Below are 57671 nucleotides of genomic sequence, written 5' to 3'. Positions count from 1 at the left end.
GCGGGATTGTTACAGTTGTAGGATCAGCGTTTTTTCGGCCGTTTTTTCGGTTTGCCGTATTTCAGCTGCATTTTCTCCTTGTGGCTGATTTTCACGTTCACCTTTTTGTTCTTTTCCAGCTTTTCGTGGAATGCGCCGCCGCCTTCCGTGGTGCTGCGCAGTTTCAGCTTGATGTTGGGAACGATGACTTCCGGGATTTCGGATTTGATGAGCACCGTCGAAATTTCCACGCCGGCGGGGATCGCCTCTTCGGGAACTTCGAACTTCATGAGCGCTTCGGCTTGCCGGAGCAGGGGTATTTCCTTTTCCGTCACGAAAGTGAGGGCATTGCCTTCCGCGTCTTTACGGCCCGTACGGCCGATGCGGTGGATGTAGTTTTCGGGGGATTCGGGCATGTCGAAGTTGATGACATGAGACACCTCGGCGATGTCGAGCCCGCGGGCCATGATATCCGTCGCGATCAGCACCCGGAACACGCCTTCGCGGAACTGGCGGACGCTGTTGAACCGGAAATTCTGGTCTTTATTGGAGTGGATCACGCCCACTGCGCCGGGCATGTGCTCCGCCATTTTTTCGTAGAGCTCGTCGGCCAGGGCTTTGGTAGACGCGAAAACGAGCACCTTGCTCATATCCGGCCTGTTCAGCAGCAGGTGTTCCAGCAGATTGACTTTCGTATTGAAATTGGGGACGTGATACACGGTTTGCCGGATGTTGGCCAGCGGCGTTCCCGCCGGCGCCGCTTCGATCACGGTGGGGTTATGGAAGAAATCGTGAATAATGGCGTCTACCTCGGGCGTCATCGTAGCGGAAAACATGAGGTTCTGCCGGCGAACGGGCAGCATGTCGAGCACACGGGTGAGCTGGGGGCGGAAACCGAGGTTCAGCATTTCGTCGACCTCGTCGATCACCAGCCGCTTGATGCTTTTCATCTTGAGCGCGCCGCTGAGGATGAGGTCTACCAGCCTACCCGGCGTAGCCACCACGATATCGATCTTGCCGTCGGCTGCGGCCATCTGGCCTTTCATGTTCACGCCGCCGTAAAAACCGGCCGTTTCGACAGACATGTATTTGGTAAGTTGCTGCACGGCCGTGGTCACCTGTTCCACGAGCTCGCGGGTGGGAACGAGGATCAGCACCTGGGGATAACGTTCCTTTGCGAACGACCACAGGCGCAGGCAGGGCAGCAGATAGGCGAAAGTCTTACCCGTGCCCGTTTGCGCGATGCCGCACACGTCCTGCCCGGACATCACCACGGAGAATGCTTTTTCCTGGATGGTGGTAGGCGTGGTAACGCCCAGGTCTTCCAGGGCGTTCAGCAAAGGCTTGTTCAGATTTAAATCCTCGAATGTCATAGCCGGCAAAATTACGCCGATTCCTGCTGAAATCGGCATCCATCCGGGAAAAACACAATTCCACCGGCGGGAATCGAAGGTATTACAATATTGAATTTCAACTATTTAGCTATCTCAAACTACATTTCGGAAAAAAAATCCGGCATCCCGCATGATAAAAATATTACATTCGCCCACCATAAGCGCGGCCGGCGATGGCGAAGGCACATCCGGGCGTGCGGGGAACAACTGTTTACATTCACAATCAACCTACAACTGACGTCTAAAATGCGCCACAGGAGCGCATATGCTGTACTCTCAACCAAACTGATCCTTATTCCACCATGAAATTACCAGGTAAAAACACATTTGGTTTGCTGCTGCGATTTGGCGGCATGATGCTATTACTTTCCTTTATCGTCCGGATGGCGCTGCTGATCTGGTCGTGGCCCGATGCGGCCATCGGGTTCGCATCGTTTTTCCGCGTGCTGGGTTACGGGCTGCTGTTCGACATTGGCGTGGCGGTCTTTTTCAGCCTGCCGTACGCGTTGTACCTCGTGCTCGTACCGGCGAAATGGAACGATACGTTCGTGAACCGGGCCATTACGTATACCGGGTTCTTCCTGACCACGCTCATCCTCATGTTCTCGTTTTTCGCGGAATTCACGTTCTGGGAGGAGTTCGGGAGCCGTTTCAATTTCATTGCGGTGGATTACCTGATCTACACGTACGAGGTGATCAACAACATCAACGAGTCTTACCCGCTGCCGATCCTTATCGGTTCCATGCTGGCGATCACGGCGGTGCTGATGTGGTTCTTTGTGCGGAGGGGCTGGTTCCGGATGGCGTTCAGGGGCCAATCGACTTTCCTGCAGCGGATCTCCGTACTGGTGGCCCTCGTGATCATTGCGGCGGTCTATGCCCTGTGGGTTCCCAACTCGCTCGCCGAAAATGGCAGGAACCGGTACCAGGACGAGCTCGCCAAAGCGGGTGTATATTCCTTCTTTTCCGCTTTCAAGAACAATGAACTGAACTACGAACATTTTTACCGGCTCATCGATAACAAGGAAGCCTTCGCCATGATGCGCCACCAGCTGGGCGACAGCCTTTCCACCTTCGACGGGAAGGATTTCTCCATCCGCCGGAGCATCAACGATAGCGGCGACGCCGTTCGCCCGAACGTCATCCTGGTGACCATCGAAAGCCTCAGCGCCGATTTCCTCGGCAGGTTCGGCAATACCAACGGCCTGACGCCCGTGCTCGATTCCCTCGCCAGGGAAAGCGTCGTTTTCACGAACATGTACGCCACCGGCACGCGGACCGTCCGCGGGATGGAAGCCCTCACGCTCGCGGTGCCGCCTACGCCCGGCAGCAGCATCGTGCGGAGGCCCGGTAACGAAAACCTCAGCACCGTAGGCGCCATTTTCCGCCAGCAGGGCTACGCCACCGGGTTCTTTTACGGCGGCGACGGGTTCTTCGACAACATGAACAAATTCTTCGGCAGCAACGGCTACTCCATTACGGATAAAGGACGGAACATGCTGGTAGACGACGATATCGGTTCCGCCCGCACCACCATTCCCGATTCCCTCATCAACTTCCGCAACGCCTGGGGCATCTGCGACGAAGACCTCTATCACACCGTCATCCGCGATGCAGACGCCAGGCACGCCGCCGGCAAACCGTTCTTCGATTTCGTGATGACCACCTCCAACCACCGGCCTTTCACCTACCCGGAAGGGAAAATCGATATCCCTTCGGGTTCGGGGCGCGATGGCGCGGTGAAATATACCGACTACGCGATCGGGCAATTCCTCAAAACCGCCCGCACCAAACCCTGGTTCAACAATACCGTCATCATTTTCGTGGCCGACCATTGCGCCAGCAGCGCGGGCAAAAACGAGATCGACATCTCGAAATACCACATCCCCGCCATCGTCTGCAACCTTCCCGGCGCAGGCGCCATGGAAATCGGGAAAATGTGCTCCCAGATCGACCTGTTCCCTACCCTGTTCTGCTTCCTGAACTGGGATTATTCCAGCAATTTATACGGGGAGAACGTCCTCAGCCCGGATTATTCGGAACGGATCATGCTCGGCACTTACCAGAAGCTGGCGTATATGAAAAACGACCGCCTGGTGATCCTGAGCCCGCAGCAGGTAGTGGAAACTTTCCGGTACAACAAGGCTTCTAACGAACAGGTCCCCGTACCGGCAGATCAACCGCTGGTGAAGGAAGCCATCGCCAATTACCAGACGGCTTACTACCTTTTCAAAAACGGAGGAATGAAACTATAATACACCCAACCTACCACTGTTACACCTTGGCCCGGACGCATCATTTGGCGGTTCGGGCCTTTTTCTAACGCGCGGGCGCCGCAAAGCAAAGGCCCGGACCGATTGGGTCCGGGCCTTTGCCGTATGGGAGTGTTTCCCTGGAATTATTTATTGGCTACCAGCTCCACGTCGATGGTGAAATCGTCGTAAATCGCTTTGTCGCCCAAGTTCTCGAAGAAGCTCTTGGAGCGGTACTTGATGTCGAATTTGGTACGGTCGATGGTGATGGCGGCTTTCGCGTTCAGCTGGTTGCCGTTCACGACCACGCTCGCGGGGAAAGTGATGGGCTGCGTGATGCCTTTGATGGTGAGGTTGCCGGTGATATCGTACTCGTTGCCGGATTTCTTTTTGGCGGAAGTGATGGTGAACGTGGCGTTCGGGTGTTTTTCCACGGAGAAGAAATCATCGCTTTTCAGGTGGTTGAGCAGGCGGGCGTTGCCGTTGGCGTCTTTGATATCTTCCACGGTCATGCTGCGGGTATCGATGGTGAAGGTGCCGCCTTTCAGGGTGGAGCCGTCTACCTGCAGATCGCCGCCGGAGATGGAGATGGAACCGTTATGGGAGCCGGTCACTTTTTTGGCGAGCCAGGCAACTTTACTCTTGGCACCGTCTACCTTGAAGGCAACGGGAGCGGCTTCGTTTTTGAAGGAAGGTGCGTTGGACACGGGAGCGTTGAACGACATCAGCACGGGCGCGCCGCTGATGAAGAAGATGGTAGCAAGTTTACGCATGTGATGGTTTGATTTGTATCATCCAATATACAGCAGTATCGATAACTTTCACATTTGTTTTACAAACATTTCACATAAGTTTTACATTCTGACGGGTACTTTAGTGGCGTGATCGTTCGCAGGTCTCCTCCGCCATTCTAAGGCCTGGCAAATTGCCGGTCTTTCATCCGCCCAAAAAAAGCCCCTGAACGAACGGTCCTGTAAAACCCATTGCAACGCCTGACCCAGTGCAAAAGATATTTGAACCGTGGCGTACGAGCCGGTTCCCTCTCCCCGGGAACCGGTTTTTTTATGGCTGGTTGATATCTCCCAGGCCCACTTTCCGCCTTTCTTTCATAATGATATGCGTGGTATGGGTAAACACCTTGTCGCCGTTCCCGTATTCCAGGAACATTTCCAGGGGCATCACCACCGGCGGGTACGATCCTTCGCGCCGCATCCTTTCTATCTGTAATTTGAAATGCTCGGGCATGAGGGAATAACCGGGAAAAACGGAGTGCGGATCGAGCGGGATCCACACATAAGCCGTTACTTTGGTATGCGAGGTATTCACCACCCGCGGATCGTGGCGCAGGTTCTGGGCTACATATTCCTCGCAAGCCACACCGGCGATCACTTTCTTGGACCCCGTGCGCCGGAGCTCGCTCAGGTAGCCGATTTCCCCGGGGTAAACGGGCTCCATCCCCTCCAGCTCCAGCTTCGACTTATCTCCGCTCGCCACACCCTCCACACCAGCCAGTTTCAGCTGCGATTCCTTTTCTAAATCCCCGAAAAAATAGTACTTCGTTCCCGTACTGCGGCTTTTGAGCTGGATATTGAACACCGCCTGGGTGCTGCTGTAATAAATGACGATGTCTTCCCCGCCGTCGATCACCCGCTGGTTGCCCTGGAAAGCCTCGCTTTCCTGGTACACGGCCCAGTCGTATTCGTAAGCGGAATCGATGCTGACGGCATCGTCGCCCCCGATGATCAGTTTGGGATCGGGCGTTGCGGGCACTTCCTCCGCGGCTTTCTTCTTCCCCGTGATTTTCTGTAAAAGCTGTGCGTGCGCGGAAATCGCGAGCAGCGAAACGAGCGCCGCCGTTATAATAGGTATTTTCATAGGCGTAAGGTGCCGGAAAAATACTCATATTATTTTAAATCACAATACTAACTCACCATGAGGCTGCAACCGCGGAGTGCAGACCGGTCTAACCGGCCGAGCACTTCAAAACTCCCGTCTGAATGGATTTTGCCGATATCGTCGGTGGCGATGAAGGAGCAGGAATGGATATTGGCGAGGTCGATGACGTTGATGACGCCTGCGGCGGATGCGGAACTGAGCTGGAAGGGATCGTTTTCGTCGCGCACGAGCACTTTCATCCACGGCGGACAATTAAACACGCCGTTGCCTTTGGAATAGGCCTGGGACAGGAGCTCCGTCATACCGTATTCCGCGTGGATGGCCGGGGTGCCGAGGCGTTCCTGCAGAAAGGCGTGGAGTTCCTGGCGGGTCCATTCTTCGCGGCGGCCTTTCATGCCGCCGGTTTCCATGACGATGGTATGGCGCAGGTCCATCCAGTGGTTTTCCGCGAAATCGAGCAGTCCGAACGTGACGCCGATGAGCAGGGTGGGCTGGCGGCGGGCTTCGAGGGCCAGCAGGGTGTCGGCGAGCTTTTCGTGCTCGTAGAGGTAGAACCCGCTTTCGGGGCGGCGGCTGCGGCGGATCATGTCTTCCACCATATATACCAGCGACGAATTTTTCCTTTCGAGGTAAGACGGCAGCAGGCCCAGTACCACGAAGTCTTCCACCGGCCCGTAAAACCTGCGGAAAGCGTCGAGGAAACTGCGTGTATAGAGTGCCGTATCCTTTACTTCGTGGCGGCTGTTGACGGTTTGTGTGGTGCCGCTGCTTTCGAAGGTGACGGCCGGTTGGAATTCACCGGTCACGATGCGGTGGGTTTTGAAGAACGAAATGGGGAGGTACGGCACCTGTTCGGGGGTGCGCACGGTGGAGGGGTCTACCTTCAGTATGTCCACATAAGCCCTGTACAGCGCGTTACCGGCGTACTGGTGCCGGAAAATGGCGGGCACGAGGGCCATCGGGTCCTTTTCCGTAAATATCCTGGCGGCAAGTTCGTCCTTCATAGCGACGGCAAATTTACGAATCCCGGGCGTTTATGTAACAAACCATGCAAAGGCGGCGTTAAATAAGCGGTACTTTGCCTTTTGCCTAATTTAATGTACGTTTGTCATATGAAGAAAATCCTCATTCTCTCCGCGTTATCGCTCGTGGCATTCCTGGGTTGTAAAAAGGATAAGGACGGCGGCACCAAGCCCATCCTTACCTTCAAATCCGCCTCCACTCTCGACGTTCCCAAGGAGATGGAGGAGGTATTGCTTTATTTCAATGTGAAAGACGGCGATGGCGATCTGGAAGACCACTGGCATGTGGTGGAACTGTTCCATTACGCTGATACGACAAAATTTGACGCCATGCCGCTTCCCAAACTGGAATCCCACAAGGGAACGAAGCTTGATGCGGAGATGATCATCATCCTCAGCGATGTCCGCCAGGGCAACTTCCTCCCGCTGCACTGGGAAAATCCGGTGTACAATCCAGACACCGTTCAATACAAGGTTTTCGTGACCGATAACGCCGGTAATTCCAGCGATACCATTACCACTCCGAAGATCGTTCTCCGCCGCTAAATCGTTGCTCGTGAATGACCGGCTTTCCGTACATTTACATTTATGAGCAAGATCCAGGAACTGCAATCCAAGATCGCCGAAGCACAACTCGGCGGAGGACAGGTACGAATCGATTCCCAACACAAGAAAGGCAAGCTGACCGCCCGCGAAAGGCTCAGGCTCCTGCTCGACGAAGGCTCCTTCGAAGAGATCGGCATGTTCGTCCATAACCGCAACCGCGGCATGACCACCGACCAGGAACAGTTTCCCGGCGATGGCGTCGTAACCGGCTATGGCACCGTCAACGGCCGGCTCGTGTACGTTTTTTCCCAGGACTTTACCGTATATGGCGGCAGCCTCTCCGAGCCGCATGCCCGCAAGATCTGCCGCGTGATGGACCTTGCGATGGAAAACGGCGCTCCCCTCATCGGCCTCAACGACAGCGGCGGCGCGCGCATCCAGGAAGGCGTGGTAAGCCTGGCGGGATATGCCGATATTTTTTACCGGAACACCCGCGCTTCTGGCGTCATCCCCCAGATCTCCGCGATCATGGGCCCCTGCGCCGGCGGAGCCGTATATTCTCCCGCCATTACCGACTTCATCCTCATGGTGGAAAACACTTCCTACATGTTCGTAACGGGCCCCAACGTGGTGAAGACCGTCACCCATGAAGAAGTGACCAGCGAAGCGCTCGGCGGCGCCCAAACGCACGCCACCAAAAGCGGCGTGACGCATTTCGCGTGCGCCAACGAAGTGGAATGCATCCAGACGATCCGCGAGATGCTGTCTTACATCCCCCAGAACTGCGAAGAAACCGCGCCATCGCTGCCTTACGAGCCCGGCAACGAATCGCGGCCGGCACTCAATAATATCATCCCCGAAAATGCGAACCAGCCGTACGACATGAAAGACGTCATCGCCGAGCTCACGGACGCCGATTCTTTCCTGGAAGTGCACAAGGATTTCGCGGACAACATCATCGTAGGCTTTGCCCGTATCGCAGGGCGCAGCATCGGCATCGTGGCCAACCAGCCCGCCGTGCTGGCCGGTGTGCTGGACATTCACGCATCCGTGAAAGGCGCGCGCTTCACCCGCTTCTGCGATGCCTTCAATATCCCGTTGCTCGTACTGGTAGACGTTCCCGGCTTCCTGCCCGGTACCGACCAGGAATGGAACGGTATTATCACCAATGGCGCCAAACTGCTCTTTGCGCTGAGCGAAGCCACCGTTCCCAAGATCACCGTTACCACCCGTAAAGCCTATGGCGGCGCGTATTGCGTGATGAACTCCAAACACATCGGGGCAGACCTCAACTTCGCGTTCCCGCAGGCCGAGATCGCCGTGATGGGCCCGAAAGGCGCCGTGGAGATCATCTACAAAAGGGAAATCGATGCCGCGGCCGATCCGGAAGCCCGCATGAACGAACTGGTCGCCGAATACACGGAACGCTTCGCCAATCCCTATCTCGCCGCCGAGAAAGGGTACATCGACGAAGTGGTGATCCCCGAAACCACCCGCGAAAAACTCATCAAAGGTTACGCCATGCTGGAGAATAAAGTGGTGGACATGCCGCGGAAGAAGCATGGGAACATTCCGTTGTAACGGAACCGGACAAACGATAATTACCATCGCTCCCAAACCCGGGAGCGATGTGCTTTCTACCCTACCCGACCAAAATCCCTTACTATGGAATTTATAGCTATAACCGGTCACCGCAGCAATACGAACGTGTCCCGGATCCTGGAACTGGCCGGATTGTTTGACATCCCCGTAGTACAAAACGACCCGGAATATGATCCGGAAGTAGCGCCCGGATTGAAGGATTTCTGCTTCCATCGGAAAACCGATTTTCTAATACAGTTCACAGACAAACCTACGCATGCCCAAGAAAAACCGACATCCGCAGGACTAACTTATTCGCTTCAGACATTCGGCATACATGGCACCCATCCTGTTTTTCTGGATTTCCTCGACTGGCTGCGCGCTGAAAATGATGTATATGATGAACTTTACTTGATTTTTGCCAGTGAATGGGAAATCAGCGATCATAATATCCGGCTCATGAAAGTTAGAATGAGGCAAATCCGGGACTATTTCAGTGTTCACGTTGGCTGGCCGTTGGTTTTCTTTGGCGCGAAGTCCGGGAATTACTTTATGGAATTCGATAGTCCGTTAATTTTCGAAATCAACGAAAGCAATTGATCCCAACCCCATAACACGTTCATGCAATAAGAATACCGGTTGAAAATCATTTCTTTGCACCAAGTTTTCAACCCTTATACCCATGAATGCACTACTGAGGGCATGCCGGCATACACGGCTTCTGCCCCTCCTGCTCCTGGCGTCGCCCGTCATAGCCCAGCAAAAGACGCAGGACCCGATGTACAAGCCCTCCATCGTGGACGGCACCCGTACCCACGCCGTTATGCGCATGTTCGAGCGGCAGCACGACACGCTCCAGCGCAATCTTCCTTCCGAATACCGGAAAGATTACTCCGCCATCTACGCGCAACGGTGGAAGTACATCAAATCCCGGTTCCAGAAAAAGGAAATCTACACGCCCCCCGTGGCCCAGGCCTATATCGACAGCATGCTGCGCCGCATCGTTGCCGCCAACCCGGAACTCCAGCGCGAGAAACTCCACGCCTTCTTCTCCCGCTCCGGCACGCCCAACGCCACCTACGTAGGCCAGGGCATCATTTTCTTCAATATCGGGCTGTTCAGCCGCCTCCAAAACGAGCACCAGGCCGCTTTCGTGCTCTGCCACGAGATCGCCCACGCCACGCTCAAACACAGCGACAAAGCCATCGAGAAGTATGTAAAAAACATGCACTCCAGCGATCTGCAGGCGCAATTGAAGGCACTGAAGAAAGTACAGTACAACCGCCTTTCCAAACTGGAAGACCTCAGCAAAGGCCTCGCGTTCGATAGCCGCCGGCACAGCCGCAACAACGAATCCGACGCAGACTCCCTGGCCCTGGTGTACTTCCGCAACAGCGGGTTCGACCCCGCCGCCGCCGTTTCCGCCATGCTGCTGCTCGACGATATCGACCTGGACAATATCGACATGACCGCCCGCCTCCGCACCCTGTTCGACGCGCCCCAGCTACGCTTCCAGGACCGGTGGCTCCGCCGCGACAACGGCCCCCTGGGCGGCCACGCCAGATTGTTGCGCGACAGCACCCTCACCGATTCCCTCAAAACGCACCCGGATTGCCAGGTCCGCGCGGGTAAACTGATCGCCTTCAACCAGTCGGCCGACAGCCTCCTGGCCGGCAAACCCGCCATCCCGGCCGCGAGCATCCATCCCCAGCGGTTCGATTCCCTGAAACAGGCGTTCCGCTTCGAGATCATCGAGTTTTCGTTCGCGGAAGACAACTACACCGAAAGTCTGTACTACACGATCAGCATGCTGGAAGAACATCCGGACGATCCGTACCTCATCATGCACGTGGCGCGCATCCTCAACAACTGCTTCTACCTCCAGCGCCAGCACCGCCTCGGAAAGAAACTGCGCTACCCCGCACCGGAAAACGCAGCGTCGTTCAACGTACTGTCGCAGTTCATCCAGAACCTGTACATGGAGGAATACGCGCAGATCGCCTTCCATTACCTGCAACGCTACCAAAGCAAACTGCAGGATTATCCCGAATACCAAACCGAATTCGCGAAAAGCGAGAGTTTCATAAAAATGTAACCCATGTTCCGGACTATACTTTTCCTGTTCTTTATCACCACTTGCTGCATCCAGGCTGCTTCCGCGCAAAAGACGCTCAGTCTTAACGACGCGGCCACGCCTTCCATCCTCTACAGCAGCGGTACCATCCAGCGCAATAACCAGATCGGCGGATATTATTTCCTCATGCAAAGCGACCGTGTCGACAAAACGACCAACGCGTACCTGCTGCATGTGCTCGACGAGAACCTGAACCGCGTACGCAGGATCAGGTTCGACGCCTCCACCAGCATCAGCCTCCAGGAAGCCGCCGCCAGCGATAGCAGCATGGCCTTCCTGTTCTACTATCCTGCCGATAAAAAATACGAACTGCGTATATACGATAACGATGGAAAGCTGATGCAGTCCTACACCCGTGCGTTCGATTCCTATAAACGCCGGTTGCACCTGCAAAACATGAGCCTGCACAACGAATCCGAAGGCAACCGTACCCTTTTCGAAGTGGGCGACGAGGGTTATATGGCCGTGTTCGTAAGGTGGCAGGCCAAAGGCACCTGCACGTATGACATCAATTTCTACGGATCCCGGAACCGGAAAACGTCGAAATTCAGTCCGGGCGTGGCCGGCAGGGATTTCCTGCGCGCGGATTTCCTGGCCAAGACAGACAGTTTGCTGTTCGTGGAAGTCTCGAACCGCAGGGCTTCCCGTTCCTCGTCCACCATCATGGCATTCAACATCCATACGCGGAAGAAAGCTTTCGAAGTAAATGCCAACAAGGAAAAATGGCAGTTCGAGCCTGCGGCGGTGCTGCCGGTGCCGGGGCAAGACACGATCGTGATGGTGGGGAAATATTTCGACAAAGACGTGAAGCACGTGAAAAGCAACGGGAAAGGCATCGCCATATACCGGGTGAGCCGCAATACCGGCGCCATTCTCACGCGTACCTACAATAGCTGGGAAACGGAGATCAACCGGCAATATTCCTGCGACAAAAAAGGCCAGAACGCCGAAAACGGGTACCTCTACCTCCACAACGCTACGCTGGGGCCCGACGGGAAGCTGTTCGTGGCTGCGGAAGGTTATTACCGGAGGATGTACGCGTTCGGGTTCGTGCATTCCACTATTTTCCTGCCATTCCACCTTACGCCTTCGTTTACCCGGGTGCAGAATTCGGACATGGTGGTGCTGGAATTCAACGCTACCGACAAGCTCGTGAAAGCCATCACGTACGACAAGGCCCCTTCTACCATGATGGCCCGGATGGATTTCCTGAACCGCCATATGGTGGCCCGCAACGCCCGCGCCCATGGGCTTTTCGGATACGGCTTCATCCACCCTGCCGGCGATCCCGGGCACTTTTCGATCTGCTATTACAACTGGCGCAAGTCGGGCGAGGAAAAGGGATATTTCACCTATCTGCGCTACAACGGGCAGAAGTTCCGCCAGTACGAGGTGCCGCTGCGCACAAAAGAAGTATCCACCTCGGTATTGCCCGCCAAACCGGGATTCCTCCTTATCATCGAGGATAACCATAAGGAAAGGACGATCGAGATGCGGATGGAAAAAATCAGCTAATTTGATAAGGGAAGCGGGTGATCTGCTTCCCTTTTTTAATGTTTCGCCTGTGAAGTATTTGTTTTGGGTGCTATGGGCGGTGGTGAATGTGCCGATAGGCCTGTTCCTGATGATCCCCTTCGTAGGGATGATGGGCAACCGGGAAACCACGCTTTGGCAATTGCTCCAGGGGCTCGTGCTGGCGCCGTTCCTCATCACGGGATTATATACCCTTTTACTGCAATGGATATGGTGGTACCTCGATCTGCGGAAAGATCCGGTGTGGCGGCTGCCGCTGCTGACGGCGCTTGGCGTTGTGGCAGTGCCTGTTTTGAAGGTTTGTATGATGATGTTGAATAGTTATTTGAATGAATAGCTGCGATGCTGCGCATCGGAATTCTAGTCCCGATTCCCTATTTTAGCGGCTATGTTTCGCGGATTCTTCAATTTCCTGTTGTTCAGCTCGATCTATATCGCCTGTGTGGCGCTGTTGATGGTTTGGGAAACGGAGGAAATTGCAGGCCTTTCCCTCGACCGCGGCAACTACTTCGGCTTCGTTTTCTTCTCTACCATTTGCAGCTACAATTTCCACTGGTACCTCACGCCCGGGTCCGAAAAGTATTCGGAACGGATCCTTTGGGGCCAGCGGAGGCGGCGGCTCCAGCTCATGGGCTGCACGATCGGCCTGCTGGGCGCCGCCTGGTACGGCCTGCCCCTGCTGCATCACTGGCTGCCCCTCAGCGGCGCGGTTTTGCTCACGTTCCTTTATTCCGCGCCTAAAGTACCCCACGCCACGTTCAGATGGCTGAAGAAGATCGCCGTCGGCAAAACCATTTTCCTCGCATTCGTGTGGATGTACGTCACCACCCTGCTGCCCTATCTCATCGCCGATGCCGCGAAGCTGGACTTCTGGCAGGTGGCGCTCCTCTGCATCTACCGGTTCTTTATCATTTACGCCATCTGCATCCTGTTCGACCATCGCGACCGGGAGGAAGACCGGGCCGAAGGGATCCGCAGCCTCATCACCAGTCTCGAAGAGCCCCATCTCGATAAGTTGTACTACGCTTCGCTCATCGTTTCCGCCGTTTGCGCCTTGGTGCTGGCGCCGGCGCTGCCGCTGTTCGTGCTGTTCAGTCTCCTGGCGGCCGTGGCAGTGGTCTGGAGCGTGAAAAACTACGCGCAGACGCACCATTCCGATTACGTCTATTACTTCCAGCTCGACGGGCTCATGGCATTATCCGCCCTCATCCACGCGCTATGGCTGCTGGCAGGCGGCATTTGACGCGGATTGCTTACATTTGAAGGATATTTAACCTGAACAACAATGGCTAAAAAAACGAAATCGATACTTACGAAGGAGTCTATGACTTTTCTGCGCACTTACCTCAACAACCCCTCTCCCACCGGGTTCGAGAAGGAAGGGCAGAAACTCTGGCTGGAATACCTGAAACCTTATATAGATGATACCATCGTAGACGCGTACGGCTCCGCCGTAGGGGTGATCAATCCCGAAGCGGCTTTCAAGGTGGTGATCGAGGCGCATGCCGACGAGATTTCCTGGTTCGTGAACTACATCTCACCCGAAGGGCTCATTTATGTGATCCGTAACGGCGGGTCCGACCAGGCGATCGCCCCCAGCAAGCGCGTGAACATCCATACCGAGAAAGGCATCGTGAAAGCGGTGTTCGGCTGGCCGGCCATCCACACGCGCCTGCGCAGCGGCGACGGCAAGGAGCCCCAGCCCAAGGTCGACAACATTTTCCTCGACTGTGGCGCCCGCTCCCGGAAGGAAGTGGAGGAACTGGGCATTCATGTGGGTTGCGTGGTAACTTTTGATGATATGTTCGAGGAACTGAACTACGATTACTTCATCTGCCGCGCGCTCGACAACCGCATCGGCGGGTTTATGATCGCGGAAGTGGCCCGCCTGCTGAAGGAAAACAAGCAGCGGCTGCCGTTCGGGCTCTATATCGTGAACGCCGTGCAGGAAGAAGTAGGCCTGCGCGGGGCGGAAATGATCGCCAAGCGTATCAAGCCCAACGTAGCCATCATCACCGACGTAACGCACGATACCACCACCCCGATGATCAACAAGAACATCGAAGGCGAGATCAAATGCGGCGCCGGCCCCAGCATTACTTACGGGCCCGCGGTACACAACATCCTCCGCGACCTGATCATCAAAACGGCCAAAAAGGAAGACATCCCCCACCAGCTGCACGCCGTTAGCCGCAGCACGGGCACCGATACCGACGCTTTCGCCTATTCGAACGACGGTACCCCTTCGGCCCTCATCAGCATTCCCCTGCGCTACATGCACACCACCGTGGAAATGATCAAAAAAGACGACGTGGAGAACACCATCCGCCTCATTTACCACACCCTGCTGAATATCACGCCGAAAACCAACTTCCAGTACCTGTAAGAAATTGGTGCTGGATATTTCATAATTGTTTCATAGGTTTGCCGCTAAATCCGACTAGTATGATCCGTCACGATTGGACAATCGAAGAAATAAAGGATATCTATAATACGCCGCTCCTGGAGCTGATGTTCCGCGCTGCCTCCCTGCACCGGGAATACCAGGATACCGCGGAAGTACAGGTTTGCACCCTGCTTTCCATCAAGACCGGCGGATGTTCCGAAGACTGCTCTTACTGCCCCCAGGCAGCCCGCTATAACACTGGTGTAGACGTTCAGGCCCTGATGCAGAAAGATAAAGTGCTGGAATACGCCCAGAAAGCCAAAGACGCAGGTTCTACCCGCTTCTGCATGGGCGCCGCCTGGCGCGAAGTGCGCGACAACCGCGATTTCGACCGCGTGCTCGATATGGTAAAAGGCGTGAACGAGATCGGCATGGAAGTATGCTGCACCCTCGGCATGCTCACCGAATCGCAGGCCCAGAAGCTGGCAGACGCCGGCCTTTACTCCTACAACCACAACCTGGACACCTCCAGCGAGTATTACGGAGAGATCATCACCACCCGTACGTACGACGACCGCCTCAATACGCTCAACAACGTGCGTAAAGCCGGCGTAACCGTATGCTGCGGCGGTATCATCGGCCTGGGCGAAAGCCACGACGACCGTATCAACATGCTCTACACCCTGTCTTCCATGCCCGAGCACCCGGATTCCGTGCCCATCAACGCCCTCACCCGCGTGGCCGGTACCCCGCTGGCGCACATGCCCAAAGTGGAATTCTGGGATATGGTACGCATGATCGCCACCGCCCGCATCCTCATGCCCAAATCAATGGTCCGCCTCAGCGCCGGCCGTGCCGAAATGAGCATTTCCGAGCAGGCGATGTGCTTCATGGCAGGCGCCAACTCCATCTTCACCGGCGAAAAGCTCCTCACCACCAAGAACCCTTCCTTCGAGGAAGACAACCTGATGTTCGAGCTGCTGGGCCTCAAGCCCCGCGAAGCCTTCAAAGAGGAAAAAGCTGCCGGCTGCTGCGATCACGACCACAAACACGAACACGCACATGCCCACTAAGCATAACTACTAAATTTTGGAGAAGAGCCGCCCGCACCGGGCGGCTTTTTTTATGCCCGGAATATAAAAAACCCGTTCCGGAAGCACCGGAACGGGAAACTGAATGGACATCATAGGGTTTCAATCAGCTGTATGACTCAAGGTAGCTGTTTGGTGAGGGCTTCCTCCAGCGCCGCGCCCCGAAGGTCTTTGGCCACGATCTTCCCCTGCGGGTCGATGAGGAAGTTGGCCGGAACGCCCCGGATGCCGTAAAGTTTCACGGCGGCGTTGTTCCAGTATTTGAGGTCGGACACGTGCACGAAATCCTGCAACCCGTCCTTTTTGATGGCTTCCTCCCAGAGGTCTTTACGGCCCGGCTGGTCGAGGGAAACGCTGAGCACCACGAAATTACGGTCCTTGAATTTCCTGTAAGCCGCCACCACGTGCGGGTTTTCTGCCCGGCAGGGGCCGCACCAGCTGGCCCAGAAGTCCAGGAACACGTATTTGCCGCGGAAATCCGAGAGACTGACAGGTTTGCCGTTCAGGTCGTTCTGCGTGAAATCGGGCGCCGGCGCGCCAATTACGATCGTCTTTTTCTTCAGCATGTTGCCGGCCATGCGCTTCCCGGCGGGGGAATTGCGCTGGCTTTCGGGGAGACTGGCGAACAGGGGCTCCAGTTCCGCCAGATCCATGTTGTTGTGTACGGAAAGCTCCTGCATGGCGAACATGGTGACGGGGGAATTCGGGTTCTTTTTGATAAAATCCCGGATCAGGTTGGTTTTGTCGCCGATCGCCTTGCGGAACTTCGCGTTCAGGGCATTCGTCAGCGTGGTGTCGCGCCGCTGCTCGTCGGTTGCGCCGCCCCAGATTTTGTTGATCTCGGCCATCTGGTCTTCGTAGGGCTGGAGGTGCTTTTTGTACGCCAGGTCCCCATCGTTCATTTTCGAGCCCGTGATCCTGGCAGAAGCCATGTCGGAATCTGACGTAACGGTGATGGTAGCGGATTCGAGGTACATGATCTTGCGGTCCATGCCCTGGCCCATGTTTTCGAGGCGTTTGCCGTCTTTGCTCAGCGCGAGCATCATCAGCCCGGGCTCCGTCGTGGTGCCTTTGAAGGAGAATTCCCCGTTCTTCAGCACCGCCGAATCGAGGATGCGATCATCGCCCTCGGTGCGGTCGAAATACACGATGGCGGGGGCATTCAGCTTGCCGATCCTGCCTTTCAGCACAAATTTGCCATCTTGCGCCTGTACGGCGGCGGGAATCAGCGCCGCAGCGATGATGGCCCAGGTTTTTGATCTTACGGTTATCAGGTCCATATTGTCGGTTTACTGTGTCGGTAATTGGTTTTATTCTCGGATGAGGATGTCGCGCGGAGCGCCGGGCACACCGGTCACTTTTTTGATCAGCTCCCCGAACTGCCCCACGGCCGTGTTCAGGAAATGCACTTCTCCTTCGACCCCGGCCACCAGCAGGTTGCCGTTTTGCTCCACTTTCAGCATCGTGATCTCCTTGCCGCCGAACGTCGCGTTCAGCTCGCGTATCTCCTCATTGAGCGGATTGTAGCGGTAAATCTTCCCGTTCCCACTGAAGAAGAACACACCCACGGGCGATACGGCCCATTTCGTGGTGGCCGTCACCAGGCTGTCGCCCTTGAATTTCTTCATTTCGCGGGCGTTGAATCGCTGCCTGCCGTCGCGCCAGTCGATCCCGAAACGCAATTGCATCGTTTTGCCGAGGGAGTCGCAGAAGGCGAAGATGTCGTTGTCACTGAATTTCTCCATGTAGATTAAATCCATCTTGAGGTTTTTGGGCGCGAAGGCGGAGTCGAACACGGTGTAGGTGGTATCGAGATAAATGCCGGGCATGAAGCGCAGGAAGCGTTTCTTCTCCTTGTCGAACGCCAGGAAGTGAGACACCGCCTGCCCGCTTTCCGCCAGCTCCTGGAGCATTTGCGGCGCAAGTTTGTACTCGCCCGTCACCGGTACGCCGAAGTACCCGTAATAAGTCCCGAATGGCGCCGTTTCGAAGGTGCCCATAAACAGCTGGTCGTTGATGATGGCCGTAGTGGTACCGTTGAGGTTGCGGAGGAAGAAGTTCGATTTGGCCGCGGCCATGGGATCGTAGAAATTCTCCTTGAGCGTGCGCACCTGCTGCAGGGTGTTCGCATCGAGCAGTACGCCACCGTCGTTGCTGCCGGAGAAAGTGAGCCAGTATTGCGTGATCTGGTTCATATAGAACTGGTTGCGCACGTACACGAGCTGCTGCGGCCCTCCGGGCAGGGCTTTCTTGTTGATGGCTTCGTACACGTCTGCCTGCAGGGAATTGTCGGGCTTGATGAACGACAATGAAGTGGAGTTCGCATCGCCGCTGAGCACGAGCGCGCCGCGCGTAAAGGCCGTCTGCCCGCTGATCACGAAGTCGTAAAAGTATTTCTGGCCGGTATTGTTATCGGTCACTTTCAGCAACACGTTATACCGCGCGGCGCCGAGGCCATACACGATCCGGAGTTCCCTGGTGAAATAATCGTCGGTCGTGGCGCGTTCCGGAATGTTGATCTTCCATTCGCAGGAATAATCGTTGGCGCCGCTTTTCAGCGTGATTGTCGGCGCCACGATGAGGCTGTCGCCCGACATCACGTGGTACACCGAGTCCAGCCCCGACATGAGGGGCGCCGGCACTTCCACATAATCATAATTGCCTTTGTCTTTGTAACAGCCTGCGAAAACGGCTGCCACGCTGAGTATGAACAGGTATATCTTTTTCATGGCATTGCAGGGTTAGATGACCGGATCTCCGTCTTCATCGGTGAAATAATAACGTCCGTCGGCCGGATTGAGGGTAAGCACGAACTTTTTGGCGGTGTTGCCGCTGTGGTAGAATTCCAGCGTACCATTGGCGCCTGGCGTGATCACGTACCCTTCCGCCGGGTTCTCCGCCACCCAGGTTTGCGGGTTGGTGAGGAAGGAACGGAAACGGCGGGTGTGATAGAGCACTTTCGGCGTAGCCTGCCAGTCTGCCCGGTCTTCCGTGAGCTTGTTGGTGCCCGACACGCGGATGAACAGTTCATGCTTTACGCGGGAATACTCGCCCAGTTCGCCCTGCCAGATTTCCCACCACAGCGGTTTTTCCAGCCGGTTGGAGAAAATGATCTTGGCCGTGTCCAGCTTCGGGATGGTAGTCCCGAAATCGGCGGAAGGCTTCAGCTGGAGCATGAGCTTCACCGCTTTTTCGGCCAGCAGCGGATCGGTATTGTACAACACCACGGGAATGTCGAGCCGGCCAGAATCCGCCGGCAGCACGTATTCCGCGGCCAGCGCCTTGTAGTGGAGGCCCGCCTGGGCGGTGGTTTTATCGGCGATCAGCATCACTTTCACCTTGCGGGCCGCACCGGTACGGTTGCCGGAAACGCGCACGGGCAAAAGGATCGTGTCGGTCGCTAATTCAGGGAACAACGCGAAGGAATAAATGACGCTGTCAATGCGCTGATGCGTGAGGTCGCTTTCCGGGAAATCGAAGTAAACGCCGTCGGCCGACTGGTACACCAGTTCTTCTTTTTTATCGCATCCTGCCAGCCATCCTGCAGCCAGCAGCCATATCGTGATTTTGGTTATTCTTTTCATGTTTGTGCAGGTTTAACGGTTACCGTATGCGAGCTCATCGTCTGGCCAGGGGAAGACGAAAATCTGGGGAGACGGCTGTATCGTATTGCCGCCCATGCCAGGCCAGGCGCGGTTCAGCCGTTTGTACATGTAGAAGATCTGTCCTTCGCCGAAGAACTCTTTCCTAGCGTCTTTCACAAGCTCGCCGAGGAACACGGCCTTCGCCGGATCGTTCAGCGGAACCCCCATCCCGCGCTGCTTCCGCACGGTATTGAGGTATTCCCATGCCTTGGCGGGATCGGTGTCGTAAATGCTTTCCGCGGCGATGTAATACATTTCGCTGAGGCGCAACATGGGGATCATGAGCTCGTGGAGGTTCTTGTCGGAATTGCGGCTGTATTTCTCCAGGCGCATATACCCGCCGGTGGAGCTGCTTTGCTGGCTGAACCATTGTTTGAAACGGAAATCCTCCGCGCCGGGGCCTCCCACTTCAAAGATCGTCCGCAACTCGCCGGGAGGCGTGTTGAGCGTGGTCTCGCCGTTGCGCAGGCGGTCGAACAGCGGGTTGGTCATATTCGGCGCATAAAGCCCGAAGAGCAATTCCTTATACAAAATCCGGTCTTTCTGCTGATCGTCCGGGTTGAGGAAATCGGTCTGCCGCGTCCAGGGGAACTTATTCGACCCGATCACTTCCTTCGCCAGCGCCAGCGCCGCGGCATGATTGCCGGCGTAGAGCTGCACCCGCGCGAGCGTTCCCGTCACGGCGAAATAATTCAACCGGTGGCGACGCTGCTGCAGGAACATCGGGCCGGAAACTTCCGTGGAAGAATCGGGCGTGGTATAGCCGACTTTATAACCGGGCTTCACGATAGGATCAACCGTTCTGAGCAACTCCCGCGCCTGCGACAGGTCACGGATCACGGAATCCAGCACCTGACGGAGCGTATACACCGGCGTCGTGCTTTTGGAGAACGATGTCACGTATGGAATGCCCGGTGCCGTGGGAGCCGCCACGGGCGCGGCCGCGAATTGGCGCAGAACGTCGAAGTGGCACCAGGCGCGCATCGCCAGCGCTTCCCCTTTGATAAGGTCGCGCTCGCCCGCGTCCAGCAAACCGCCGGAACCATCGATGTGCCCCAGGATGAGGTTTGCATTGGCGATCACGTTATACAATCCCGCCCACACGCTCTTCTGGCGGTTGATGAAGTTATTGTCCTTGTAATTGAAAAGCATCGTCTGGCGGAAACCGACCCGGTCTACCACGTCTACGAGGTAGTTCTGCGCCAGCACGTCGAGCGTTCCGGCCGTCAGTTCCCTGCCGTACAGCTCTTCCTTCACGCTGCGGCTGTACAATCCGTTCAATGCGTCCTGGTACCCTTCGCGGGTGGTAAACAGCAGGTCCATCGACACTTCCGACTTGGGCGACACGTCCAGCCATTTGCTGCAGGATGCGAGCGCCAGCATGCTACAAATCAGTATGATGTTAAATCTCATTGGGCGCATTTTTTAGAATCTGGTAGAAAGGGTGAAAGTGATGCTCCGGGCAAACGGGTAGTCGATCCCGCGTTCGGCCTTCACGGTAGACCAGTACGCCAGGTCGTTCATGTTGGCCGACAGGCGCAGGTAATGCATCCGCAGTTTTTTGTAAAAACTTGCCGGGAAATCGTACGACAGGAAAATGGATTTCAGCTCGAGGCGGTTCTCTTCCTGCACGAATCTCGACGAAGTCTGCGTGCTGCCCTGGTCGGCAATATTTTTGAAGAATGCGACGTCCCCGGGCTTGATCCAGCGTTCAGACAGCACGCGGCTGTCTACGTTGTAGCGCGGGTCCGCATTCTCCACGCGGTCTACCAGCGTCTGGTTGTAGATATCCCCGCCGAGCCTGGTCCAGAAGCGCACTTCCACCATGAAACCGCCGTACACGATGCTGGTACCGAAGTTGCCTTCGAGCAGGGGCGTTTCGTCGCCCACGGGCATGATGTCTTTCACGTTGTAGTCGTAGGTCCGCGTGCCGTCGGCGCGCAGGTAGATTTCCTTGCCCGTTTCCGGATCGATGCCGAGGGAGCGGACGGCGTAGATCGTGCTCATCGACTGCCCTTCCTTGAACCGCAGCAGCGGCACGGAGCGGAGTTCCGGTTTTTCCTGCTGTTGCTTGTCGATCTCGTCGTTGAAGCTCTTCAGCGCGTTGGAAATCTTCGTGATCTCGTTGGTGTTGTGAACGAGGTTGAAGTTGAAGTTGACGGACCATTTGCGGCTGCGGAAAGCGTTCATGCGGAGGAACACTTCGTAACCCTTGTTCACCATCTCGCCGAGGTTCTCTTTGTATTTCGGGAAACCGGTGCTGAGGGGAACGTTCACGTCGGCCAGCAGGTCGCGGGTATGTTTGAAGTAATAACGCGGCGCAAAATAAATCCGGTCGTTCCACAGCGATGCTTCCAGCCCCAGGTCGTAATTCTGCGTCCGCTGCCACTTCAGGCCGCTGTTGCCGTATTCCTTGAAAGTGGCGCCCACGCCGGTAGAATACCAGTCGCCGCCGTAATATTGATAAGTGGTGTTGGACAGGTAAGAAGGGAAAGACACATCACCCGTAAGACCGGTAGTGGCACGCAGTTTCAGCTGGTTGATGAACGGATGGCCCTGCAGGAATGCCTCCTGGTGGAGGTTCCAGCCCACGCCCGCCGACCAGAACGGCGCCATGCGCGAATCCGCACCGAATTTGCTGGAGCCGTCCACACGGAACGTCGCATCGAGCAGATAGCGGTTTTTGTACGCGTAGTTGACCGTAGCGAACCCGCCCGCGAGCCTTTGCTGGCGCGATTCTCCTTCCGGATGCGCATTCGCTTTGTACCGCCGCGCGAAATTGATATCGTTGAAGCGGTCGTTCACGAACCCTTCACCCACGGCTTCTTTCCGCCAGTAATCGACCGTCTGCATGTTGAACCCGCCCGTTGCGGTGAAATAATTGCCGCCGATCTGCTTGTTGTAATTGAGGGTCACGTTACCGTCCCACTGCGATTCCTTGTCGGCCGCGTAAGTGTATTGCCCCCTGTTTTTCAGATCGTCGCCTTTGTAGTCGTAATATGCGTTGCTGAAGGGAGAAATGAACTGGTCGACAGACGATCCGCGGCGGATGAAGCTGATTTCCGAGCGCACGCGCCAGTTGGGATTGAAGTTGTATTCCAGCGCGAGGATGTCCGTGAACTCAAGGTATTCGCTCTTGTCGAAATTGCCGATGGTGGATTCGTACATCGGGTTGAGGACGGTGGAGCTGATGACGCTGTTGGACTCTCCCCCGCGCGAGTTCCAAAGGTCGATCTCGCGGATGAGGCGGCCCAGGCTGTCGGTTTTAGGGTAGTAAGGGTTCATGCGCACGTAGTTCGAGAAGCTGCCGTACGGACTGTTCCGCTGGTTCACCTGTGTGATGGTAAACATGTTGCGGGCCAGGAATTTATTGTCGCCGAGGTTATAGCTCAGGGTGTTCGACAGGCTATACCTGTCGCGCCCGGACCCTTTCATCACCCCGCCGTTATTCTGGTAACGCGCGTCCACCCCGTATTTCACGGTTTTGGTACCGCCCTGGACGGATACGGAATGGCGCTGGCCCAGTTCCGTCTGGATGGGTTGCGACAGCCAGTAGGTATTTACGCCTGCCAGCACATTGTTCCTTTTCCGGTAGTACTGTTTCTCCAGTTCGTCGGGAGCATCCACCTCGTTGTCGGTGTACAGCCCGGCGAGGCGTTCGTATTCCAGTTTGTCTTTGGCGTTGAGCACGTTATAGGCCGTGAGATCGGGCGCCTGGATGTTGAGCTCATAATTGTAGTGGAGCTCGAGCTTCCCTTCTTTCGGCGCTTTGGTGTAGATCACCACTACGCCGTTGGATGCGCGGGAGCCGTAAATGGCGGTGGCGGCGGCGTCTTTGAGGAGCGTGATCGTTTCCACACGGTTCATGTCGAGGTCGAAAATGGCCTGTATGTTGGTCGGATAACCGTCGAGGATGAAGAGCGGCAGATTGGTGACGCTAGCCAGCTGGTTGCGGCTGAGCACGTTGTCAGTATTGGCCGGCAGTGCGGTGGTACCGCGGATGGAAATGTTCGGCAGCGCGTTCGGGTTGGAGCCCGCCAGGTTGTTTTCCGCGATGCGGAACGAAGGGTCGTACGCCTGTATGCTGGACAGGATATTCTGCGGATTGAAACGTTTCAGTTCTTCGCCGGTGATCGTAACGGCGGACCCGGTGTAGTTGTCGCGCTTGATGCGCTGGTACCCCGTGATCACGACGTCTTTCATGGACTGCACGTCTGTCAGCAGTTTCATGTCTATCTGCGTGCGTTTGCCCACTTTCACTTCCTGGGTTTTGTACCCGATAAAGCTGTACACGAGCGTGGCGTTGGGCGGCACGTTGCGGATCTCGTAACGGCCGTCGTCATTGGTTTTAGTACCGTTCGTGGTGCCTTTGACGAGCACGGTCACCCCGGGCAAGGCGAGCCCCTGTTCGTCGGTCACCAGGCCGTGAACGGACGCCTGTTGCTGCGGGATGGCGTTGAGGTCCTGCAGCGCTGCGGCCCTGTTGGCAGCTGCGGGCTGCGGTGCGGTGGTGGCCGGCGTGGCGGCGGGCGCGGGCTTGTCTTTCCGGTAAATGATGAAATCGTTGCCCTGCGCCTGTTCCGCTTCGAGGCCGAAAGCGGCGAGGTAGCGGTTGATGTATGCGCTCACGGATTCGCCGTTGTTTTGGGGCGGCGGCGGGTCGGCGAGTTGATTGCCGACGGTGTTGCCCATGTAATTGAGGCGTACATGGAGCTGCTTCTCCAGATTGGCCAGCACGCGTTTCAGCGGCTGTTTGCGGCTCCCCGTTCCCTGCGGGGGCTCCTGGTACGCGGGAGCTGGCTCCCTTTGCGGCAAGGCATGTCGGGTGGCGGCCTGTGCGGCTACTGCCGTCAGGCACATCGCCAGCGTCAGGCATCGGCCGGCGTTGAATTGTCCCATAGCAATGTAGATTTAGGTTGGTTGTTTGTCCAATGTCGATTTCGGTCCATAACTCATCAGGCAAAAAAATCCCTGCTGCGCGCCGCTGCATGCCGCGGGCGTAGTCCGGTTGCCCGGCGTTTTATATGTTCTGCTGATAATTTCCTTTACTGTCCCCCTTTCCGGATCACGTACCTGTTTTTACCGTTTTCGGTGATGGTAATGTCGAACGACCGCGACAGCGTTTTGAAAAACACGTCGATATGATCGGTCGGGATAGTGCCGGTGAATGTTTCTTTCAGCATGGCGCTATCTTCCAGCTGTACCTTGATCCCGGTATTTTCTTCCAGTGCGAGCAAAACATCGGCCAGGGTTGCGTCCTGGAAGATGAGGCGTTGCTGTTGCCAGGCGGCGTAATGGCCGGGGTCTACCCGGTTGTTGGAAAGTTCCTTCCGTTCGGCAGACCAGGTGACCATATCTCCCGGCCGCATGGCGATGAGGGAAGTGTCTTTCCAGTTGAGCTTCAGGTTTACCTTTCCGTTTTGCAGCACTACCTGTGTTTGCACGCGGCGGGTGTTGACGTTGAACGCCGTGCCCACCACCTGGATGTCTACATCATTTGTATGCACGATGAATTTCCGGTTGCCGGATTCATGTTTCACTTCGAAAAAAGCCTCTCCGCCCAGCCAAACTTCGCGGGCAGAATCGCCATCCCAGGAAACGGCATATTTTACCGTGGAATTTACATTGAGGCGGATCTCGGAGCCGTCGGGCAGCGAAATCGTCTTCACTTCGCCGAAAGCCGTAGAAACGGTGTTGAACGCTTCGCTTTCCTTCTCCGGCAGCAATACCATGGCCAGGATGCCGATCACCACGGCAGCGGCGGCCCAGGGCATCCAGCGCATGATGGTGCGGCGGCGGGGCGCTTCGTCAATAGAAGCCACGATCCTTTCCCAGGTTGCTTCCTGCAGTTGGGCGGGCGGCGCGGCCTGTTGTGCGGCCGTGGTCAGCAGCCAGTCTTCCGCGGCCTGAATGGTAGCCGCGTGTTCCGGATGCCGGCGTGCCCAGTCTTCCCAATGCTCCGTGGCGCGGGGGTCTTTTTCCAACACCCACTCCCGGAAGCCGGGCTGCGATAAGAAGTATTCCAACGTGAAAGTCTGGTCGGCCATGATAATTACTTAACAGGTAAAGCAGGGATCGAACGAATTCTTAGCGCCGTTTCCCAATATTTTTCAAAAAATTTTATCCCATACCAATCCGCCGTTCCCGAAAAAGGCCAATGCAAAAACGATTTTGTCACTGTTATCTTTTAAATATTTCAGTGCTTTTGACAGCAATACGTAAGCGGAATTCACGGAAAGCGACATGATATCGGCCGTTTCGCGGGTGTCGAGGCCATGGTAATACCGCAGGTACAAAACTTCCTGCTGGCGCGGGGGCAGCTCCGCCATTACGCCCGCCAGGCGCGCACGGCGCTGCTGGTCGCTCTGTTTGCCGATAAGCTCGTCTTCAGGAGATGCGGACGGCGCGTCGTAGAAAGCACCATCGTCGTCGGGCAGCACGAGCTGTTTGCCGAGGTGGCGGAGGATGCGCCGTTTGAGGCTGGAAAGCAGGTAGAACCGGATGGAGTCCGTAGCGGAAAGCCCGCCCCTCCCCTGCCAGATGCTCACGAATACGTCGTGGATGGCGTCTTGCACGAGGGTTTCATCCGCATGTACCTTCATCCCGTAGCCGTAAAGCGGGCGGAAGTGCTGCCGGTAAATGTAGTCCAGCGCAGCTCGGTCGCCCTCCTTCACTTTATTCCACAGGTCCCGGTCTGGCAACCCGGCGTAAATACCGCCCGCCCCGATCATATGTTCAATTCCATTGCTCAATGCCGCTAAAGATAAAAAGGGGATCGCTGGAATGCAAAAGAAAAGGCTCCCCTTTTGGTAAGAGAGCCGCTATAATACAGGAAATCAACTATTTTCAACGCTCCAGCAAAAACCGGAGGGCCAATTCATATCCTTTCATGCCCAAACCGGTGATCACGCCAACGGCCTGGCCGCCTGTCACCGACTTGTGGCGGAACTCTTCCCGGGCATAAATATTACTGATATGCACCTCCACCACCGGCGTTTTGATGGCGGCAATGGCGTCGCGGATGGCGTAGGAATAATGGGTATATGCCGCGCCATTGAGGATGATCCCGTCGTATTCGAACCCGATCGCCTGCAGCTGGTTGACGATCTCCCCTTCCACATTGCTCTGGAAGTAGGACAGCTCCACCTGCGGGAATTGGGCTTTCAGCGTCTCGAAATATTCGCCGAACGAAAGCTTTCCGTAAATCTCCGGTTCGCGCTTGCCCAACAGGTTAAGGTTAGGGCCGTTGATGATGGCTATTTTCATGTGATGGTTTGATGCGTTATTCTCCCCAGCGGAACGTGTCCTGCTCCAGGCCGGCCAGGTCTATCACCCGGTCTACCACGGTGGCGGCCACGTCTTCGAGGGACTGTGGTTTGGAATAGAACGAAGGCGTGGCGGGGCAGATGATCCCGCCTGCTTCGGTTACGGTCTGCATGTTGCGGATGTGCACCAGGTTGTAGGGCGTATCCCGCAACACGCAGATGAGCTTTCTGCGTTCTTTCAGCACCACGTCTGCCGCGCGGGTGATGAGGTCGTTGGAGATGCCGCCGGCTATCCGGCCCAGGGTGCCCATCGAACAGGGGCATATGATCATGGTATTGAAACGCCCGCTGCCGCTGGCGAACGGTGCGTAAAAATCTTTCTGCGCGAAAAACGGGAACGGCAACTGCTCGTACCCTTTTTCGTCCAGCTCGGTTTCCCAAACCGTTTTCGCGTTGTCGGTCATCACGATGGCCACCTGGTCTACCTGGTCTTTCATCACGGCCAGCTTCTGCAGGAGCTGCCGCGCATAAATAGACCCGCTGGCCCCGGTAACCGCCACAACTATACGATGCTTCATGCAGCAAATCTACAAAAAACAAGGTCCTGTTAAAAAGCAATTACACTTTCCAACAGGACCCTGGAGGTAAAAAATATCTTCTTTAGCCCATCTCAGCCAGTTCTTCCATGCGGATGGCCATATGGCTTTCGTCGTACACACATTCACCATTGCGGATCAGCAATACCTGGGGCGATTCGTGTTCCACGCCGAACAGCTCGGCGATGCGGTTGCTGACGGGGCGGTAACGGATGAGGTCCAGGTAATAAAACTCCCACCCTTCGGGCGATACGGACCTTTCCAGCCGCGATTTGACCATACCACTGGTAGGGCAGCGCGTGCTGTGCTTGAAAATCACCACGGGGTGGTCGAAAGACCGTTGCCGGATTGCTGCCAGCTGTTCTTCACTTTCCAACGTTGTCCACATAGCCCACAAAGATAAGGCTTACTAGCAATGCTTGCTTTGCTCGTGCTGCACTTTCGTGATTTTCATGGGGCAACCCAGCTTCTGGGAGGCACAGGAAGAAAACAGGGCAGCCACCACTGCCATCACACAAAATATACCGAACATACGGCGTGCTGAACTCATAGTCTGCGTTTTAGTAATTAAACGAAATTTCATAGGCCTGGATTGTAGAACTTTGTGATGTGTATTTTGTAACGTTATTTTGCAAATATATACATTATATTAAAAAAAACAATCCTATGTGTTGCCGGCGGCATGGAAAGGATGACGAACGGCCCGGCACATGCACCTGAAATTATGGCAAATGTACATTTTATAGCAATAGGAGGCAGCGTGATGCATCAGCTGGCGATTGCGCTGAAGACCAAAGGGTACAGGGTTACGGGGAGCGACGACGAGATTTTCGAGCCCTCCCGCACCAATCTCCGGCTGGCCGGCATCCTGCCCGATACATTGGGATGGGACCCCGCCCGCGTTACGGCCGATCTTAACGCCGTGATCCTCGGCATGCACGCCCGGGCCGATAACCCAGAACTGCTGCGCGCCCAGGAGCTCAAACTGCCTATTTACTCCTTTCCCGAGTACATTTACCAGGAAAGCCGCAACAAAACCCGCGTCGCCATCGGCGGCAGCCACGGCAAAACCACCATCACTTCCATGGTCATGCACGTGCTCCAGCAATGCCGCCTGCAGTTCGATTACCTGGTAGGCGCCCGTCTGGAAGGGTTCGAACAATCGGTCAATATCACCGATGCGCCGCTGATCGTTTGCGAGGCAGACGAATACCCGGCTTCCGTCATCGAAAAACGGCCGAAATTCCATTTCCTCCACCCGCAGGTAGCAGTATTGAGCGGCATCGCCTGGGACCATATCAACGTTTTCCCCACTTTCGACAATTACCTCGAGCAGTTCGCCATTTTCATCGGGACGATGGAGCCCGGCGGACGGCTGATCTATAACGAAACCGACGAAACCCTCCGCCAACTGGTGGAAAAAGAGGGCCGGCACCTCGTGCTGGAGCCCTACGGCATGCCGGAACACGTGATCCGCAACGGCATTACCCGCGTACGGTTCGGCAACGCATCTACCGACCTCATGGTGTTCGGCGGCCATAACCTCCTCAACATCCACGCCGCCCTGCTCGTTTGCCGGGCCCTCGGCATCGGGGATATCGACTTCCTCGCCGCCATCGCCACATTCAAAGGCGCGGCCAAACGGCTGGAGCTCGTCGGGAAAAGCGAGGAAACCGCCATTTACCGCGATTTCGCGCACGCCCCCTCCAAAGTAAAAGCCACCATCCAGGCCGTGAAGGCCCAATACCCGGAACGCAAGCTCATCGCCGTTCTGGAATTGCATACCTACAGCAGCCTCAGCGCGGGCTTCATGAAAGAATACGCTGGCGCCCTCGACCCGGCAGACGAAGCCGCCGTATTCTACAGCGGCCATGCCCTCGAGATCAAACGCATGCCGTATCTTGCGCCCGATGTGATCCGCGAAGGGTTCGGAAGGAAAGACCTGCAGGTCTTCACCAACCGCGCCGACCTCGAGCAATGGCTCGACGGAAGGCAGTATCCCAACGCTAACCTGCTGATGATGAGCTCCGGAGATTACGAAGGGCTCGACCTCGCAGGACTGAAAAAATATTTACCGGTTCAGAAACCTCAATCATAATAATGTCTGCTTTACAACTTACCCGTCCCCTCGCCGTGATCGACCTGGAGACTACCGGCACCAACGTTGCCACCGACCGAATCATTGAAATCGCTGTCATCAAGGTGATGCCGGACCGCTCCGTGCAGCGCAAGGTAAAGCGGATCAACCCCCAGATGCCCATCCCCGCGGCCAGCACGGCCATTCACGGGATCAGGGACGAAGACGTGGCCGACGCGCCCACCTGGAAGCAGGCCGCCAACGAATTCCGCCAGTTCCTGGAACAGTGCGATATCGCCGGGTACAACTCAAACAGGTTTGATATCCCGATGCTGGTAGAGGAATTCCTGCGCGTGGGGCTTACTTTCGATGTGAAAGACCGTCGTTTCGTAGACGTTCAGAAGATTTTCCACCTGATGGAAAAGCGGACCCTCAGCGCCGCGTACAAATTTTACTGCGATAAAGACCTTACCAACGCTCACAGCGCCGAGGCCGATGCCGTAGCCACTTTCGAGATCCTGGAAGCGCAGCTGGAACGGTACGCCACCCAGCTGAAAGCCGACGTGGACGCCCTGGCGCAATTCACCAAGGAAGACGAGTACGTGGATTTCGCCCGCAGGATCGTGCGGCAAAATGGTACGGAAATATTCAATTTCGGGAAGTATAAAGGCAGGGCCGTTCGGGATGTGCTGAAATCCGAGCCCCAGTACTACGACTGGATGATGAAAGCCGAATTCCCCCTCAACACGAAGGAGAAGCTGACCGAGATCTATCACGACATGATGCTAAAAAAACCATAAAAGTTTAGTTCGTCCGGTAAAAAACCGGCGGATATTATCTATTTTCGCCATCCTTAAATCATTTCAGCTAATTGGAAAAATTAGTTATCATACCCACATACAACGAAAAAGACAACATCGCGCGCATGATCGAGACGGTCTTTTCGTTGCAGCAAGGGTTCCATATCCTTATTGTTGACGACGGCTCGCCGGATGGCACGGGTGCGATCGTCAAAGGTTTGCAGCAGCAGTACCCGGGCCAGTTGTTCATCGAAGAGCGGAGCGGAAAGCAGGGCCTCGGCACGGCTTATATCCACGGCTTCAGATGGGCGCTGCAACGCAGTTACCAGTTCATCTTCGAGATGGACGCCGATTTTTCGCATAACCCGAAAGACCTTATCCGGCTCTACGAGGCCTGCGCCAAAGGCGGGGCAGACGTGTCTGTAGGCTCGCGGTACGTACCGGGCGGCAAAACGGAGAACTGGCCCTGGAACCGGGCGGTGCTGTCGTACGGCGCTTCGGTGTACGTTCGCCTCATCACCTGGATGCCCGTGAAAGACGCGACCGCAGGGTTTGTGTGCTACACCCGCAAAGTGCTGGAAACCATGGACCTGGGAGATATCCGGTTCGTCGGCTACGCGTTCCAGATCGAAATGAAATTTACCGCATGGAAGCTCGGTTTCCGGATCGCCGAAGTTCCCATCACCTTTATCGACCGGAAAGAAGGCTACTCCAAGATGAGCAAGGGCATAGTGAAAGAAGGTATTTTCGGAGTGCTGAAGATACAGTGGCACAGCCTCTTCGGAAAGCGCCGCTAATTTTGTGCTGTGAAGAAAGCGTTTTTAGAGCTACATCTCTCCGTATTCCTCGCAGGGTTTACGGGCATCCTCGGCAAACTGATCACCCTCAACGAGGGCATGCTGGTCTGGTACCGGCTGCTGATCACCACTGTGACCATGTACGTCCTCTTCCGCTGGCAGGGGAAACTGAAAAAACTGCCGCTCCGCGACGTGATGCGGATCGGCGGGGTCGGCTGCATCGTAGCCCTTCACTGGATTTTCTTCTACGGAAGCATTAAATACGCCAACGTCTCCATCGGCGTGGTCTGCTTCTCCCTCACCAGTCTTTTCACCGCTATTTTCGACCCGCTCATCAGCCGGCGGCGGTTCGACAAGATGGAGATGTTCCTCAGCATGCTCACCCTTGCAGGCATCCTCCTCATCTTCCATTTCGATACGCAATACCGGACGGGCATCGTCCTTGGCATCATTTCCAGCATGTTCGCGGCACTGTTCACCGTGCTGAACAAAAAGCTGGTGGTGAAATACGACACCGCCAACATCACGTTTTACGAACTGGGCGTGGGCTTCCTCGCGCTTACGGCCGTTATGCCGTTCTACCTGCACACCTTCCCCGTGGAGAGTTTCGTGCCCGGCCTCACCGATACCGTATACCTCCTGGCCCTGTCGTGGTTCTGCACGGTCTGGATGTACTCGCTGTCTATGAACGCACTGAAAAAGATCTCCCCTTTCACCGTGAACCTCTGCTTCAACCTGGAGCCGCTGTACAGTATCATCCTGGCTTTCATCCTGTTCCACGAAAACAAGCTGCTCCACGGCGGATTTTATTATGGCCTGGGATTGATCCTCCTTTCCGTGGTGCTCCAGATGCTCCGCGTGGCGCGCCAGGCAAAGCGGGCGCCGGCCGCGCATTGACCGCTTATCCTCAAAGACGGGAAAACTTTCCCTGAAAGGCTTATTTTGCAGCTATCCTAACCAACTTTACGAACTAAAAAATACTGAACTGGCTTATGACCCGATCTGCAATGTGGCTCGTATCCCTCGGCCTATGGTGCACCGGCGCGATGGCGCAATCTAAAAAACCGCTGGACCACAGCGTGTACGACAGCTGGCAAAATATCGGCGTGAAAATGGTGAGCCCCGACGGGCGCTGGGCCGTTTACACCGTTACGCCCCAGGAAGGCGATGCCACCCTGTACATCCGCAACCTGCAAACCAACCGGCAATTCGCCATCGAACGGGGCGCGGCGCCGGTCATCACCGAAGACTCCCGGTACGTAGCGTTCTCCATCAAACCGCGGTTCCAGGAAACCCGGCAGGCACGCATCAAAAAAACGAAGCCCGACGATATGCCCAAGGATTCCCTCGCACTGTTCGACCTCGAGACCGGCAAAACCATCCTCCAGGCCGCGAAAGTCAAATCCTTCAAAACACCCGAAAAAGGCAGCGGCCTCCTCGCTTACCTCGTAGAGCCCGCCAAAGACACCACTTCGAAGAAAACACCCGCCAAACCGGCCCCGGCAGCAGATATGGCGGATGCGGACGACGATGGGCCGGGTAAATCCGCCAGCGCATCCTCCGGCGATCTCATCATCGTTCAAACCGGAAAATCTCTCCTTTTCGATACCATCAAAAATGTCTCTTCCTACACCGTTTCCAAACCCGGCAACGCTCTAACGGCCGTGGTAAGCCCGGGGAAAAAGGACAGTCTCGCCCAACCCGGCGTCCTGCTCTGGAACCCCGCCAAACGGGAAAGGAAATTCATCTCGAAAGGGCATGGACAGTTCGCGCAGTTCGCATTCGACGAAAAAGGCGAACAGCTCGCCTGGACGGTGAGCCGCGACAGCGCCAAAGCCCCCGTGACGGTGTACGCACTGGCTTTCTACGGTCCGGGCATGGACACGGCCCGCCTCGCCATTTCCCGCACCAGCAACGGCATGCGCGATAAATGGAGCGTTTCCGAGAACGGCAGCATCGCGTTTTCCCGCAACGGCCAGCGCATCTTCTTCGGCACCGCCCCCATCCCCAAGCCGAAAGACACGACCATCGTGGATTTCGAAGTGGCGAAAGTGGACGTGTGGCATTACCTCGACGATTACCTGCAACCCATGCAGCTCAAAAACCTCGACCGGGAACTGAAACGCAATTACACGGCCGTTTACTTCCCCGCAGAAAACCGTATGGTGCAGCTGGGAGACGATAGCATGGAGGATTTCAGATATGGTGACGAAGGAAACGCAGAATACGGGCTCGGCACCAGCGACAGCCACTCCCGCGTGGCGATGCAATGGACGGGCAAAACGAACAAAAACGCCTGGATGGTACACATCCCCAGCGGCCGCCGGATGTCGATCAAACAGGACCTGAACGGACAGATCGCCATCTCCCCCTCCGGGAAATACATCATCTGGTTCGATAACATGAACGGTCAATATTCCACCTACGATTTCCTCACCGGTTCCACCCGCATCGTCACCGCGGCGATCCCCGAGAAACTGACCGACGAGGAAAACGACGTGCCCGATTTCCCTTCGCCCTATGGTACTGCCGGATGGATGGAGAACGATAAATACGTGTATATCAATGACCGGTACGACATCTGGCAGGTAGACCCCTCCGGCAAGGAAGCCCCCGTCATGGTAACGCAAGGCATCGGCCGCGCGAAGAAAACGGTGCTGCGCAACGTGAAACTCAATATGGACGAGCGTTTCTTCGTCCCGAAACAAACCCTCCTCCTGGAAAGCCAGGCCGATTCCACGAAGCACGGCGGCTACTGGACGGTCCGCCTGCTCGACAAGGCGGCGCCCAAACCCGCGGTGAGCGGGCCTTACGCATTTACAGCCCCTGTCAAGGCGAAAAACGCCAGCATGGTGCTGTACCAGCGTTCCTCCTACCAGGAATCCCCCGATATTTTTGCGGGCGAGGAACTGTCGACGGCCAGGCGCATCAGCCAGCTCAATCCCCAGCAACAGCAATATAACTGGGGCACGGCAGAGCTGTTCAAATGGAAGACTTTCAACGGACAGGAAACCGAAGGCATCGTGTACAAGCCCGAAGACTTCGATCCTTCCAAAAAATACCCGGTGCTGATCTATTTCTACGAAAAGCTGACCGACGGACTGTACGGCTACCAGCCGCCGGCGCCCACGCCTTCGCGCCTGAACATCACGTTCTTCGTGAGCCGCGGCTATGTGGTGCTGGCGCCGGATATCCGGTACGAAAACGGCCATCCCGGGAAGAGCGCTTATGATTACATCGTGAGCGGTGCGGAAGCGCTGGCGAAAAATCCCTGGATCGACCGTGCCAACATGGCCATCCAGGGCCAGAGCTGGGGCGGGTACCAGGTTTGCTATCTCGTAACGGCCACGCCCCTGTTCAAGGCGGCCTGGGCGGGTGCGCCCGTGGCGAACATGACGAGCGCGTACGGCGGTATCCGCTGGGAAAGCGGGATGAACCGGCAATTCCAGTACGAGCACACGCAAAGCCGCATCGGTGCTACGTTGTGGGACAAGCCCGAGCTGTATATCGAAAATTCGCCCCTGTTCCACCTCCCGAAAGTAACCACGCCGCTGGTGATCATGCATAACGATGCCGACGGGGCCGTGCCCTGGTACCAGGGGATCGAGATGTTCACGGGGCTCCGCCGCCTGGGGAAACCCGTGTGGATGCTCAATTATAATGGCGACGCGCACAACCTCATGCAGCGCCAGAACCGGAAAGACATCCAGGTCCGCCAGCAACAGTTCTTCGACCACTATCTCAAAGGCGCGCCCGCTCCCAAATGGCTGAGCAAAGGCGTTCCGGCTACCGATAAAGGCCGCGACTGGGGTTTTGATGTAGAATAAAACACATTTTCATAAGGAAAGGGTGACCCGGGCCGCGAGCCGGGGTCACCCTTTCTCTATTCAGGGAACTTCCTTCATTTGTTATCGCCTCGTTAACTCGAAGATTTTCAATCTTTTCGATAAATAACAGAAAAATATCGAATTAAAACGTATTTACATGTTGTTATTTATCTATATTTACATCGGTTGAAGTACCTACGGATGATTGAAAAAATCGCAATTAGTCCTATGAACACCTATATCCTTAGTCCTAAAGACAGCCTCCATCCTTTCGTTCAGCGCTACATTGTGCTGGAGAACATCAACTCCGCTGCGGAGATCGCGAAAGCCAGACTTTTTTCGGCCGGCAAACAGTACCTGGTGTTTATCCGCCAGGGCGGGCTTGCTTTCAAACCGAACGACCATGCCGCTTTTGACCTGCCGGCAGCGGCCGTGACGGGGCCTTTTACCTGTGTGGTGAACGCACGGGTGACGGGGCCGCTGAGCGCGGTGATCGTACAGCTCAATGCCTACGCCAGCCATCGTTTGATGGGCATCAGCATGGAATCCGTGACCAACTATTTCCGTGACCTGACGCGCATCCCCGGCAATTGGGCACAGGTAACGGAAGATATCCGCCAGGCATCAGACATCCATACAATTCATCATATCCTGGACCAGGCGTTGGAAGGCCTGATCCCACACCAGCAGTCTTCCTTGAAACAGGTGGATGAAATGGTGGATTACCTAATCGAACAAAAGGGGAAAGTCGCCATGATCGACCTCGCCCTTCGTTTCAAGACCAGCCGGCATACACTCGAGCGCCAGTTCATGGAAGTGACCGGGCTCACACCTCAATTGTACAACCGCATTCTGCGCAGACAACGGTTTGCGTAACGTTTTTGACTTGTACGGAATATACAAATCGCCGGAGCGGACGCATCCGGCGTTTTTGTTTTATTTTTGTGCACCAAAAACATCATAACCCATGCAACGACCCTTGGAAGCCACGAAAGGAAATTACCGTATCAGTACAGACAAAGCACAGCTGCAATTGCCCGTTATCCACCGCTACCTCAGCGAAGACAGTTACTGGGCGAAAGACATTCCCGAAAACCTGGTGGCGGCTTCCATCGAAAACTCGCTCTGCTTCGGCATTTACCAACAAAATGAACAGGTAGGCTTTGCGCGGGTGATCACCGATTACGCTACCTTCGGTTACCTGGCAGACGTATTCGTGTTGCCCGGCCACCGCGGGCAAGGGCTTTCGAAATGGTTGATGGAAGTGATCGGCTCCCACCCGGGCCTGCAACAACTCCGCCGCATGATGCTCATGACCCAGGACGCGCACGGGCTGTACGAACAATACGGCTATGCGCCGCTGGAACATCCGGGAAACGCCATGAGCAAAAGAGTGGGCGCTCCTTACACTGAATTGAAAAATAAAATGGCATGAAAAAAATCCTGACCTGGGCGGTCATCATCCTTTTCATCATCGGCATCTTCCTGCTGGGGCGTTGCTCCGGTTCCGGCAGTACCGTGAACGAAAAAGCGGTCAACAACGTGCTGCTGATCCGGGAGATCGCGGAACTGGCCAGCCTCGAGGTGCAGGGGAACGCTTCCTTCAAGCAGAGCAATGTCGAAAACAGCGGGGAATGGAGCGATAACCTCAAACGTGTGTTCGCCGAAAACACGGCCTGGGTCTCCGTTCCGTATACCGCCAAATACGGCGTGGATACGGACAGTACCAACTTCAACCTCACCGTTTCCGGAAAAACCGTCACCATTCAGTTGCCGCCGCCTAAACTGCTGAGTTTCGAGCTGCGGATGAACCAGATGGAAACCTCGTCGCGCAAAGGCTGGTTCACGTTTTCGAACGATGAAACGTATACGGAAGTCCAGAAAAAACTGTACGATACCAACCGTTCGCAGCTCGAAGAAAACGTCATGTACCAGAAGCAAAGCATGAACAAGATCATCGCCATCCTTCGCAACTATTATACGCCGCTGGGGTACGAATTGAAAGTCAATTTCACGAACAGCATCACCCACCTGGATACGCCCGGGCTGAAGTGACCGGGTTAGGCTGCGTGCTGCGTGATATACTTTACCAGCAAGCGTTTGGCCACGGGCAGCAACGTTTCTTCCAGCGGGAACGTCATCCCCGTTTCCACCGTGTATACGGCAGGGTTAGGCAGCTCGCGGCGGTGGCGGATGAGGTCGGATTTGATGCTTTGCTGCGAGTTGGCGAGGCTGCGGGCATAAGTGCTGATAAACTGGGTGTGGATGCCGCGATATTTTTCGTCGGCCCGCTCGAAGATGGTTAACCGGTACTGGTACACGTTGGTGTGGCCGGCACCTCCGTCCAGCAGCAGCATATACCCTTCGTGGCTATCGAGCGGAACGATGCCTACCGGCGCGATGTTCAGCTGTTCTTCCACGAATTCGTAGATTTCCGTTCCACCCTGGATCACATTATTGATTTCGGGAACGGCAAAGTGGATGATGTTCTCCAGTTCTTCCATCAGCTCATCGTCTGCCACCAGTTGTTCGTACAGGACCTGGAGGCGCTGCATGTCTATCGCAGAGATGCGTTTGGGGAAGTGCTGCTGAAGGAACTGTTTGGTGTCTCTGAAGGCGACGAGGTTGTTGTAATGGAAGATGACGTCGCCCAATTGGGGGTATAACCTGTTCTGGTCGAAACAACGGTTGATTTCCTGCAAATAAGCCAGCAAGGTATATTTTTTCAGCTCGAAATCGATGTATCCGTCGGCAAACCACGTTTCGCTCAATACTTTCATAGCCATGACGATTAGATCCGTCCTACCTGAATTTACGGATTTTTTTTGGTCGGCCGGCCAGGCCCTCCAGAATAACTATTTTTTAACTAATATGTATATAATTCAATTTCTTACTTATATAAGTATCGCTTTTTCCATCTCCTCCATCTGGCCTTTTCCTGAAAATTAATTCCGGGTCCGCCGCTCAGAATATTGAGTTAATTACTTATCTTCATTCAGTATTATTTTTCATTTTTTAATTTTTTTATCATGAACATCTACGTAGCCAACCTCCACTACAGGTTGAACGATGAGGACCTTCACCAAATCTTTAGCGAATTCGGGCAAGTGACCTCTGCTAAAATCATTAAGGATCACGAAACCGGTCGTTCACGTGGTTTTGGTTTTGTCGAGATGCCGAATCAAGAGGAAGGCACTCAGGCAATGGAGCGTCTGAACGGTAGTGAAGTAGAAGGCAAACAACTGATGGTCAACGAAGCACGCCCGAAACAACCCTCCAATGGTGGTGGTGGTTTCCGCAACAACCGTCCTGGTGGCGGTGGTGGATACGGCGGTGGCGGACGCGATCGTCGTTATTAATAGGCTGATTAGTTTCTTATCGATCCTATACAAGGCTTCCCGGACGGGAAGCCTTTTCTTTTGCGCCCCTTTTCAGGCCGGTCATGCCGGATCGAATTGATGGTAATGCACCCCCTCCCACCCGGCAGCGCATTGTCTGTATAAGGCTTTCAGCGCGCTGACAATAACCCGGTTCCCGCTTAATAAAGGCTGCAAATCGTACGGTGAATGTTCGCACAATGCGCCGTCAAACCATTCACACATATGCCATCAAACATCAACCAAAATTCAGAATTAAAAACGCGCTAAAATCCTCCAACCGTTCGCGCCGACTATAAATAAATTGCCGCTATAAAAGCTGTTCTCCGCCCAACTGACCACAAATCATCATCATGAAAATCACGGAAAGAAATTTCATCGTTTGAACCGACCACCTACCTCTCACGCACAAATCATCACCATAAACCTAAAAAAGACCGGGTAATCCGTTCCGCTAAGTCAAAACAAAAAAAGCGCGGCAGAACCAACGTTCCACCGCGCTTTTGCTTTCTTTTTCCTTATCAGAATCCCCGGGCCGGGTCGAAGTTTTCGAGTTCCGTGGCCACGGCGCTGAGGAAGGTGGAGCCCAGCGAGCCGTCAACGATCCGGTGATCGTAAGACAGCGACAGGTACATCATATGCCGGATGGCGATGGAATCGCCCTGCTCCGTTTCCACCACCACCGGGCGCTTTTTGATTGCGCCAACGGCCAGGATGGCCACCTGGGGCTGGTTGATGATCGGCGTGCCGGTAAGGCTGCCGAACGTGCCCACGTTGGTAATGGTAAAGGTGCCGTCTTGCGTGTTTTCCGGCTTCAGGCGGTTCTGGCGCGCGGCATTGGCGAGGCTGTTCACCTGTTTGGTGAGGCCTACCAGGTTCAGCGTGTCGGCATTGCGGATCACGGGAACGATGAGGTTACCGGAAGGCAGTGCGGTGGCCATGCCGATGTTGATATCTTTCTTCAGGATGATCTTGTCGCCATCGAGCGAGCAGTTCACCAGCGGGAATTTCTTGATGCATTTCACCACGGCTTCCACGAAGAGCGGCATGAAGGTGATTTTTTCCCCTTCGCGCTTTTCGAAGTCTTTCTTCACCGCGTCGCGCCAGCGTACCATGTTGGTGACGTCGCATTCAGCGAAGCTGGTGACGTGCGGACTGGTGTGTTTGCTCCGTACCATATGGTCCGCGATGAGTTTGCGCATGCGGTCCATTTCGATGATTTCCACGTTTCCGCCGTAGCTGTTGGTGGCGGCCACGGTGGTGATTTCGCGGGAAGCGGGTGCCGGAGCGGCGGGCGCTTCGCGGATCACTTCGGGTTCCTGTACGTGGTTGCCGCGGTTGGCGATATAATCGAGGATGTCTTTCTTGGTAACGCGGCCTTCCGTGCCGGAGCCGGGGATTTTTTCCAGTTCGGCGAACGACACGCCTTCCTGCTGTGCGATGTTGAGCACGAGCGGGGAATAGAAACGGGCTTCGCCGGATGCGGGAACAGCGACGGGAGCGGCCTGCGGGCGGGGCGGCGCCGTTTGGTACTGGGGCTCTGCGGGGCGGGGCGCTTCCGGCGCGGGCGCGGCGGCAGGAGAAGGCGCAACCGTTGCACCTGCAGCGGTTTCCACCCTGGCGATCACCGTACCAACGGGCACCACGTCGTTTTCATTATAAAGGACCTCGGTGATCACGCCGTCCGCGATGGAGGGCACTTCACTGTCCACTTTGTCCGTAGCGATCTCCAGCACCGTATCGTCCACTTTCACCGCGTCGCCCGGCTTCTTGTGCCAGCGAAGAATGGTGGCTTCCATGATGCTTTCTCCCATCTTGGGCATCACCAGTTCGACAATTGCCATATAAGTGATTGTTTTAGTAGATGACAAAAATAAGGGAATTTAACCTACCAGCCATTTTCGCAGTTCGTTCATAGCCGCCACGGTGGTCATCTCCGTATTGCGCGGCCTGTCGTACCGGAATTTGTACAGCATGGTGCGGATGTTCCCCTTCCCTCCCACTGCGATCCAGACGCTGCCCACGGGCTTTTCGTCGGTCCCGCCATCGGGGCCCATGATGCCGGATACGGCCATCACGCAATCCACTTTGAGTACGTCGAGCGCGCCTTCCGCCATTTCGCGGACGGTTTGTTCGCTGACGGCGCCGTGTTGCCGGAGGGTTTCGGGGTTTACATGTAACAGGTTGATTTTGGTTTCGTTGGCGTAGCTCACCACGCTGCCTTTGAAGTACCGCGAGCTGCCGGGAACGGCGGTGATCTGGCTGGCTATGCGGCCACCGGTGCAGCTTTCCGCCGTGCCGGCCGTGAGGCCTTTTTCGAGGAGGATGTTGCCGAGGATCACGCCCATAGGGAGGTCCTGATCGGCCACGAGAATATCCGCCACCCGTTTTTTCAGCGTCTGGAAGGCGTCTTTCATTTCCGCCGCGGCGGTTATTTTATCGGGTGCTTCGGTGGTGAGGCGTAATTTGAGCAGTCCGTAGCTCGGTAAATAGGCGAGCTTGATATGCGGAGGAAGGGCGGATTCGAAATCGCGGATCCTTTCTGCCACGAACGATTCGCCCATGCCGGAAGTGATCAGCGTATGATGCAGCAGCGCCGGTGTTTCGAAGCGTTCCTGCAACCGGGGGATCACTTCGTCTTCCATGATCCCTTTCATTTCGTGCGGCACGCCGGGCATGGACACGAAAATGCAATCGTTTTTCTCGAACCACATGCCGGGCGCGGTGCCCCGCGCATTGGGCAGTACGGTGCAGCTGTCGGGCACGAGCGCCTGCGCTACGTTGCGTTCCAGCACGGGCAGTCCGTTCCTTTCGAAAATAGCCATCACATGCCGCAACGTTCCTTCATCCTGCACCATCTTTCCGCCGAAATATTCCAGCAGCACGGGTTTGGTGATATCGTCGGCCGTGGGGCCCAATCCACCTGTGATAAGTACGATGCTGGATTTGGCGGATTCCTCTTCCAGCGCGGAAAGTATGGCCTGGCGATCGTCTCCCACCGCTACGCGCCGCTGCACCCAGATGCCGGCATCGTTGAGATGCGTGCCCATCCAGGCGGAGTTGGTGTCAACGGTTTGCCCGATCAGCAGTTCGTCGCCGATGGTGATGATACTGGCCCTGATCCTGTTCATGAGCGGGGTTCGTTTGCGTTGTTTTCGAAATAAGGTGCGAGTTTTTCCCGGAGGATATCGGGCATGTTCATGCGTTTTTTCGACTTCGCGTCGATGAACGCCAGTGTAACGGTGCCTACGTTCAGCAGTTCCCCCGCCTGGTTGTAAAGCTCGGAATGGAACTGGATCTTATGGTTGGGCGGGAGCTCTTTCAGTATAGTCTTTACCGTTATGACATCGTCGTAATACGCGGGCCGGAGGTATTTGACCTGGAGCTCGGCAACGGGCATGATGACGCCCTGTTCTTCGAGCTCCCGGTAGGTGAATCCCAGCTGGCGGATGGCGTCTGTACGGCCTACTTCGTAATAGAGGGCGTAGTTGCCATAATAGAGGTAGCCCATCTGGTCGGTTTCTCCGTATCTCACGCGTATGTCTATCGTTGTGCTGTACATGATCCGTTGTTAAAAATCCCTGTAAATGTAGGGGATTTACGGTGGTAAAAAAAAGAGTTCCATGCGCCGGGGCGCAGGAACTCTTGCGGATAAAAATTTGTCCGGCTTTGCGGGATCAGTTGCCCAGCGCGCCGTCCAGCGAATATTTTCCGGGCCCGGCGATGAGCAGGGCGGTGAAACCGGTGAGGAACATGATGGCGAGCTCTCTTTTGCCGATGGGGTCTCCGCCGTGGATCATGAAAACGATCACGACGAAGCAGATGATGAGGGGCACGGTGGCGAAGCGGGTGAGGAGGCCTACCAGTACGAGGGCGCCGCAGAAAAATTCCGCGAAGATGGTGAGCCCCAGCGAAGCGGTTTTACCAATGCCGAAAGGGTCCGCGAATTTCTGCGCGTACGTCGAAAAGTTGACCAGCTTGGGCCAGCCGTGCGTCATGATCAGCCCGCCGAAAAGCAAACGGAGCAACAACAACGTCAGACTGATGCCGGCGTTGCTGTACTTGGTGGATAGCAGTTTTGCCATAGTTTTTGGTTTGATTCTTGATAAGAGTTCCCCTCGAAGAGTATTCGCTCAAATTTAGATAATCTTAATGTATATAACAATAAATGTCAAATTTAGCAGTCTCGTTCCTGTCGGGCAACTCGCATCCGGAATAGTTATCCACATCCGGCAGCTTATCCACATGCGGTAGATAACCTGCAACGGAGAAAGTAAGCGCGATCCGGTATATTTGTCCCGTTTGTTTCCCTCATGACGTTGCCAACATCAGCCGGCCTCCCGAACCTTCCAGTGCAGTGCATTTTGCCACTCCTGTAATATTTCGCGGCCGGTGCCGTTTTTTCTAAAAATTGTCGACAATAATATCAAAAGCATGAAGCTATTCACCAGACAAAACTGCGCTTTTCCGGGCCTCCGCGTATTCCTGCTGGCCGCAGGGCTTACCGGCGCCATCCCGGCCGGAGCGCAGCAAACCCGCATTCATACGGAACCGGATAAAACTTTCCGGGAAGCGCAGCAACTCTATCGGGACGGTAAATATGCCCTCTCTCTCCAGCTGTTCCGTAAAACCATCGACGGGATCGGCTATTTCTCCGAAACCAACCGCTCCCTGGTGAATACGGACGCGCATTTCTATTACGCCATGTGCGCTCTGAAACTGCAGAACGAAGACGCGGAAAAGAAAGCCCTCGATTTCATCGACCGCTTCAACAACGCGCCCCGCGAACAAATGATCAGCTTCCAGCTGGCGCGGTATTATTTCCACCGCAACAAACTCCAGGAAGCCATCCCCTACTACGAAAAAGCTTCCATCGATAACCTTTCCAACGAAGAAATAGCCGACGCCAAATTCGAACTGGCCTATTGCTACTTCAACCTGAAAGATTTCGCGAAAGCCCAGCCCCTCTTCGCTTCCATCAAGGAAATCCAGGGCAAGTACTACATCCCCGCCAATTATTACTACGGCTTCATCTCCTACTATAACAAACAGTATGGAGATGCCCTCACCAGCTTCCAGCGCGTGCAGCAGGAACCGAAATACGCGTCCGTCGTACCGTATTACATCGCGGAGATCTATTATTTCCAGGGCAAGCGCGACCAGCTCATCAAATACGCCGAACCGCTCATCCGCAAAGGCGACATGTATTACGACGCGGAACTGAAACAGCTCGTTGGACAGGCTTATTTTGAAAAGAAAGAATACGCCAAAGCCCTCCCTTACCTCGAAGAATATCACGAGAACGCGGAAGAAGTGCGGAAAGAAGATGTTTACCAGCTTTCCTACGCCTACTATCAAACCGCCAATCTCGAAAAAGCCATCAAAGGCTTCAAACAACTGAGCAGCTCCAAAGACTCCCTCGGCCAGAACTCCATGTACCTGCTGGGCGACTGCTACCTGCGGACCGGCGACAAGCCCAACGCCCGCAACGCTTTCGCATTCAGCGCGCGCAACAGCTCCAACCCCAGGCAGCAGGAAATCTCCCGCTTCAATTACGGCAAGCTGTCGTTCGAACTGGGATACCAGGACGCCGCCATCACCGAGCTCACCAACTACATCAACAAATACCCGAACGGCGAATACACCCGCGAATCCCGCGAGATCCTCGTGCAGCTCTTCGCCAACACGAATAATTACAAAGACGCCATCTCCCTGCTCGATGCGCTCCCGGAAAAAAGCCCGGCCGTGCTGAAAGCTTACCAGAAAGTGTCGTACGGCCGCGCCACGCAGCTCGTGAACGACGGCCAGCTAGCGGAAGCCGACCGCCTCCTGGGTATTTCGCTCCAGCATAATTACGATCCGCAGATCACGCGGCTGGCGCAGTTCTGGAAAGCGGAAATCGCGCTCCGGCAGGGGCAGACCGATAAGGCCATCCCCGCGCTCCAGGCTTACCTCGGCAGCAGCGGCGCGCCCGTTTCCGGCGAGGCCAATGTGCAAACCGCCAGCTACAACATGGGTTACAGCCTTCTGAAAAAGGAACAATACGCCAATGCCCTGCCCTATTTCGAAGCGGCGCAACGGACCAGCGGCCCCAACGCAGGGCGCATCACCAACGACGCGCTGCTCCGTGCGGCCGACTGCCACTACATGCTGCGCGACTTCCCCAAAGCCACCGCGCTCTACGAACAGGCGATCAGCCAGAACCAGCCCGGTGCGGATTACGCCACTTACCAGAAGAGCATCATCCTCGGCATCCAGGGCAAGCATGCGGAGAAACTGAACACCCTTCGCCAGCTCTCGTCCAAATATCCCGGCTCCAGCTTCAATAACGATGCGGAAATGGAGATCGCGGATACGTACCTGAGCGACGAGCGTTTCACCGACGCCATCCCCCACCTCAAAAACATCCTCCAGCAGCACCCGGACGGGCCCAATGCCCCGAAAGCCCTGCTGAAACTGGGACTTGCCTATTTCAACACCGACCAGGACAAGACCGCCATGCAGTATTTCCGGGACGTGGTGGAGAAATTCCCCGCCTCCAGCGAAGCGAATGCCGCTTTGCAGAACCTGCGCACCATTTATGTGGGCCAGGGCAAAACGGACGATTACCTCGCGCTCCTGAAAGCCGCCGGCAAATCGGTCAGCGCCTCGGCTGAGGATTCCCTGAGCTACGCTGCCGCCGAAACCCGCTTCAGCAACGGCGATTATACCGGCGCGGTATCCGCCTTCAGCAATTACCTCCAGAAATACCCGAACGGCCAGTTCGCACTGCAGGCCAGCTTCTATAAAGCAGAATGCCTCTACAACGCGAAAGATTACACCAACGCATTGCCCGCATATGAGTTTGTGTTGGGACGCGGGAACAGTCCGTTCGCGGAACGCTCCGCCCTCCAATCCGCTTACCTGAATTATTACCAGGTGAAGGATTACAATAAGGCGAAACAATACTACGCGCAACTGAAGAGCCTGTCCACCACCAAAGACAATACCCTGGCCGCTACCCGCGGATTGCTCCGCAGCAATTACCAGCTGGGGGCATGGGAAGAAGTGGCGCCGCTGGCCGAAGAGCTGCTGAGCGCGCAGAACATTTCGACGGACGATCAGATCATCGGCCATTTTTACCTCGGCAAATCGCTGCAGCAGCGCGGCCAGTTCGACGAAGCCATCAGCGAGTACAAGATCGTGACTGGGCTTACCAAATCCGAAGTGGGCGCCGAAGCGCGGTATAACATCGCCAAATGCCATTTCGATAAAAACGACCTGGCGGCCGCGGAGAAAGCCGGGTTCGACGTGATCAAGATCACCTCCTCCTACGAGGTTTGGGTGGCGAAGGCCTACCTCCTCCTCGGTGACATATACTATCGCCAGAAGGATTATTTCAACGCCAAAGCCACTTACCAGAGCATCGCCGAAAACTGTCCCATCCCGGAACTGAAGGCCGAAGCCAAAGAAAAGCTGGCAAAATCGGAAGCGGAAGAAAAAGCAGGCTCTAAAATTAAATGAGGAAACACATGAAGCGCATATATATCGCACTCGCTCTCGCCTTCCCGCTCAGCGCCGTTGCACAGAAAGACACGCTGAAGCAGGAAACGATCGACATCATCTCGAAATACCAGCCCAAGCTGCCCAACGCGGCCAAGCTGAACCTGACGGCCTCGCTGCCCAATGTGGACACGAGCCGCCCACGCCTCGGATACCAGGTACCGGCGCTGAACCTCTATTTTATGTACCAGCCCGTGCCCATCCGGCCGCTGGCGCTGGGGAAAGATACTTCGTCGCTCCAGCTCCAGAACAATTACGTGAAGCTCGGGTACGGCAACTACAACACCCCGCTCATCCAGGCCGGGTTCGGGAGCGGCCGGAAAGACAAGTACAACTTCGGCGTGCTGTTCAATTATACTTCGTCGAAGGGCGATATCCAGTACCAGGACGTGTCGCAGATGAACATCCTCGGTTCCGGTACGTATTTCACGCCGCTGTTCGAAGTGAACGCCAGCCTGGGGTATAACCGCAACCAGGTATATTATTACGGGTACGACCATGCCGTTCACCAGTACGACAAAAGCGACGTGAAACAGGCGTTCAACGAGGTGGTAGCCAAAGTGGGACTGAAGAACAGGCCGCAGAACGATTGGGGCTTCCAGTTCCAGCCGCAGGCCGAATTCACCGTGTTCGGCGACAAGTACAAGCGGATGGAGAACACCTTTGTGCTGAAGGCGCCTATCCGCAAGCAGATCTTCGAGGATATCTGGCTGAAAGCCGAAGGATTAGTGGATTTGAGCGTGTTCAAGGAAGATAACAACGAGCAGATCAATAACAACATCGCCGCCATCCACCCCGCTGTGGAAATCACCAAGCCCGGGTTCGTGCTGCATGCCGGCGCAAATCCTACCTGGACGAACGGCAAGTTCCATCTCCTGCCCGACATCGTGAACGAATCGCACCTCATCCGCGAGAAACTCATTCTCAGCAGCGGCTGGATTTCCTACTTCCAGAAGAACAACTTCCGGAACCTCGCGTCGGAGAACCCCTGGTTCAATTCCTACGGTCCGGACATGCTCAATACCCGCATCGAAGAGAAATATACCGGCATCAAAGGCACACTGGGCAACCATTTCAACTACAACACCAAGTTCGGCGCCATCTCCTGGTATAACCGCCAGCTGTTCGTGAACGACAGCACAGACGGCAAGAGCTTCTACACCCGCAACGAGGAGGAGCTGCGCGCCTTCCAGCTGCATGCGGAAGTGGGCTATATCCAGGAAGAGAAGTTCCAGGCACGGGTGAGCATCGACTGGTACGATTTCAACAAGCAGAAGACCGAGCTGAAACCCTGGCACGTGCAGCCTTTCCGCGCCAGCCTGTTTGCCCAGTACACCTTCGGGAAGAAATTCCACCTGAACGCCAATCTCTACACCCTGAGCAGCACTTATTACGTGATGCGCAAGGAAGGGTTGGACGCTATGGGCAAAACCAAGGCGGTGCAGGATTTGAACGCCGGGGCGGAATACAACGTGACGAAGAACTTCAACCTCTGGTTCAACGTGAACAACATGTTCAGTTCCAAGTACGAACGCTGGCATGGTTACCCCTCCTACGGGCTGAACGTGCTCGGCGGCGTGACCGTTAAGTTTTAATTGCGTAAACTTGCACTCAAAAGTTACCGGCCGCAATGCTCAAGCAATATATCACGGAAGTCCTTTTCAGGCAGCAAACCTGCACCGTTCCGCAGGTGGGCACCTTTACCATCCAGCACATCCCCGCGCAGTTCAGCATGGTGGACCAGACGCTGACGCCGCCCCGGCAGCAGGTGCAGTTCGACACCCGATGGGAAGACGACGGCTCGCTGCTCCGCTGGATCTCGCGTAAGGAAAATCTGCTGGAGCCGGTAGCGGCGCTGAAGCTGGACAAATACCTCCAGCAGTTCCGCGAATCGCTGCAGGCGGGCGACCCGCTCGACCTTCCCGGCATCGGCAACCTCCGGATCGACCCGCTGGGCCAGGTCCGGTTTACCCCCCAGGAGATGCCCGACGCCTGGCAGCCCATAACCCTGGAACAGGTGATCCGCTCCGAATCGGCGCCCCGCGTGCTGCAGGGCACCACCGAAGTGGTGAACGACCAGGTGGTGGAGCATACGTCGGCCGTGTGGGAAGAGCCCGAAAGCCAGGGACGCTTCCGGTGGTGGTGGGTGGTATTGCCACTCGTGCTCATCGGCGCCGGCGTGGCTGCCTGGCTGCTGAAAGACCAGTTCATGGCGCCGGCTCCCCAGCCCGAAGCGCCCAAGGTCGTAGCGGCGCCAACCCCGGTGCAGGATTCGGTGGCCGCGGTGCAGGAAGAACCTGTAGCCCCGGTAAACGACAGCATCTCGTATTATGTGGTGTTCCAGACTTACAAGGTCAAGGCAAACGCCGAGTCCAACCTCAAACGGCGGCATAGCTGGGGTTACAGCGACGTGGTACTTTTCTCTTCCGCAGACTCTACCCTGTATAAACTGGCCGTTCCTTTCCGCTCATTGAAGGCAGACACCACGGCGGCGATGGACTCCGTGGCCAGGCGGTTCCAGTCGAAAGAAGTGCATATCGTTTATTAAAAAGGAATTTTTGCTAAATATAGAAGCGCCTCCGGAAGGGGGCGCTTTTTTTATGCCCCGGCCCCCGGCAGGAAGGCAATTACGATCGGAAGGTTTCAGCGGTTGATGATTGGCGTGAGCAACCCGTAAGCAATAGTCTCTACACACTGCTGCTCACTCCACGCCGCTAATCCGGCATTTCAGGGCCCACTATGCTCACTACGGCCTTTCCTTCCTTCCCAAAATGAAGCGTAGCGGTATTTTTGCATAAATGTAAGCCGTTACGTAAATACTTACACACATATTCCATTAACACCCGATATATGAAGCTATTTCCATCTCTTCTGCTCTGCTGCGCCATTTTCCTGGCCGGCTGCTCCAAGAACAACAACTCCGAAGGAGGGCCCGAGCCTTCCGAGCCCCCGGCCGTTCGCGCACACGGCACGCCGGCTGGCGACATCGTCAAAAAAACCATCGGCGCCGCAGGCGGTACGCTCACGTCGAAAGACAATTCCCTCCGCATCGACATTCCCGCCGGCGCGCTGGCCGCCAATACCGAGATCAGCGTGCAGGCCGTGACGAACACCCTGCCCGGGAGCCCCGGCCCCTCCTATCGCCTCCTCCCCGAGAATGTGCAATTCACCAAGCCCGTAAAGCTCACCTTCCAGTACACCGACCGCCATCTCGACAGCACCAGCGCCGAAGCGCTCTTCCTCGCGTTCCAGTCGGCCGACGGCATCTGGCGCTTCATCCCCAAAACGGAACTGAACGCCACCGCCAAAACGCTCACCGTCGAAACCACCCATTTTTCGGACTGGGCACCTTTCGCCATGTACTGGCTCCGCGCCGATCCCAACAGCGTACGGGTCGGCAAACTGGCGGCCGTGTTGATCTACACGGCCATCGATAAATACAAGGCCAACGAAAACAGCCAGCCCATCGCCATCCGCCGGGAATATGCGCTGGAGAACTCCAGCAACATCCGCAACTGGAAATTGATCGGCGGCGGCACGCTTAAGCCGGAAGGCCGCCTTGCCTGGTACCAGGCACCTGCTAAAGTCCCCAAACCGGCTACGGTACAGGTTTCCGTTGATATCTACAATTTCATTCCGCCCGGTTTCTTCCCCGGCCGCGGCGCTACCGGCAAACTTATCCTCCTCACGAAAATCAAGGTAGTGGATGATGTGTATTTTTCCGGCACCCTGAATGGCGCGGAAGTTTTCTGCACGGGCGTGCATCATAAATACATCACCGGTACCGGCTGGATCAACATTGCCGGCCTGCTCCCCAATAACCTCGGGTTTTCCGTAAACATCGAAAACGTCACCCAGCCCATCACGGCCAAACAATACAATTGGTTTGTGCCAGACCATGGCGGTACGGTATTTTTCGTGTACGGCAGCCAAACCACCCCCGCCGTTGTTAAAGGCAGAACATTCTACAATAAATGCGACGCGAACGGCACCGTGGAAGACTATGTGGGTTCACCGGGATTGCTGGTCATCCACCGCGTGGAGAATGTAGGCGGCGTGGAATACATCGAAGGCTCCCTGCGCGGAGAGCTATATCCACAGATTGATTGCGGCCCCGGCGCACGAATGGTTTTCGAGCTCGATTTCAGAACTAAAAATATTCAATAACCTCCGCGAGGTGGTATAAACGCGCTGAATGATGGGGTATATACGCGATGGCGGCAGTAACGCTTCCATCGCTCAATTCAGAAGATGATAATTCCAAAACATCGAAGAGATGATTTACAGCCGGTCGATGTCCATCTTCCGGATTTTTCCCCACCATATTTCAAAAAAAACGAAGGGATGGCATAGTGCCATCCCTTTTTTTCTATCTGTGATGTTTTATTTCGATCTGATTTGTTCCACCACCACTTTCAACCCTTCTTCGAAACTGTGCGGATCGTACCCCAGTTCCTGCACCGCTTTGTTGATCAGGAAGCCTGTTTTGGCCGGCCGCGGTGCGGGTTGTTTGAAGGTGGACGCGTCCACTTTTTCGAGGAGGCGCGTGTCCAGTTCCAGGTAGCCAGCTACCTGCGTGGCCATATCGAACGGTGTGAGCATGTCTTTGCCGGACAGGTGGAAAACGCCTTCCGCCTTCTTATCGAGCATGAGCCGGATCCCTTCCGCCAGGTCTTGCACGAGCGTGGGCGTGCGCCATTGATCGTTGACCACTTTCAGTTTTTTCTGCTGCTCGAGGTTGGATTTCACCCAGGTGATGATATTGCTGCGCCGCGGATCGTCTGCCAGTCCGTACACCAACACCGTCCGCGCGATGCCCCAGGGCGTTTTGGACTGTTTCACGATCCTTTCCGCCGCTACTTTGCTGGCGCCGTAATAGTTGATGGGATTGACGGGGTCATCTTCGCTGTAAGGCCCGCTGAGCCCGTCGAACACGAAGTCTGTGGATACGAACAGGAAATACGATCCTGCCTTTTCCGCGCCCTGCAACAGGTAGCGCGTGGCGGTGACGTTCACCATCCAGCAGGCGTCTTTGTTGCGCTCACAATCATCTGCCTGCGTCATGGCGCCGGCGTGCACGATCACGTCGGGCTGATGCCGTTCTACCAGGCCTTTTACCGCCGATTCATTGGCCAGGTTCACCGATTCATAGGTGTATCCCGATTGCATGCGGAGGCGGTTGGCCCCGCGGCCGGTGGCGATCACTTCGTATTCCGGATGGCCGGCCAGCCGCTGGACCAGGTATTGTCCGAGGAGCCCGTTGCTCCCAGTTATGAGCACTTTCATAATTCCAATATACAAAAACGCCGCGTAATGCAGTATTACGCGGCGTTTATTGATGAATGTGAACCGGTTACATTTTCTTCCCGGTGCTCACGTTGGAGAAATTCATCCCCAGGTTGTACATGGTGAACGACCAGATGTCGGTAGCCTCGTCGATGAGCTTGGACGTGGGTTTCCCTGCGCCGTGGCCCGCCTGCTTCTCGATACGGATCAGCACCGGGTTGGGCCCGTTGTGGGCTGCCTGCAGCGCGGCCGCAAACTTGAAGGAGTGCGCCGGTACCACACGGTCGTCATGATCGGCCGTGGTCACCATCGTTGCCGGGTAGGCCGTGCCCGCTTTCAGATTGTGGAGCGGGGAATATTTCAGGAGGTAAGGGAACTGGTCTGCCTTTTCGCTGGTACCATATTCCGTTACCCACGCCCAGCCGATGGTAAATTTCTGGAACCGGAGCATGTCCATCACGCCCACGGCGGGAAGCGCTACCTTGAACAGGTCCGGGCGCTGCGTCATGGCCGCACCTACGAGCAGGCCGCCGTTAGAACCGCCACGGATAGCGATTTTCGACGGATTGGTATATTTTTCCTTTACGAGGAATTCTGCCGCGCCGATAAAATCGTCGAACACGTTCTGTTTCTTCTCCATCATCCCTGCTTTGTGCCAGGCTTCGCCGTATTCGCTGCCGCCGCGGAGGTTCACCACCGCGTAAATACCGCCCTGCTCCATGAAGAAGAGGTTGGACACGGAGAAAGCCGGCGTCATCGGGATGTTGAACCCGCCGTACCCGTACAGCAGCACGGGATTTTGCCCGTTCATTTTCAGGCCTTTGCGGTAAGAGAGGAACACGGGCACTTTGGTGCCGTCTTTACTGGTGAAAAACACCTGTTTGGTCTCGTATTCGTCCTGGTTGAACTTCACTTCCGACTTACGGAACAGCTCGGATTTGCCGGATTTGATATCATATTTATAAATGGTGGGCGGCGCTACGAAAGAGGAGAAGGAGTAGAAGAACTGGCCATCTTCCTTTTTCCCGCCGAATCCGCCGGCCGTACCGATGCCCGGCAGTTTGATCTCACGGTCCTTTTTGCCGGAGGGGTCGTATTGCACGATGCGGGTAGACGCGTCTTTCAGATAGCTGGCGAACAGTTTGCCGCCGGCGGTCCCGACGCCCTGGAGCACTTCGGGCTGCTCGGGGATGATCAGTTTCCAGTTTTCCTTGGCGGGGTTCTTCGGGTCTACGAGCACCAGTTTATAATTGGGCGCGTCGTGGTTGGTGAGCAGCAGCAGTTTGTCGCCCACGTTCTCGATCACGCTGGGCTCATATTCGAACCCTTTTACGAGGAGCTTGAAATCGGTCTGCGAAGCGTCTTGCAGATCGCGGTACCAAACCTCGTTGCCGCTCGTGCCTTCGGAGGTGCTGAGGATGAGAAAACGCTCGTCTTCCGTAAGGCTCACGCCTGCGTTGCGCAGCGGGTGTTCTTTATCGACGTACACCAGTTGGTCCTGGTCCTGCGTGGTGCCTACCTTATGATAGTACACTTTATGGAATTCGTTCTTTTTGGAAAGCTTGCTTTGCTCGTCGGGCGCGTCGTAACGGCTGTAATAGAAACCGTCGCCTTTCCAGGACAGGCCGGAAAACTTGATCCAGTCGAGCTTGTCGGACAGCAGCTGTTTGCTGGCCACGTCCATCACGAAAGCTTCCTGCCAGTCGGACCCCGCTTTGGCGATGAGGTAGGCGGCGTATTTGCCGTCTTTGGAGAAAGTGAGGGCGCCGAGGGCGGCGGTGCCTTTGTCAGACAGTTTATTGGGGTCGATGAACACTTCCGGCGTGCCGTTCAGGCCTTCCTGGCGGTAGAGCACGGCCTGGTTCTGGAGGCCGTCGTTCTTATAGAAATAATAATATTTGCCTTCGTGGAAGGGCGCGCCGAAGCGGGGGTAATTCCAGAGGGCTTCGAGGCGCTGCCTGATCTGGCCGCGGAAGGGAATGGAGGCGAGGTAATCCTGGGTGACGGCGTTTTGCGCATCTACCCAGGCCTTGGTATCGTCTGCATGGTCGTCTTCCAGCCAGCGATACGGGTCGGCGATGGTGGTGCCGTGGTAATTGTCTGTCGTGTCTACTTTGCGGGTTTCGGGATATTTGAGCGGTTGGTGCTGCGCCAGGGCGGTCCCTGCTCCCATCAACATCATCATACTCATGGCAACATGCTTATGGTTTAAATTTGTCATACGTATATTTTTATAAAATTCCTTCGTGTTTGTTTGATGGAAATTAAAAATTTAGTTATTTCATCGAATATCTGATAGGAAACTATTAAAAAATGTTAATTTCGTGCGCCCTTTATCGGGACCCACGTCTGGCAAAATACTATGAAATAACCATTACGCATGAGCCAGTGGTGTAAAAATTTGGATGGGTGATTGGAAAAACGATTTAGTAGGCGTAAAAAAAAATTTATCAGGCGGCACGAGAATAGCAATTCGGGTGGCCAGGACAATATAGAAGATCACACATGAAAAAAGTGAACAACATCGCAGTTCTTACTTCCGGGGGCGACGCTCCGGGAATGAACGCAGCCATCCGGGCCGTAGTAAGGACGGGCATCTATCATCATTTGAATGTCTACGGGGTGATGTATGGCTACAAAGGGATGTTGACCGGGGAGATTTTTCCCATGGAAGGCAAATCTGTCGCCAATATCATCCAGCGCGGGGGCACCGTGCTGAAAACCGCGCGTTGCATGGAATTCTATCAGCCCGAAGGCCGCAAAAAAGCATACGAGAACCTGAAGAAATTCGGGATCGACGGGCTGGTGGTGATCGGGGGCGACGGTTCCTTCAAAGGTGCCCAGAAATTCAGCCAGGAGTTCGACATCCCCTGCATCGGTCTTCCCGGAACGATCGATAAAGACATCGCCGGTACCGATTTCACGATCGGGTTCGACACGGCGGTGAACACGGCCGTAGAAGCGATCGACAAGATCCGCGACACCGCCGATGCGCACGACCGCCTTTTCATCATCGAAGTCATGGGCCGCGACGCGGGCTACATCGCCCTTCACAGTGGCATCGCCACAGGTGCGGAGCACATCCTCATCCCCGAGCATAAAACCAATATCGACGACGTGATCGACAGCCTCACGGCCAACGAGCGCCGCTCCAAAATGGTGAACCTCATCGTGGTAGCCGAGGGCGACGAATTCGGCGGGGCAGACGAAGTGGCCCGTCACGTCAAGGAAAGAATGCCGCAGCTGGACACGCGCGTGACCGTTCTCGGGCACATCCAGCGCGGGGGCTCCCCCACCTGCCTCGACCGCCTGGTGGCCAGCCGCATGGGCTACGCAGCGGTAGACGCGCTCATCAACGGCATCTCCAACGTCATGGTCGGCATCGTCAACAACGAAATCCAATTCACCCCGCTCGATAAAGCCGTAAAAGCAAAACAGCAGATCGATCCGGAATGGTTAAAGATTGTCAAAATTCTCGCGAGTTAAATAAACGTCTATGAGTACAAAAGATCTGTCCAAATACTATCACAAGGAAATGGACAACCAGGCTGGTGCTTCGCATGCCAAACAAAAAACGAAGATTGTTGCGACCGTTGGTCCGGCCAGCGACACCTATGAGAAATTGTTGGAACTTGTACAGGCAGGCGTCAATGTGTTCCGTCTGAACTTTTCCCACGGCAGCCATGAAGACAAACTGCGGATCATCAACTACATCCGCCAGATCAATAAAACCGAGCCCTACAACGTAGCCATCCTCGCCGACCTCCAAGGTCCGAAACTGCGCGTTGGAGAGATCGAAAACAACGCCCTTCCCCTCAAAACAGGTGATATCCTCACCTTCACCACCGAAAAATGCGTGGGCACCATGGAAAGGATCTACGTTTCCTACCATGACCTCCCCCGCGACGTTCGCCCCGGCCAGAAAATCCTTTTGGACGACGGCAAGATCGAGACCGTGGTGAAAGAAATCACGCCCGACAACCTCATCAAGGCCGAAGTACTGCTGGGCGGCGTATTGTCTTCCAAAAAAGGCTTCAACCTTCCCGATACGAAAGTTTCCCTCCCCGCCCTCACCGAAAAAGACGAAGTGGACCTCCAGTTCATTATCGACCATGAGTGCGATTGGGTGGCCCTGTCTTTCGTCCGCAACGTGAAAGACCTCGCCCTGCTGCGCAAACGCCTGGCCGAGCGCAATTCCAAGATCAAGATCATTTCCAAGATCGAGAAACCGGAAGCGATCCAGAACCTGAAAGAAATCATCTGGGAAAGCGACGGCGTGATGATCGCCCGTGGCGACCTCGGCGTGGAGCTGCCTGTTGAGCAGGTGCCCATGATCCAGAAAGACATTATCCGCAAGTGCATCCACCGCGCGAAGCCGGTGATCGTGGCTACGCAGATGATGGAATCCATGATCGACCGCACCCGTCCCAACCGTTCCGAGATCACCGACGTGGCCAATGCCGTACTGGAAGGGGCAGACGCCGTGATGCTCTCCGGCGAGACCGCTACCGGCAACTATCCTGTACTGGTGATCGAGACCATGCGCAAGATCATCGGCGAGGTAGAAAAGGAAAGCATCATCTACAACCGCAACCTCATCCCTCACCGCCACTCCCCCACCTTCCTCAGCGACGCGCTGTGCTACAATGCCTGCAAAATCGCGGAAGACCTGGAGGCAGATGCGCTGATCGGTATGACGCAATCCGGCTACACCGGCTTCATGCTGTCGAGCTACCGCCCGAAATCCCCGCTGTTCATCTTCACCAAAGAACGTACGCTGGTAAACCAGCTGAGCCTCAGTTGGGGCGTTCGCGCATTCTATTACGGCGAAGAGGAAAGCCTGGACGATATCATCGCAGATCAGATCAACATCCTGAAAGAGCGTGGTTTCATCAAGGCGAACGATGTGGTGGTGAACACCGGCAGCACGCCCGTTAAACTGCACCTGCCGACCAACATCCTCAAGATCACGAGAGTGCCCGAGCAGTAATCGGACATTTCACATAAAGAAAAATCCCGTTCCGGCCTGGAACGGGATTTTTTTATGCATGTATTGGCTGCGGATCAGGCCCGCTGCAGCGAAGATTCCCGGTTGTAGGTCAGCGCGTACACCAGGATGCCGACGCCGGTGAGCGCCAGGCCGGCTATGCAAACGCCCGTCCATTTCCCGATGCCCCATACCCATAGCCCGATGCCGGAACCGAGGGACGTTCCGAGGAAAGACGCCGTCATGAAAACGGTGTTCATGCGGTTGCGGGCTTCCGGCAACAGCGCGTAGATGCGGGTTTGATTGGAAACGTGCACGCCCTGGAGGCCCAGGTCGAGCAGCACGATCCCCGCCACGATGCCCGCGATCGAATTGCTGAAAACCCAAAATACGATGTAGGAAAAAAATACCAGCGAAATCCCGTAACCGATGGCGATGCGGGGGTTCTTCCGGTCGGCCACCCGCCCGATCAGCGGCGCTCCCAGCGCGCCCGTAGCGGCCGCCAGGCCGAGGAGGCCGATCACGTCGCTCCCGTAATTGAACGGCGGGTTGCTCAGCAGAAACACCGAAGTGGTCCAGAAAAGCCCGAAAACCCCGAAGCAGCATGCGTTGATCACAGAGGCTTCCCGCAGCAAAGGCTGTTCCTTCATGAGCTGCCATACACTTTTCATCAGCGCGCCGTAAGTTCCCGTAAAGGCCGGCCGGCTCTTCGGGAAAGAGACCATCATCACCATCATCATCCCTGCAGACAATGCCGCAGCGATCCAGAACATGGCGCGCCATCCGAGATGCTGCCCCACGAACCCGCTGATCGTCCGCGACAATAATATCCCGATCAGCAACCCGCTCATGATCACCCCGATCACTTTTCCCCGCTTGTGCGGCTCGGCCAGCGATGCGGCCATGGGGAGGATCAGTTGGGGGACGATGGACGTGAAACCGATGATGAAACCCGTTATTTTCAACATCGTGATATTCATCGAAAGCGCCGCGGCACCGAGCGCGGCAACGGCACAACCCGTCATGAAGAGGATCTGGCTGCGGCGCTCGAGCTTATCGCCCAAAGGCACGCAGAACAGCAGGCCGAGGGCATAGCCGATCTGGGTGAAGAAAGTGACCTGTCCTGCGTTGGACTCGGTGATGTTGAATTCCCGTGCGATAAGGACCAGCAGGGGTTGTGCGTAATAAATGTTCGCAACGATCAGGCCGGTGCAGATGGCCATGACCGCAATATTCCATTTGCTCAAAGACATGTTCCGTACGTTCAGGCTGCAAAGGTACGGCATTCGCACAAAACCGGCCGCCGGGCAAAAATCCTTATCTTTAAAGTATGAGTTTCGAGAGCATATACCCTTACAACGGAGAAACCATCGCGAGCTACCCGGCGCATACGCCCGAACAGCTGCAAGACAAACTGAAGGCCGGCCACCGCGCTTTCCAGGCGTTGCGGCAGGCTGGCGTGCCGAAGCGGGCGGAATGGATGCGGAGAGTGGCGGAGCTGCTGCAGTCGCAGGCCGACCGGCATGCCGAGCTCATTACCCGGGAAATGGGGAAAACGCTGAAGGAAGCGAAGGCTGAAGTGCTGAAATGCGCATCCACGGCCGAATATTACGCCAATAACATCGAAAGTATGCTGGAGCCGCGGATCATAGCGTCTGA

Annotated in this window: 50 protein-coding genes (2 of these 50 cut by a window edge); 27 read left to right on the top strand and 23 right to left on the bottom strand. The window is 55.7% G+C overall.

The features are described from left to right. On the top strand, window positions 1-21 hold the 3' portion of the coding sequence (locus ACQKLP_RS08200; protein ID WP_427321800.1) for a B12-binding domain-containing radical SAM protein. The gene continues 2175 nt to the left of window position 1, outside the view; 21 of the gene's 2196 nt are visible here — the last part of the coding sequence; its start codon lies off the left edge, out of view; its stop codon occupies window positions 19-21. Between the two features lie 2 nt (window positions 22-23). Here ACQKLP_RS08200 and ACQKLP_RS08195 read toward each other — a convergent pair whose 3' ends face one another. Beyond that, window positions 24-1352: a DEAD/DEAH box helicase gene (locus tag ACQKLP_RS08195; protein ID WP_427321798.1), complete on the bottom strand. Its 1329-nt coding sequence runs from the start codon at window positions 1350-1352 to the stop codon at window positions 24-26. Between the two features lie 353 nt (window positions 1353-1705). Here ACQKLP_RS08195 and ACQKLP_RS08190 point away from each other — a divergent pair, with 353 nt between their 5' ends. Next, window positions 1706-3628 carry an LTA synthase family protein gene (locus tag ACQKLP_RS08190; protein ID WP_427321796.1) on the top strand — a complete coding sequence of 641 codons (1923 nt, stop codon included), beginning with the start codon at window positions 1706-1708 and terminating at the stop codon, window positions 3626-3628. 143 nt (window positions 3629-3771) lie between these two features. Here the strand turns inward: ACQKLP_RS08190 and ACQKLP_RS08185 are convergent, their stop codons facing one another. From ACQKLP_RS08185 to ACQKLP_RS08175, 3 genes are all read right to left on the bottom strand, one after another. Further along, entirely contained in the window at window positions 3772-4398 is a 627-nt protein-coding gene (locus tag ACQKLP_RS08185) for a YceI family protein (RefSeq protein WP_427321794.1), read from the bottom strand. 289 nt (window positions 4399-4687) lie between these two features. After that, the gene (locus ACQKLP_RS08180; protein ID WP_427321792.1) at window positions 4688-5500 is read right to left on the bottom strand and encodes a hypothetical protein; all 813 of its coding nucleotides are present in this window, start codon (window positions 5498-5500) and stop codon (window positions 4688-4690) included. A 47-nt stretch (window positions 5501-5547) separates the two neighbouring features. Continuing rightward, window positions 5548-6525: an acyl transferase gene (locus tag ACQKLP_RS08175; RefSeq protein WP_427321790.1), complete on the bottom strand. Its 978-nt coding sequence runs from the start codon at window positions 6523-6525 to the stop codon at window positions 5548-5550. A gap of 108 nt (window positions 6526-6633) precedes the next feature. On the opposite strand from ACQKLP_RS08175, the gene ACQKLP_RS08170 reads away from it, so the two are divergent. The 9 genes from ACQKLP_RS08170 to bioB all read left to right on the top strand — a co-directional run bounded on the left by ACQKLP_RS08170 (window position 6634) and on the right by bioB (window position 15796). Continuing rightward, window positions 6634-7089 carry a hypothetical protein gene (locus ACQKLP_RS08170; RefSeq protein WP_341843559.1) on the top strand — a complete coding sequence of 152 codons (456 nt, stop codon included), beginning with the start codon at window positions 6634-6636 and terminating at the stop codon, window positions 7087-7089. A 42-nt stretch (window positions 7090-7131) separates the two neighbouring features. Beyond that, the gene (locus tag ACQKLP_RS08165) at window positions 7132-8670 is read left to right on the top strand and encodes an acyl-CoA carboxylase subunit beta (RefSeq protein WP_427321788.1); all 1539 of its coding nucleotides are present in this window, start codon (window positions 7132-7134) and stop codon (window positions 8668-8670) included. Window positions 8671-8754: 84 nt separating this feature from the next. Beyond that, entirely contained in the window at window positions 8755-9270 is a 516-nt protein-coding gene (locus ACQKLP_RS08160) for a hypothetical protein (RefSeq protein WP_427321786.1), read from the top strand. A gap of 82 nt (window positions 9271-9352) precedes the next feature. Continuing rightward, complete coding sequence (locus ACQKLP_RS08155) at window positions 9353-10765, top strand: M48 family metallopeptidase (protein ID WP_427321784.1); 1413 nt, start codon at window positions 9353-9355, stop codon at window positions 10763-10765. A 3-nt stretch (window positions 10766-10768) separates the two neighbouring features. Then, complete coding sequence (locus tag ACQKLP_RS08150) at window positions 10769-12319, top strand: DUF6770 family protein (RefSeq protein ID WP_427321782.1); 1551 nt, start codon at window positions 10769-10771, stop codon at window positions 12317-12319. A gap of 49 nt (window positions 12320-12368) precedes the next feature. After that, window positions 12369-12674, top strand: coding sequence for a hypothetical protein (locus ACQKLP_RS08145; RefSeq protein ID WP_427321780.1), 306 nt, complete (start codon window positions 12369-12371; stop codon window positions 12672-12674). A gap of 51 nt (window positions 12675-12725) precedes the next feature. Beyond that, window positions 12726-13580, top strand: a complete 855-nt coding sequence (locus tag ACQKLP_RS08140) for a UbiA family prenyltransferase (protein WP_427321778.1) — start codon at window positions 12726-12728, stop codon at window positions 13578-13580. Between the two features lie 42 nt (window positions 13581-13622). Then, window positions 13623-14723: a M42 family metallopeptidase gene (locus ACQKLP_RS08135; protein ID WP_427321776.1), complete on the top strand. Its 1101-nt coding sequence runs from the start codon at window positions 13623-13625 to the stop codon at window positions 14721-14723. A gap of 59 nt (window positions 14724-14782) precedes the next feature. Continuing rightward, window positions 14783-15796, top strand: a complete 1014-nt coding sequence (bioB, locus tag ACQKLP_RS08130) for a biotin synthase BioB (RefSeq protein ID WP_427321774.1) — start codon at window positions 14783-14785, stop codon at window positions 15794-15796. A gap of 137 nt (window positions 15797-15933) precedes the next feature. On the opposite strand, the gene ACQKLP_RS08125 is transcribed toward bioB, so the two are convergent. The 11 genes from ACQKLP_RS08125 to ACQKLP_RS08075 all read right to left on the bottom strand — a co-directional run bounded on the left by ACQKLP_RS08125 (window position 15934) and on the right by ACQKLP_RS08075 (window position 27869). Then, window positions 15934-17094: a redoxin domain-containing protein gene (locus ACQKLP_RS08125; RefSeq protein ID WP_427321772.1), complete on the bottom strand. Its 1161-nt coding sequence runs from the start codon at window positions 17092-17094 to the stop codon at window positions 15934-15936. Window positions 17095-17124: 30 nt separating this feature from the next. Further along, window positions 17125-18543: a PKD-like family lipoprotein gene (locus ACQKLP_RS08120; RefSeq protein ID WP_427321770.1), complete on the bottom strand. Its 1419-nt coding sequence runs from the start codon at window positions 18541-18543 to the stop codon at window positions 17125-17127. A gap of 12 nt (window positions 18544-18555) precedes the next feature. Further along, complete coding sequence (locus ACQKLP_RS08115; RefSeq protein ID WP_427321768.1) at window positions 18556-19398, bottom strand: DUF4843 domain-containing protein; 843 nt, start codon at window positions 19396-19398, stop codon at window positions 18556-18558. 12 nt (window positions 19399-19410) lie between these two features. Next, window positions 19411-20871 (bottom strand): RagB/SusD family nutrient uptake outer membrane protein, encoded by a 1461-nt coding sequence (locus tag ACQKLP_RS08110; protein ID WP_427321766.1) that lies wholly within the window; start codon window positions 20869-20871, stop codon window positions 19411-19413. Between the two features lie 12 nt (window positions 20872-20883). Next, window positions 20884-24357, bottom strand: a complete 3474-nt coding sequence (locus ACQKLP_RS08105; protein ID WP_427321764.1) for a SusC/RagA family TonB-linked outer membrane protein — start codon at window positions 24355-24357, stop codon at window positions 20884-20886. A gap of 146 nt (window positions 24358-24503) precedes the next feature. Beyond that, window positions 24504-25505 (bottom strand): FecR family protein, encoded by a 1002-nt coding sequence (locus ACQKLP_RS08100; RefSeq protein ID WP_427321762.1) that lies wholly within the window; start codon window positions 25503-25505, stop codon window positions 24504-24506. 63 nt (window positions 25506-25568) lie between these two features. After that, window positions 25569-26210, bottom strand: coding sequence for an RNA polymerase sigma factor (locus tag ACQKLP_RS08095; protein WP_427321760.1), 642 nt, complete (start codon window positions 26208-26210; stop codon window positions 25569-25571). Window positions 26211-26304: 94 nt separating this feature from the next. After that, window positions 26305-26724: a type II 3-dehydroquinate dehydratase gene (gene aroQ / locus ACQKLP_RS08090; RefSeq protein WP_427321758.1), complete on the bottom strand. Its 420-nt coding sequence runs from the start codon at window positions 26722-26724 to the stop codon at window positions 26305-26307. Between the two features lie 16 nt (window positions 26725-26740). Next, window positions 26741-27301, bottom strand: coding sequence for a UbiX family flavin prenyltransferase (locus ACQKLP_RS08085; RefSeq protein ID WP_427321756.1), 561 nt, complete (start codon window positions 27299-27301; stop codon window positions 26741-26743). Between the two features lie 82 nt (window positions 27302-27383). Continuing rightward, entirely contained in the window at window positions 27384-27707 is a 324-nt protein-coding gene (ytxJ, locus tag ACQKLP_RS08080; RefSeq protein ID WP_427321754.1) for a bacillithiol system redox-active protein YtxJ, read from the bottom strand. Between the two features lie 21 nt (window positions 27708-27728). Further along, entirely contained in the window at window positions 27729-27869 is a 141-nt protein-coding gene (locus ACQKLP_RS08075) for a hypothetical protein (protein ID WP_427321752.1), read from the bottom strand. A gap of 132 nt (window positions 27870-28001) precedes the next feature. Here ACQKLP_RS08075 and ACQKLP_RS08070 point away from each other — a divergent pair, with 132 nt between their 5' ends. The 8 genes from ACQKLP_RS08070 to ACQKLP_RS08035 all read left to right on the top strand — a co-directional run bounded on the left by ACQKLP_RS08070 (window position 28002) and on the right by ACQKLP_RS08035 (window position 36875). Continuing rightward, a complete protein-coding gene (locus ACQKLP_RS08070; RefSeq protein WP_427321750.1) occupies window positions 28002-29417 on the top strand; it encodes a UDP-N-acetylmuramate--L-alanine ligase in 1416 nt (471 codons plus the stop codon). A 2-nt stretch (window positions 29418-29419) separates the two neighbouring features. Further along, on the top strand, window positions 29420-30196 hold the full coding sequence (locus tag ACQKLP_RS08065; protein ID WP_341843538.1) for a 3'-5' exonuclease: 777 nt from the start codon (window positions 29420-29422) through the stop codon (window positions 30194-30196). A 71-nt stretch (window positions 30197-30267) separates the two neighbouring features. Continuing rightward, a complete protein-coding gene (locus ACQKLP_RS08060) occupies window positions 30268-30993 on the top strand; it encodes a polyprenol monophosphomannose synthase (protein WP_427321748.1) in 726 nt (241 codons plus the stop codon). Window positions 30994-31002: 9 nt separating this feature from the next. Continuing rightward, complete coding sequence (locus ACQKLP_RS08055) at window positions 31003-31890, top strand: DMT family transporter (RefSeq protein WP_427321746.1); 888 nt, start codon at window positions 31003-31005, stop codon at window positions 31888-31890. Between the two features lie 95 nt (window positions 31891-31985). Beyond that, window positions 31986-34820: a prolyl oligopeptidase family serine peptidase gene (locus tag ACQKLP_RS08050; protein WP_427321744.1), complete on the top strand. Its 2835-nt coding sequence runs from the start codon at window positions 31986-31988 to the stop codon at window positions 34818-34820. Between the two features lie 228 nt (window positions 34821-35048). Further along, window positions 35049-35696, top strand: a complete 648-nt coding sequence (locus tag ACQKLP_RS08045; RefSeq protein ID WP_427321742.1) for a DUF6597 domain-containing transcriptional factor — start codon at window positions 35049-35051, stop codon at window positions 35694-35696. 91 nt (window positions 35697-35787) lie between these two features. Beyond that, window positions 35788-36255: a GNAT family N-acetyltransferase gene (locus ACQKLP_RS08040; protein WP_427321740.1), complete on the top strand. Its 468-nt coding sequence runs from the start codon at window positions 35788-35790 to the stop codon at window positions 36253-36255. Further along, window positions 36252-36875 (top strand): DUF4230 domain-containing protein, encoded by a 624-nt coding sequence (locus ACQKLP_RS08035; protein ID WP_427321738.1) that lies wholly within the window; start codon window positions 36252-36254, stop codon window positions 36873-36875. The genes ACQKLP_RS08040 and ACQKLP_RS08035 overlap by 4 nt, the downstream gene beginning before the upstream one ends. Before the next feature lie 5 nt (window positions 36876-36880). Here ACQKLP_RS08035 and ACQKLP_RS08030 read toward each other — a convergent pair whose 3' ends face one another. Beyond that, window positions 36881-37600 carry a hypothetical protein gene (locus ACQKLP_RS08030; protein ID WP_427321736.1) on the bottom strand — a complete coding sequence of 240 codons (720 nt, stop codon included), beginning with the start codon at window positions 37598-37600 and terminating at the stop codon, window positions 36881-36883. Between the two features lie 249 nt (window positions 37601-37849). Between ACQKLP_RS08030 and ACQKLP_RS08025 the strand changes: the two genes are divergently transcribed. Then, the gene (locus ACQKLP_RS08025) at window positions 37850-38179 is read left to right on the top strand and encodes an RNA recognition motif domain-containing protein (protein WP_126247101.1); all 330 of its coding nucleotides are present in this window, start codon (window positions 37850-37852) and stop codon (window positions 38177-38179) included. A 539-nt stretch (window positions 38180-38718) separates the two neighbouring features. On the opposite strand, the gene ACQKLP_RS08020 is transcribed toward ACQKLP_RS08025, so the two are convergent. The 4 genes from ACQKLP_RS08020 to ACQKLP_RS08005 all read right to left on the bottom strand — a co-directional run bounded on the left by ACQKLP_RS08020 (window position 38719) and on the right by ACQKLP_RS08005 (window position 42282). Continuing rightward, entirely contained in the window at window positions 38719-40041 is a 1323-nt protein-coding gene (locus ACQKLP_RS08020; protein WP_427321734.1) for a dihydrolipoamide acetyltransferase family protein, read from the bottom strand. A gap of 39 nt (window positions 40042-40080) precedes the next feature. Continuing rightward, the gene (locus tag ACQKLP_RS08015; protein ID WP_427321732.1) at window positions 40081-41328 is read right to left on the bottom strand and encodes a CinA family nicotinamide mononucleotide deamidase-related protein; all 1248 of its coding nucleotides are present in this window, start codon (window positions 41326-41328) and stop codon (window positions 40081-40083) included. Beyond that, window positions 41325-41759 carry a thioesterase family protein gene (locus ACQKLP_RS08010; protein WP_341843528.1) on the bottom strand — a complete coding sequence of 145 codons (435 nt, stop codon included), beginning with the start codon at window positions 41757-41759 and terminating at the stop codon, window positions 41325-41327. Before ACQKLP_RS08010 ends, ACQKLP_RS08015 begins: the two co-directional genes overlap by 4 nt. A 115-nt stretch (window positions 41760-41874) precedes the next feature. After that, entirely contained in the window at window positions 41875-42282 is a 408-nt protein-coding gene (locus ACQKLP_RS08005; RefSeq protein WP_341843527.1) for a DoxX family protein, read from the bottom strand. A gap of 349 nt (window positions 42283-42631) precedes the next feature. Here ACQKLP_RS08005 and ACQKLP_RS08000 point away from each other — a divergent pair, with 349 nt between their 5' ends. From ACQKLP_RS08000 to ACQKLP_RS07985, 4 genes are all read left to right on the top strand, one after another. Further along, on the top strand, window positions 42632-45700 hold the full coding sequence (locus ACQKLP_RS08000) for a tetratricopeptide repeat protein (protein WP_427321729.1): 3069 nt from the start codon (window positions 42632-42634) through the stop codon (window positions 45698-45700). 8 nt (window positions 45701-45708) lie between these two features. After that, complete coding sequence (locus ACQKLP_RS07995; RefSeq protein WP_427321727.1) at window positions 45709-47334, top strand: hypothetical protein; 1626 nt, start codon at window positions 45709-45711, stop codon at window positions 47332-47334. 35 nt (window positions 47335-47369) lie between these two features. Then, a complete protein-coding gene (locus tag ACQKLP_RS07990) occupies window positions 47370-48287 on the top strand; it encodes a hypothetical protein (protein WP_427321725.1) in 918 nt (305 codons plus the stop codon). A 302-nt stretch (window positions 48288-48589) separates the two neighbouring features. After that, window positions 48590-49906, top strand: coding sequence for a hypothetical protein (locus tag ACQKLP_RS07985; RefSeq protein WP_427321723.1), 1317 nt, complete (start codon window positions 48590-48592; stop codon window positions 49904-49906). A gap of 216 nt (window positions 49907-50122) precedes the next feature. Here ACQKLP_RS07985 and ACQKLP_RS07980 read toward each other — a convergent pair whose 3' ends face one another. Then, the gene (locus ACQKLP_RS07980; protein ID WP_427321721.1) at window positions 50123-51025 is read right to left on the bottom strand and encodes an SDR family oxidoreductase; all 903 of its coding nucleotides are present in this window, start codon (window positions 51023-51025) and stop codon (window positions 50123-50125) included. A gap of 67 nt (window positions 51026-51092) precedes the next feature. Then, window positions 51093-53216 carry a prolyl oligopeptidase family serine peptidase gene (locus tag ACQKLP_RS07975; protein ID WP_427321719.1) on the bottom strand — a complete coding sequence of 708 codons (2124 nt, stop codon included), beginning with the start codon at window positions 53214-53216 and terminating at the stop codon, window positions 51093-51095. A gap of 314 nt (window positions 53217-53530) precedes the next feature. Between ACQKLP_RS07975 and pfkA the strand changes: the two genes are divergently transcribed. Both pfkA and pyk read left to right on the top strand, forming a co-directional pair. Then, entirely contained in the window at window positions 53531-54511 is a 981-nt protein-coding gene (pfkA, locus tag ACQKLP_RS07970; protein WP_427321717.1) for a 6-phosphofructokinase, read from the top strand. A 10-nt stretch (window positions 54512-54521) separates the two neighbouring features. Continuing rightward, a complete protein-coding gene (gene pyk / locus ACQKLP_RS07965) occupies window positions 54522-56015 on the top strand; it encodes a pyruvate kinase (RefSeq protein ID WP_427321715.1) in 1494 nt (497 codons plus the stop codon). Between the two features lie 74 nt (window positions 56016-56089). Here the strand turns inward: pyk and ACQKLP_RS07960 are convergent, their stop codons facing one another. After that, window positions 56090-57265, bottom strand: coding sequence for an MFS transporter (locus ACQKLP_RS07960; protein ID WP_427321713.1), 1176 nt, complete (start codon window positions 57263-57265; stop codon window positions 56090-56092). Between the two features lie 77 nt (window positions 57266-57342). Here ACQKLP_RS07960 and ACQKLP_RS07955 point away from each other — a divergent pair, with 77 nt between their 5' ends. Further along, a protein-coding gene (locus ACQKLP_RS07955; protein WP_427321711.1) for an NAD-dependent succinate-semialdehyde dehydrogenase crosses the window boundary here: on the top strand, window positions 57343-57671 show its beginning. Its footprint extends 1027 nt past the window's final position; only the first 329 of its 1356 coding nucleotides appear in the window; it begins with the start codon at window positions 57343-57345; its stop codon lies off the right edge, out of view.

It is taken from the genome of Chitinophaga sp. NPDC101104, assembly GCF_050277495.1.
Classification (GTDB): Bacteria; Bacteroidota; Bacteroidia; order Chitinophagales; family Chitinophagaceae; genus Chitinophaga.
The sequence above is the reverse complement of the archived record's forward strand: the minus strand, read 5'-3'. Positions and strand labels throughout refer to the sequence as shown.

Excerpts from the sequence above, each read along its gene's own strand:
- ACQKLP_RS08120 (WP_427321770.1), bottom strand. The coding sequence starts at position 18,543 with ATGAAAAAGATATACCTGTTCATACTCAGCGTGGCAGCCGTTTTCGCA.
- ACQKLP_RS08135 (WP_427321776.1), top strand. The coding sequence starts at position 13,623 with ATGGCTAAAAAAACGAAATCGATACTTACGAAGGAGTCTATGACTTTT.
- ACQKLP_RS07980 (WP_427321721.1), bottom strand. The coding sequence starts at position 51,025 with ATGAAAGTGCTCATAACTGGGAGCAACGGGCTCCTCGGACAATACCTG.
- ACQKLP_RS08180 (WP_427321792.1), bottom strand. The coding sequence starts at position 5,500 with ATGAAAATACCTATTATAACGGCGGCGCTCGTTTCGCTGCTCGCGATT.
- ACQKLP_RS08075 (WP_427321752.1), bottom strand. The coding sequence starts at position 27,869 with ATGAGTTCAGCACGCCGTATGTTCGGTATATTTTGTGTGATGGCAGTG.
- ACQKLP_RS08175 (WP_427321790.1), bottom strand. The coding sequence starts at position 6,525 with ATGAAGGACGAACTTGCCGCCAGGATATTTACGGAAAAGGACCCGATG.
- ACQKLP_RS08085 (WP_427321756.1), bottom strand. The coding sequence starts at position 27,301 with ATGAAGCATCGTATAGTTGTGGCGGTTACCGGGGCCAGCGGGTCTATT.
- ACQKLP_RS08045 (WP_427321742.1), top strand. The coding sequence starts at position 35,049 with ATGAACACCTATATCCTTAGTCCTAAAGACAGCCTCCATCCTTTCGTT.
- aroQ (WP_427321758.1), bottom strand. The coding sequence starts at position 26,724 with ATGAAAATAGCCATCATCAACGGCCCTAACCTTAACCTGTTGGGCAAG.
- bioB (WP_427321774.1), top strand. The coding sequence starts at position 14,783 with ATGATCCGTCACGATTGGACAATCGAAGAAATAAAGGATATCTATAAT.
- ACQKLP_RS07985 (WP_427321723.1), top strand. The coding sequence starts at position 48,590 with ATGAAGCTATTTCCATCTCTTCTGCTCTGCTGCGCCATTTTCCTGGCC.
- ACQKLP_RS07990 (WP_427321725.1), top strand. The coding sequence starts at position 47,370 with ATGCTCAAGCAATATATCACGGAAGTCCTTTTCAGGCAGCAAACCTGC.
- ACQKLP_RS07960 (WP_427321713.1), bottom strand. The coding sequence starts at position 57,265 with ATGTCTTTGAGCAAATGGAATATTGCGGTCATGGCCATCTGCACCGGC.
- pyk (WP_427321715.1), top strand. The coding sequence starts at position 54,522 with ATGAGTACAAAAGATCTGTCCAAATACTATCACAAGGAAATGGACAAC.
- ACQKLP_RS08040 (WP_427321740.1), top strand. The coding sequence starts at position 35,788 with ATGCAACGACCCTTGGAAGCCACGAAAGGAAATTACCGTATCAGTACA.
- ACQKLP_RS07995 (WP_427321727.1), top strand. The coding sequence starts at position 45,709 with ATGAAGCGCATATATATCGCACTCGCTCTCGCCTTCCCGCTCAGCGCC.
- ACQKLP_RS08170 (WP_341843559.1), top strand. The coding sequence starts at position 6,634 with ATGAAGAAAATCCTCATTCTCTCCGCGTTATCGCTCGTGGCATTCCTG.
- ACQKLP_RS08150 (WP_427321782.1), top strand. The coding sequence starts at position 10,769 with ATGTTCCGGACTATACTTTTCCTGTTCTTTATCACCACTTGCTGCATC.
- ACQKLP_RS08030 (WP_427321736.1), bottom strand. The coding sequence starts at position 37,600 with ATGAAAGTATTGAGCGAAACGTGGTTTGCCGACGGATACATCGATTTC.
- ACQKLP_RS08155 (WP_427321784.1), top strand. The coding sequence starts at position 9,353 with ATGAATGCACTACTGAGGGCATGCCGGCATACACGGCTTCTGCCCCTC.
- ACQKLP_RS08005 (WP_341843527.1), bottom strand. The coding sequence starts at position 42,282 with ATGGCAAAACTGCTATCCACCAAGTACAGCAACGCCGGCATCAGTCTG.
- ACQKLP_RS08010 (WP_341843528.1), bottom strand. The coding sequence starts at position 41,759 with ATGTACAGCACAACGATAGACATACGCGTGAGATACGGAGAAACCGAC.
- ACQKLP_RS08195 (WP_427321798.1), bottom strand. The coding sequence starts at position 1,352 with ATGACATTCGAGGATTTAAATCTGAACAAGCCTTTGCTGAACGCCCTG.
- ACQKLP_RS08015 (WP_427321732.1), bottom strand. The coding sequence starts at position 41,328 with ATGAACAGGATCAGGGCCAGTATCATCACCATCGGCGACGAACTGCTG.
- ACQKLP_RS08035 (WP_427321738.1), top strand. The coding sequence starts at position 36,252 with ATGAAAAAAATCCTGACCTGGGCGGTCATCATCCTTTTCATCATCGGC.
- pfkA (WP_427321717.1), top strand. The coding sequence starts at position 53,531 with ATGAAAAAAGTGAACAACATCGCAGTTCTTACTTCCGGGGGCGACGCT.
- ACQKLP_RS08025 (WP_126247101.1), top strand. The coding sequence starts at position 37,850 with ATGAACATCTACGTAGCCAACCTCCACTACAGGTTGAACGATGAGGAC.
- ACQKLP_RS07975 (WP_427321719.1), bottom strand. The coding sequence starts at position 53,216 with ATGAGTATGATGATGTTGATGGGAGCAGGGACCGCCCTGGCGCAGCAC.
- ytxJ (WP_427321754.1), bottom strand. The coding sequence starts at position 27,707 with ATGTGGACAACGTTGGAAAGTGAAGAACAGCTGGCAGCAATCCGGCAA.
- ACQKLP_RS08000 (WP_427321729.1), top strand. The coding sequence starts at position 42,632 with ATGAAGCTATTCACCAGACAAAACTGCGCTTTTCCGGGCCTCCGCGTA.
- ACQKLP_RS08110 (WP_427321766.1), bottom strand. The coding sequence starts at position 20,871 with ATGAGATTTAACATCATACTGATTTGTAGCATGCTGGCGCTCGCATCC.
- ACQKLP_RS08160 (WP_427321786.1), top strand. The coding sequence starts at position 8,755 with ATGGAATTTATAGCTATAACCGGTCACCGCAGCAATACGAACGTGTCC.
- ACQKLP_RS08125 (WP_427321772.1), bottom strand. The coding sequence starts at position 17,094 with ATGGACCTGATAACCGTAAGATCAAAAACCTGGGCCATCATCGCTGCG.
- ACQKLP_RS08165 (WP_427321788.1), top strand. The coding sequence starts at position 7,132 with ATGAGCAAGATCCAGGAACTGCAATCCAAGATCGCCGAAGCACAACTC.
- ACQKLP_RS08115 (WP_427321768.1), bottom strand. The coding sequence starts at position 19,398 with ATGAAAAGAATAACCAAAATCACGATATGGCTGCTGGCTGCAGGATGG.
- ACQKLP_RS08140 (WP_427321778.1), top strand. The coding sequence starts at position 12,726 with ATGTTTCGCGGATTCTTCAATTTCCTGTTGTTCAGCTCGATCTATATC.
- ACQKLP_RS08020 (WP_427321734.1), bottom strand. The coding sequence starts at position 40,041 with ATGGCAATTGTCGAACTGGTGATGCCCAAGATGGGAGAAAGCATCATG.
- ACQKLP_RS08070 (WP_427321750.1), top strand. The coding sequence starts at position 28,002 with ATGGAAAGGATGACGAACGGCCCGGCACATGCACCTGAAATTATGGCA.
- ACQKLP_RS08105 (WP_427321764.1), bottom strand. The coding sequence starts at position 24,357 with ATGGGACAATTCAACGCCGGCCGATGCCTGACGCTGGCGATGTGCCTG.
- ACQKLP_RS08100 (WP_427321762.1), bottom strand. The coding sequence starts at position 25,505 with ATGGCCGACCAGACTTTCACGTTGGAATACTTCTTATCGCAGCCCGGC.
- ACQKLP_RS08065 (WP_341843538.1), top strand. The coding sequence starts at position 29,420 with ATGTCTGCTTTACAACTTACCCGTCCCCTCGCCGTGATCGACCTGGAG.
- ACQKLP_RS08185 (WP_427321794.1), bottom strand. The coding sequence starts at position 4,398 with ATGCGTAAACTTGCTACCATCTTCTTCATCAGCGGCGCGCCCGTGCTG.
- ACQKLP_RS08050 (WP_427321744.1), top strand. The coding sequence starts at position 31,986 with ATGACCCGATCTGCAATGTGGCTCGTATCCCTCGGCCTATGGTGCACC.